48 protein-coding genes, 4 tRNA genes and 1 pseudogene (1 of these 53 running past the window's edge) are annotated in these 57671 nt (G+C 59.7%); 43 read left to right on the top strand and 10 right to left on the bottom strand.

The window, feature by feature from the left end; all coding sequences use genetic code 11:
- Window positions 1-330, bottom strand: the 5' end (the start) of a protein-coding gene (locus tag FBY01_RS23060; RefSeq protein ID WP_077749216.1) for a response regulator. It extends 429 nt beyond the left edge of the window; the window shows 330 of its 759 coding nt (coding positions 1-330); it begins with the start codon at window positions 328-330; the stop codon falls past the left edge of the window.
- Between the two features lie 293 nt (window positions 331-623).
- Here FBY01_RS23060 and pyrF point away from each other — a divergent pair, with 293 nt between their 5' ends.
- A complete protein-coding gene (gene pyrF / locus FBY01_RS23055; RefSeq protein ID WP_167362277.1) occupies window positions 624-1322 on the top strand; it encodes an orotidine-5'-phosphate decarboxylase in 699 nt (232 codons plus the stop codon).
- Window positions 1323-1400: 78 nt separating this feature from the next.
- On the opposite strand, the gene FBY01_RS23050 is transcribed toward pyrF, so the two are convergent.
- The gene (locus tag FBY01_RS23050; RefSeq protein ID WP_010457045.1) at window positions 1401-2405 is read right to left on the bottom strand and encodes an NADP-dependent oxidoreductase; all 1005 of its coding nucleotides are present in this window, start codon (window positions 2403-2405) and stop codon (window positions 1401-1403) included.
- A 236-nt stretch (window positions 2406-2641) separates the two neighbouring features.
- Between FBY01_RS23050 and FBY01_RS23045 the strand changes: the two genes are divergently transcribed.
- From FBY01_RS23045 to FBY01_RS32290, 4 genes and pseudogenes are all read left to right on the top strand, one after another.
- Window positions 2642-3403, top strand: a complete 762-nt coding sequence (locus tag FBY01_RS23045) for an SDR family oxidoreductase (protein WP_077749218.1) — start codon at window positions 2642-2644, stop codon at window positions 3401-3403.
- 186 nt (window positions 3404-3589) lie between these two features.
- On the top strand, window positions 3590-4981 hold the full coding sequence (locus FBY01_RS23040) for a PLP-dependent aminotransferase family protein (RefSeq protein WP_083375960.1): 1392 nt from the start codon (window positions 3590-3592) through the stop codon (window positions 4979-4981).
- Between the two features lie 108 nt (window positions 4982-5089).
- Window positions 5090-6193 (top strand): annotated as a pseudogene (locus tag FBY01_RS32295) (HAMP domain-containing protein); the annotation flags it as partial.
- The gene (locus tag FBY01_RS32290) at window positions 6173-7054 is read left to right on the top strand and encodes a methyl-accepting chemotaxis protein (protein ID WP_370655173.1); all 882 of its coding nucleotides are present in this window, start codon (window positions 6173-6175) and stop codon (window positions 7052-7054) included. The pseudogene FBY01_RS32295 and the gene FBY01_RS32290, both read left to right, overlap by 21 nt.
- A gap of 977 nt (window positions 7055-8031) precedes the next feature.
- Here the strand turns inward: FBY01_RS32290 and FBY01_RS23030 are convergent.
- The gene (locus FBY01_RS23030) at window positions 8032-8802 is read right to left on the bottom strand and encodes a hypothetical protein (RefSeq protein WP_010457037.1); all 771 of its coding nucleotides are present in this window, start codon (window positions 8800-8802) and stop codon (window positions 8032-8034) included.
- 378 nt (window positions 8803-9180) lie between these two features.
- On the opposite strand from FBY01_RS23030, the gene FBY01_RS23025 reads away from it, so the two are divergent.
- The 4 genes from FBY01_RS23025 (at window position 9181) to FBY01_RS23010 (ending at window position 9595) form a co-directional block, all read left to right on the top strand.
- Window positions 9181-9256: transfer RNA gene (locus tag FBY01_RS23025), tRNA-Glu, on the top strand.
- 3 nt (window positions 9257-9259) lie between these two features.
- Window positions 9260-9335: transfer RNA gene (locus FBY01_RS23020), tRNA-Gly, on the top strand.
- 105 nt (window positions 9336-9440) lie between these two features.
- Window positions 9441-9516 (top strand) — tRNA-Glu (locus tag FBY01_RS23015).
- Window positions 9517-9519: 3 nt separating this feature from the next.
- Window positions 9520-9595: transfer RNA gene (locus FBY01_RS23010), tRNA-Gly, on the top strand.
- A gap of 146 nt (window positions 9596-9741) precedes the next feature.
- Here the strand turns inward: FBY01_RS23010 and FBY01_RS23005 are convergent.
- The 4 genes from FBY01_RS23005 to FBY01_RS22990 all read right to left on the bottom strand — a co-directional run bounded on the left by FBY01_RS23005 (window position 9742) and on the right by FBY01_RS22990 (window position 13809).
- A complete protein-coding gene (locus tag FBY01_RS23005; RefSeq protein ID WP_145309677.1) occupies window positions 9742-11481 on the bottom strand; it encodes a dipeptidase in 1740 nt (579 codons plus the stop codon).
- A gap of 198 nt (window positions 11482-11679) precedes the next feature.
- Window positions 11680-12318 carry a LysE family translocator gene (locus FBY01_RS23000; protein WP_145309675.1) on the bottom strand — a complete coding sequence of 213 codons (639 nt, stop codon included), beginning with the start codon at window positions 12316-12318 and terminating at the stop codon, window positions 11680-11682.
- A 1-nt stretch (window position 12319) separates the two neighbouring features.
- Window positions 12320-13090, bottom strand: coding sequence for a 2OG-Fe(II) oxygenase (locus FBY01_RS22995; RefSeq protein ID WP_010457032.1), 771 nt, complete (start codon window positions 13088-13090; stop codon window positions 12320-12322).
- Window positions 13091-13182: 92 nt separating this feature from the next.
- Complete coding sequence (locus FBY01_RS22990) at window positions 13183-13809, bottom strand: alanyl-tRNA editing protein (RefSeq protein WP_145309673.1); 627 nt, start codon at window positions 13807-13809, stop codon at window positions 13183-13185.
- Window positions 13810-13899: 90 nt separating this feature from the next.
- Here FBY01_RS22990 and FBY01_RS22985 point away from each other — a divergent pair, with 90 nt between their 5' ends.
- On the top strand, window positions 13900-14889 hold the full coding sequence (locus FBY01_RS22985) for a LysR family transcriptional regulator (RefSeq protein ID WP_010457027.1): 990 nt from the start codon (window positions 13900-13902) through the stop codon (window positions 14887-14889).
- A gap of 245 nt (window positions 14890-15134) precedes the next feature.
- Here FBY01_RS22985 and FBY01_RS22975 read toward each other — a convergent pair whose 3' ends face one another.
- The 3 genes from FBY01_RS22975 to phhA form a co-directional block, all read right to left on the bottom strand.
- Window positions 15135-16328 (bottom strand): amino acid aminotransferase, encoded by a 1194-nt coding sequence (locus FBY01_RS22975; RefSeq protein ID WP_010457025.1) that lies wholly within the window; start codon window positions 16326-16328, stop codon window positions 15135-15137.
- Window positions 16328-16684, bottom strand: coding sequence for a 4a-hydroxytetrahydrobiopterin dehydratase (locus tag FBY01_RS22970; RefSeq protein WP_010457024.1), 357 nt, complete (start codon window positions 16682-16684; stop codon window positions 16328-16330). Before FBY01_RS22970 ends, FBY01_RS22975 begins: the two co-directional genes overlap by 1 nt.
- 104 nt (window positions 16685-16788) lie before the next feature.
- Window positions 16789-17577 carry a phenylalanine 4-monooxygenase gene (phhA, locus tag FBY01_RS22965; RefSeq protein WP_010457022.1) on the bottom strand — a complete coding sequence of 263 codons (789 nt, stop codon included), beginning with the start codon at window positions 17575-17577 and terminating at the stop codon, window positions 16789-16791.
- A 383-nt stretch (window positions 17578-17960) separates the two neighbouring features.
- Between phhA and FBY01_RS22960 the strand changes: the two genes are divergently transcribed.
- From FBY01_RS22960 to fliE, 33 genes are all read left to right on the top strand, one after another.
- On the top strand, window positions 17961-19523 hold the full coding sequence (locus FBY01_RS22960; protein ID WP_010457020.1) for a sigma-54-dependent phenylalanine hydroxylase transcriptional regulator PhhR: 1563 nt from the start codon (window positions 17961-17963) through the stop codon (window positions 19521-19523).
- Between the two features lie 366 nt (window positions 19524-19889).
- Window positions 19890-20630, top strand: coding sequence for a flagellar basal body rod protein FlgF (locus FBY01_RS22950; RefSeq protein WP_010457018.1), 741 nt, complete (start codon window positions 19890-19892; stop codon window positions 20628-20630).
- A gap of 45 nt (window positions 20631-20675) precedes the next feature.
- Window positions 20676-21461 (top strand): flagellar basal-body rod protein FlgG, encoded by a 786-nt coding sequence (gene flgG, locus FBY01_RS22945; protein ID WP_010457017.1) that lies wholly within the window; start codon window positions 20676-20678, stop codon window positions 21459-21461.
- A gap of 51 nt (window positions 21462-21512) precedes the next feature.
- Window positions 21513-22208, top strand: coding sequence for a flagellar basal body L-ring protein FlgH (gene flgH, locus FBY01_RS22940; RefSeq protein ID WP_145309669.1), 696 nt, complete (start codon window positions 21513-21515; stop codon window positions 22206-22208).
- A 27-nt stretch (window positions 22209-22235) separates the two neighbouring features.
- Window positions 22236-23324: a flagellar basal body P-ring protein FlgI gene (locus tag FBY01_RS22935; protein WP_010457013.1), complete on the top strand. Its 1089-nt coding sequence runs from the start codon at window positions 22236-22238 to the stop codon at window positions 23322-23324.
- An 11-nt stretch (window positions 23325-23335) separates the two neighbouring features.
- Window positions 23336-24631 (top strand): flagellar assembly peptidoglycan hydrolase FlgJ, encoded by a 1296-nt coding sequence (gene flgJ / locus FBY01_RS22930; protein ID WP_077748611.1) that lies wholly within the window; start codon window positions 23336-23338, stop codon window positions 24629-24631.
- 23 nt (window positions 24632-24654) lie between these two features.
- Window positions 24655-26715, top strand: a complete 2061-nt coding sequence (gene flgK / locus FBY01_RS22925) for a flagellar hook-associated protein FlgK (RefSeq protein WP_145309667.1) — start codon at window positions 24655-24657, stop codon at window positions 26713-26715.
- Window positions 26716-26728: 13 nt separating this feature from the next.
- The gene (locus FBY01_RS22920) at window positions 26729-28294 is read left to right on the top strand and encodes a flagellar hook-associated protein 3 (RefSeq protein ID WP_010457009.1); all 1566 of its coding nucleotides are present in this window, start codon (window positions 26729-26731) and stop codon (window positions 28292-28294) included.
- A gap of 95 nt (window positions 28295-28389) precedes the next feature.
- Entirely contained in the window at window positions 28390-31962 is a 3573-nt protein-coding gene (locus FBY01_RS22915) for a glycosyltransferase (protein WP_145309665.1), read from the top strand.
- Between the two features lie 263 nt (window positions 31963-32225).
- The gene (rfbF, locus tag FBY01_RS22910) at window positions 32226-32999 is read left to right on the top strand and encodes a glucose-1-phosphate cytidylyltransferase (RefSeq protein ID WP_008072576.1); all 774 of its coding nucleotides are present in this window, start codon (window positions 32226-32228) and stop codon (window positions 32997-32999) included.
- Window positions 32981-34063 (top strand): CDP-glucose 4,6-dehydratase, encoded by a 1083-nt coding sequence (rfbG, locus tag FBY01_RS22905; protein ID WP_042932659.1) that lies wholly within the window; start codon window positions 32981-32983, stop codon window positions 34061-34063. Before rfbF ends, rfbG begins: the two co-directional genes overlap by 19 nt.
- Window positions 34060-34620: a dTDP-4-dehydrorhamnose 3,5-epimerase family protein gene (locus tag FBY01_RS22900; protein WP_010457005.1), complete on the top strand. Its 561-nt coding sequence runs from the start codon at window positions 34060-34062 to the stop codon at window positions 34618-34620. The genes rfbG and FBY01_RS22900 overlap by 4 nt, the downstream gene beginning before the upstream one ends.
- The gene (locus tag FBY01_RS22895) at window positions 34617-35843 is read left to right on the top strand and encodes a class I SAM-dependent methyltransferase (protein WP_010457004.1); all 1227 of its coding nucleotides are present in this window, start codon (window positions 34617-34619) and stop codon (window positions 35841-35843) included. The genes FBY01_RS22900 and FBY01_RS22895 overlap by 4 nt, the downstream gene beginning before the upstream one ends.
- The gene (locus FBY01_RS22890; protein WP_145309663.1) at window positions 35840-36697 is read left to right on the top strand and encodes an NAD(P)-dependent oxidoreductase; all 858 of its coding nucleotides are present in this window, start codon (window positions 35840-35842) and stop codon (window positions 36695-36697) included. The genes FBY01_RS22895 and FBY01_RS22890 overlap by 4 nt, the downstream gene beginning before the upstream one ends.
- Window positions 36687-37757: a class I SAM-dependent methyltransferase gene (locus FBY01_RS22885; RefSeq protein ID WP_145309662.1), complete on the top strand. Its 1071-nt coding sequence runs from the start codon at window positions 36687-36689 to the stop codon at window positions 37755-37757. The genes FBY01_RS22890 and FBY01_RS22885 overlap by 11 nt, the downstream gene beginning before the upstream one ends.
- Before the next feature lie 17 nt (window positions 37758-37774).
- Window positions 37775-38512 (top strand): cephalosporin hydroxylase family protein, encoded by a 738-nt coding sequence (locus FBY01_RS22880; RefSeq protein WP_010456998.1) that lies wholly within the window; start codon window positions 37775-37777, stop codon window positions 38510-38512.
- A 51-nt stretch (window positions 38513-38563) separates the two neighbouring features.
- On the top strand, window positions 38564-41497 hold the full coding sequence (locus tag FBY01_RS22875; RefSeq protein ID WP_145309660.1) for a TIGR00180 family glycosyltransferase: 2934 nt from the start codon (window positions 38564-38566) through the stop codon (window positions 41495-41497).
- A gap of 103 nt (window positions 41498-41600) precedes the next feature.
- Window positions 41601-42770: a UDP-4-amino-4,6-dideoxy-N-acetyl-beta-L-altrosamine transaminase gene (pseC, locus tag FBY01_RS22870; RefSeq protein ID WP_010456993.1), complete on the top strand. Its 1170-nt coding sequence runs from the start codon at window positions 41601-41603 to the stop codon at window positions 42768-42770.
- A gap of 37 nt (window positions 42771-42807) precedes the next feature.
- The gene (gene pseF, locus FBY01_RS22865; protein WP_145309658.1) at window positions 42808-43503 is read left to right on the top strand and encodes a pseudaminic acid cytidylyltransferase; all 696 of its coding nucleotides are present in this window, start codon (window positions 42808-42810) and stop codon (window positions 43501-43503) included.
- The gene (pseG, locus tag FBY01_RS22860; protein ID WP_145309656.1) at window positions 43500-45005 is read left to right on the top strand and encodes a UDP-2,4-diacetamido-2,4,6-trideoxy-beta-L-altropyranose hydrolase; all 1506 of its coding nucleotides are present in this window, start codon (window positions 43500-43502) and stop codon (window positions 45003-45005) included. Before pseF ends, pseG begins: the two co-directional genes overlap by 4 nt.
- The gene (pseI, locus tag FBY01_RS22855) at window positions 44998-46050 is read left to right on the top strand and encodes a pseudaminic acid synthase (protein WP_145309654.1); all 1053 of its coding nucleotides are present in this window, start codon (window positions 44998-45000) and stop codon (window positions 46048-46050) included. Before pseG ends, pseI begins: the two co-directional genes overlap by 8 nt.
- Window positions 46051-46278: 228 nt before the next feature.
- Entirely contained in the window at window positions 46279-47205 is a 927-nt protein-coding gene (locus FBY01_RS22850; RefSeq protein ID WP_010456985.1) for a ketoacyl-ACP synthase III, read from the top strand.
- 96 nt (window positions 47206-47301) lie between these two features.
- Entirely contained in the window at window positions 47302-48594 is a 1293-nt protein-coding gene (locus FBY01_RS22845; protein WP_145309652.1) for a motility associated factor glycosyltransferase family protein, read from the top strand.
- Window positions 48591-48860, top strand: a complete 270-nt coding sequence (locus FBY01_RS22840) for a hypothetical protein (protein ID WP_010456982.1) — start codon at window positions 48591-48593, stop codon at window positions 48858-48860. Before FBY01_RS22845 ends, FBY01_RS22840 begins: the two co-directional genes overlap by 4 nt.
- Before the next feature lie 253 nt (window positions 48861-49113).
- The gene (locus FBY01_RS22835; protein ID WP_008072599.1) at window positions 49114-49965 is read left to right on the top strand and encodes a flagellin domain-containing protein; all 852 of its coding nucleotides are present in this window, start codon (window positions 49114-49116) and stop codon (window positions 49963-49965) included.
- A gap of 73 nt (window positions 49966-50038) precedes the next feature.
- Window positions 50039-50404: a flagellar protein FlaG gene (locus FBY01_RS22830; protein WP_010456977.1), complete on the top strand. Its 366-nt coding sequence runs from the start codon at window positions 50039-50041 to the stop codon at window positions 50402-50404.
- Window positions 50405-50486: 82 nt separating this feature from the next.
- Window positions 50487-51914 carry a flagellar filament capping protein FliD gene (fliD, locus tag FBY01_RS22825; RefSeq protein WP_145309650.1) on the top strand — a complete coding sequence of 476 codons (1428 nt, stop codon included), beginning with the start codon at window positions 50487-50489 and terminating at the stop codon, window positions 51912-51914.
- Between the two features lie 128 nt (window positions 51915-52042).
- On the top strand, window positions 52043-52438 hold the full coding sequence (gene fliS, locus FBY01_RS22820) for a flagellar export chaperone FliS (protein WP_010456972.1): 396 nt from the start codon (window positions 52043-52045) through the stop codon (window positions 52436-52438).
- Window positions 52439-52448: 10 nt separating this feature from the next.
- A complete protein-coding gene (locus FBY01_RS22815; protein WP_077748624.1) occupies window positions 52449-52745 on the top strand; it encodes a flagellar protein FliT in 297 nt (98 codons plus the stop codon).
- A 173-nt stretch (window positions 52746-52918) separates the two neighbouring features.
- Window positions 52919-54394, top strand: coding sequence for a sigma-54 dependent transcriptional regulator (locus FBY01_RS22810; RefSeq protein WP_010456968.1), 1476 nt, complete (start codon window positions 52919-52921; stop codon window positions 54392-54394).
- Between the two features lie 128 nt (window positions 54395-54522).
- Window positions 54523-55728 (top strand): PAS domain-containing sensor histidine kinase, encoded by a 1206-nt coding sequence (locus FBY01_RS22805; RefSeq protein ID WP_178113288.1) that lies wholly within the window; start codon window positions 54523-54525, stop codon window positions 55726-55728.
- A 5-nt stretch (window positions 55729-55733) separates the two neighbouring features.
- Window positions 55734-57113: a sigma-54 dependent transcriptional regulator gene (locus FBY01_RS22800; RefSeq protein WP_077748626.1), complete on the top strand. Its 1380-nt coding sequence runs from the start codon at window positions 55734-55736 to the stop codon at window positions 57111-57113.
- Window positions 57114-57243: 130 nt separating this feature from the next.
- Complete coding sequence (gene fliE, locus FBY01_RS22795; RefSeq protein ID WP_010456962.1) at window positions 57244-57573, top strand: flagellar hook-basal body complex protein FliE; 330 nt, start codon at window positions 57244-57246, stop codon at window positions 57571-57573.
- Window positions 57574-57671 lie beyond the last annotated feature (98 nt).

The raw sequence follows: 57671 nt of genomic DNA, 5'->3' as shown, positions 1-57671 counted from the left end.
GATGATCCGGTCGGTGGGTTCGCAGCGTGCGGTGAGCATCAGGATCGGAATGTCCGATTCGGCGCGCAGCCAGCGGCACAGGGACAACCCGTCTTCACCGGGCAGCATCAGGTCGAGCACCACCACGTCGAAATGCTCCGCTTGCAACGCCAGGCGCATGGCAGCGCCATCGGTGACGCCGCTGGCGTGAATGTTGAACCGGGCCAGGTAGTCGATCATCAGTTCGCGGATCGGGACGTCATCGTCGACGATCAGGGCGCGAATGCTCCAGCGTTTGTCGTCAGCGGGTGCTTTTTGATCGTCGTTCAGAGGTGCTGGGGTGCTGTGCATGCGTGCGTTCATCTGCCAGGTAGGCTGCCAACCACAAAGATGGGCTGCGAGGTTGTGGTTCCAGCATAGGCGTCCGGCCCGGAGGCGGGAAGTGCTGTAAGGACGTGTTGCGGCTGCCGAGGGTAGCGAGGAAGGGTGTAGTGGGCGTGTCGTGTGTGTATCGAACTCGACACAATCGGCGCAGGGACTAGTCTTGCTGGAGTCTTCGGGACGATTTACCGATCATCGGGTCCCGCAGTGGCGCTGGTTCCGCTACAATGCGCGCCGATTTCGTCCTGCCTGAGAGCCCGCACATGTCCGTCTGCCAGACTCCTATCATCGTCGCCCTGGATTTCCCCACCCGTGACGCCGCACTGAAGCTGGCCGACCAGTTGGACCCTAAACTGTGCCGGGTCAAAGTCGGTAAGGAGCTGTTCACCAGCTGCGCCTCGGAAATCGTCGGCACCTTGCGTGACAAGGGCTTTGAAGTGTTCCTGGACCTCAAGTTCCACGACATCCCGAACACCACCGCGATGGCGGTTAAAGCCGCGGCGGAAATGGGCGTGTGGATGGTCAACGTTCATTGCTCCGGCGGTCTGCGCATGATGGCCGCCTGCCGTGAAGTGCTGGATCAGCGTACCGGCCCCAAACCGCTGTTGATCGGCGTGACCGTGCTGACCAGCATGGAACGTGAGGATCTGGCGGGTATCGGCCTGGACATCGAGCCGCAGGAACAGGTGCTGCGTCTGGCGGCACTGGCAGAAAAAGCCGGAATGGACGGTCTGGTGTGCTCGGCCCTGGAAGCCCGTGCCCTGAAATCGGCGCACCCGACGCTGCAACTGGTGACCCCAGGGATTCGCCCGGCGGGCAGCGCCCAGGACGATCAGCGCCGTATCCTGACCCCGCGTCAGGCGCTGGATGCCGGTTCCGATTACCTGGTCATTGGCCGTCCGATCAGCCAGGCGGCAGATCCAGCGAAGGCGTTGGCCGAAGTTGTAGCCGAAATCGCCTGATCAAACACCGAAGATCAAAAATGTGGGAGTGAGCAGGCTCACTCCCACATTGGTTTTGGGGTGAATTCAACTGTTGGGCTAAACCTTCAACACCAACTTCCCGAAATTCTCGCCGCTGAACAATTTCATCAGCGTCTCCGGGAAGGTCTCCAGTCCTTCAACAATGTCTTCCTTGCTCTTGAGCTGCCCCTTGGCCATCCAGCCGGCCATTTCCTGCCCGGCGGCGGCGAACTGAGCAGCGTAGTCCATCACCACGAAGCCTTCCATTCGCGCGCGGTTGACCAGCAACGACAGGTAGTTGGCCGGGCCCTTGACCGCTTCCTTGTTGTTGTACTGGCTGATGGCGCCACAAATCACCACGCGCGCTTTCATGGCCAGGCGACCCAGCACCGCGTCGAGAATATCGCCGCCGACGTTATCGAAATACACGTCGACACCTTTTGGACATTCACGCTTAAGGCCGGCATGCACGTCTTCGTTCTTGTAGTCGATGACGCCGTCAAACCCCAGTTCGTCGATCAGGAATTTGCACTTGTCCGCGCCGCCCGCGATGCCGATCACGCGGCAGCCTTTGATCTTGGCGATCTGCCCGGCAATGCTGCCCACCGCACCGGCCGCGCCGGAGAGCACCACGGTGTCACCTTCCTTCGGTGCGCCGACATCAAGCAACGCGAAGTAGGCGGTCATCCCGGTCATGCCCAGCGCGGACAGGTAACGGGGCAGCGGTGCCAGTTTCGGATCGACTTTGTAGAAACCTCGTGGCTCGCCGAGGAAATAATCCTGTACGCCCAAGGCTCCGTTGACGTAGTCCCCGACCGCAAAACCAGGATTGTTCGAGGCAACGACTTTGCCTACACCCAATGCGCGCATGACTTCGCCGATACCGACCGGCGGAATGTAGGACTTGCCCTCGTTCATCCAGCCACGCATGGCCGGGTCCAGGGACAGGTATTCGTTTTTGACCAGGATCTGACCCGCAGCCGGTTCACCGACTGGCACTTCTTGATAGGTAAAGGTCTCGCGGGTAGCCGCGCCCACCGGACGTTTGGCGAGCAGGAACTGGCGATTGGTCTGGGTAGTCATGACAGGCACTCAAGATGAATGAAGCCTTGTTGATAGACCTTCATGATCGATGCCGCAAGTTTGGCTGATGCGGCGAATGCACGTCGATCCAGTGCAGTGATAGTCGGTGCCGCAGTTCTATCACTGCCACTCATGGTCACTCAACCGGGCTTCTGATAGTGCTGCCGTGTCCCATGCCCCTGTGGCTAGACTGGAAACACACGATCCCCCGCATTCTTCTCTTTGAGGGCATAACAATGAGCATGACGTTTTCCGGCCAGGTCGCCGTGGTGACCGGCGCTGCCAACGGTATTGGCCGCGCGACCGCCCAGGCATTCGCCGCTGAAGGGTTGAAAGTGGTGGTGGCCGACATGGACACGGCCGGGGGCGAAGGCACTGTGGCGCTGATTCGTACAGCGGGCGGCGAAGCGACCTTCGTGCGCTGCAACGTCACGCTGGAAAGCGATGTAAAAAATCTGATGGACGAAGTGGTGAATACCTACGGCCGTCTGGACTACGCCTTCAACAATGCCGGCATCGAGATCGAGAAAGGCAAACTGGCTGAAGGCACCCTTGATGAGTTCGACGCGATCATGGGCGTCAACGTCAAAGGCGTCTGGCTGTGCATGAAGTACCAGTTGCCGTTGCTGCTGGCCCAGGGCGGCGGCGCGATCGTCAACACCGCTTCGGTGGCGGGCCTTGGTGCGGCGCCGAAGATGAGCATTTACGCGGCGTCGAAACACGCGGTGATCGGCCTGACCAAGTCGGCGGCGATCGAATACGCCAAGAAAAAGATTCGCGTAAACGCGGTATGCCCGGCGGTGATCGACACCGACATGTTCCGTCGCGCCTATGAAGCGGACCCGAAGAAGGGCGAGTTCGCCAACGCCATGCACCCGGTCGGCCGCATCGGCAAGGTCGAGGAAATCGCCAGTGCCGTGCTGTATCTGTGCAGCGACGGCGCGGCGTTCACCACCGGTCACTCGCTGGCAGTGGACGGTGGTGTCACAGCGTTCTGACCCATCAAGACCTGCCTCGTAGGAAAAGGCCCGCACACGTGCGGGCTTTTTCATGGTGTCGCGAAGGGCGGCGGACAATGTGTTTCAAATGGTTAGAACCGAGGCTTTTGGCGGCGTTGTCGCACATCCGATCCTGCGCACCTGTGATTAACTGCTCCCCGCAAATGGACAGGAGTTTGCTTGCTCATGGAATTGAGAATCGATCGACAGGCATTGGTGCCGGTCGTACAGCAAATCGTCGATGGGTTGGCCGTCTGGCTCCGTCAGAGCGAGGTGCAGCCAGGGACACGTTTACCTTCTGCGCGGCACATCGCGCGGGTCAATCTGCTCAGTCAGTCCAGCGTCGTCGAAGCCTGTGAGCGGCTGGTGACTCAAGGTGTGCTGGCGCCGCGTCATGGCGCCGGTTTCATTGTCGCCACGCCAACGCTGGTCGCCCAGGGGCAACAGGATTGCCTCTGGTTCGAAGGGGCGGAACTGAAACAGGGCGGCTGCTCGGGCGAACTTAAGCTGGGCTGTGGCGGGTTGCCGGAGAGCTGGCGCGAGACTGACGACCTGAGCTACGCGATTCGTCAGGTCAGCCGTACCGACATGGCCGGGTTGTTCAACTACAGCACTTCCCGAGGCCTGCCTGCCTTGCGTCTGCAAATTCTCAAACGCCTTGGACGGCTCGGTATCGAAGTGGATGAAAACCGTATCCTGACCACCGCAGGTGCCAGTCAGGGGCTCGACCTGATCGTGCGCACCTTGCTCAAGCCGGGAGATTGCGTGGTGGTGGAAAGTCCGGGGTATCCACTGTTGTTTGACCTGCTCAGGCTGCACGGCGTGACGATGATCGAGGTGCCTCGTACCCCGCGCGGGCCCGACACGGAGCAACTGCAATTACTATTGTTAAAGCACCGGCCCCGCGCGCTATTCATCAACAGTTTCTACCACAACCCGACGGGCAGTTGCCTGACGCCTGCGATGGCGCAGCAGGTTTTGCAATTGACCAAGACCCATGGCGTGCTGGTGATTGAAGATGACGTCTATGCCGATTTGCACTACGGCCCCGGCACGCGCCTCGCTGCATTGGGGGGGGATGACAACGTGATCTACGTTGGCAGTTACTCGAAAACCCTCAGCAGTTCATTGCGGGTCGGCTTTGTCGTGGCCAGCGAAGGGGTCATATCGCGATTGGCTGAGGTCAAGATGATCAGCAGCATGGGCGCCTCAAGGTTCTGCGAGTCGGTGCTGACTTGCCTGTTGGCCAGCGGCGCGTACCGCAAACTGGTACAGCGTCAGCGCCAGCGTTTGAATACGGACAGAGAGGCGGCCTTGCAAGTGCTCGAAGACGCCGAGTGGGAGGTTTTCGGCAAGCCGGCTGGTGGCCTGTTTATCTGGGCGCGATCGCGGATGTCCGACTACGCTCAGGTGCGCAAACAGGCCCGGCGCTGCGGTGTGCTGCTGTCTTCTGCCACGGCCTTCAGTCCTGACGGCCAGGCGAAAGATTGGCAGCGCATCAACGTTGCTTATGCCTGCGATCCTCGTGCCCGGGCTTTTTTTCAGGCGACCGCTGCGAATCGACCTAAAGCGTTCTGAAAACGACGTGGACGTAGCTTTTTGCCATTATTCCGACGCCAGAGACTTGTGCTGGCCCATGCCCATTGCGAATCTGCGTCAACAGACTATGTCAGGGGACTAAGTGCAATGATTTCGGCCGTGCAAGGACGTTTTGCCAACCTCGGTATGGCAAAAAAAATGGGTGTCGGGTTTGTCTTGGTGCTGCTGTTGACGGCCCTGGTGGCAGCCATCGGCGTTTGGTCCCTGCAAACCATCAGTCAGCGCTTCGACGGGCTCAAGCAGATGTCGTCGCTCAACAGCGGTTTGCTCAAGGTGCGACTGCTTGAGCAGGAATACGCCTTGCACGGCAACCCGAAAACCGCGGATGCCCTGCGCCAGGGGGTTGATGGCCTGATCGCCTTGGCGGCGCAGCTCAAGGCTGCTTCAGCGGCCAACGTGCCAGTGATGAATGACGTCGAGCAGTCCCTGGCGGCTTATCGCAAGGCCTTCGACGAATTCGTCTCGCTGAGTCAGGCCAAGGACCTGGCCCTGGAAATGGCCAGTTGGTCGGTGTCCAGCGTGGCCAATAATCTGGATGTCCTGCAAGCCGGGCTTGCCGACGATGGCGCCTATACCTTGAAGGAGTCCGAAGGCAAGGACGGTGGGCAGTTCATCGAGCAAGCCAATCAGGTCAGCCAGGTGTCGCGGTTGATGCTGCAGGCCATGAACGAAGCGCGTGTGCGTCTGGATCAGAGCCGCAAGGGCGATGACAGCGCAGCTCAGGGCAAGATCGAGCAGGCCGATCAGGCGCAGGTTCAGGCCGAGCAGTTGAAAACCACAGTCAAGGATGAGGGCTATCAGACTGTCCTCAATGAAGTGGCGGGTCACATCACCAGTTTCAGCGAGAAACTGACCGAATACACCGGTCTGTTAGCCCAGGAAAAAACCGTCTATGAGCAACTGCACCAGCGTGCTGCGCAGGTGGTGGAGCGGGTCGATCAGGCGTATGTCGCCGAAGACCAGTCGATGCAGGCCGAATTGAAAAAGAACTCGATGCTGATCATCGGCTCCTCGGCCCTGGCGTTGCTGGTCGGGTTGATCGCGGCGTGGGTCATTACCCGATTGATCGTGGCGCCGCTGCGCAGTGTGATTCGTGTTGCGCAGCAGATCGCCGCGGGTGATTTGAGTGCGACGGTTGAAGTGACGCGCCGTGACGAAATCGGCCAGTTGATGCAGGCCATGCAACAGATGGGGGCGGGGCTGAGCACCATCGTCAGCGGTTTGCAGGCCGGTATCGAGCAGTTGGCGAGTTCGGCGCAATCCTTGTCGGCGGTGACCGAGCAGACCAACCTGGAGGTCAGCAGCCAGAAGGAAGAAACCGAGCAGGTCGCCACGGCGATGAATCAGATGACGGCGACGGTGCACGATGTGGCGCGTAACGCGGAGGAAGCCGCTCAGGCTGCGCAAACGGCGGACGGTAAGGTGGAAAGTGGCCAGCAGGTGGTGCGTCAAAGCATGGCGCGGATCGAGCAGCTGGCGGATTCGGCGACGTCGGCCAGTTCGAGCATCGAAAGCCTGAGTGCAGAAATCCAGAACATCGGCACGGTGCTCAGTGTGATCAAGAGTGTCGCCGAGCAAACCAACCTGTTGGCGCTCAATGCGGCGATCGAGGCAGCACGGGCCGGCGAGCAGGGCAGGGGGTTTGCGGTTGTGGCGGATGAGGTTCGGGCGTTGGCCAAGCGCACTCAGCAATCGACCGAGGAGATTGAGCGTCTGGTGAGCGCCTTGCGTTCGGCGGCGCAGTCGTCGGTGCAGCAGATTCAGAACAGTGGTGAGCTGGTGAAGCTGGCGGTGAGTGACGCGTTGCAGACTGAGAGTGCGCTGGGAAGTATTGCGGCGGCGGTGTCGTTGATTCAGCAGATGAACCAGCAGATTGCGGCGGCCGCCGAGGAGCAGAGTTCGGTGGCCGAGGAGATTAATCGCAGTGTGACGAGTATTCGTGCGAGTGCGGATCAGTCTTCGTTGGCGATGCGGGGGAATGCGGCGTCGAGCATTGAATTGGCGCAGTTGGGGGTTGAGTTGAAGGGGATGGTCGGACACTTCCGGCTCTGATTTTTCTCCCTGCGTATGTGCACAGATCTAATGTGGGAGTGAGCCTGCTCGCGATGGCGGCCTTCGGGCCGACCATGTTGTGGTTGACCGGGTACATATCCATTTCTGCGGTAACGGCGGCTGGCGGTTTCGCCCTTACGGCGAGTCCCTTTTGTCAAACGCCACAAAAGGAACCAAAAAGTCTCGCCCCAAGCGTCCGGCCCCTCGCCAAGGCTCGGCGTTCCTTCGCTCCGGTATCCATCCGGGGACACTGCCCTCCGGTCTGCTTCGCGACGACCTACATGCAGCGTGTTCGACTGCGTCGAACGGCGCTGCGCGCCACTCCCCGGATGAACACCTCCACTCAGCCTCCCGAAAGGGGCGGGTAGATCAAGATCAAGAGCTGCAGGCGAGCTAACGCTCGGCCTGATGAGTGGTGAAAATCAAAAGCTGTACGCCGAACTCTTGTAGGAGCGAGGCTTGCCCGCGAAGGCAGCCTGACAGCCGACCAATGACTTGCAGGTGAACACCTAACCCTGTAGGAACTGGCTTGCCAGCGATGACGGCCAAGCTGCAGGCGAGCTAACGCTCGGCCTGATGAGTGGTGAAGAGCGAAGCGTGTACAGCGAACCGCTTGTAGGAGCGAGGCTTGCCCGCGAAGGCGGCCTGAAAGCCGACCAATGACTTGCAGGTGAACACCTAACCCTGTAGGAGCTGGCCTGCCAGCGATGACGGCCAAGCTGCAGGAGAGCTAACGCTCGGCCTGATGAGTGGTGAAGAGCGAAGCGTTTACAGCGAACCCCTTGTAGGAGCGAGGCTTGCCCGCGAAGGCGGCCTGACAGCCGACCAATGACTTGCAGGTGAACACCTGACCCTGTGGGAGCTGGCCTGCCAGCGATGAGGGCCTCGCCGCCAACCCATCTTGACCGGCAGTACTCACCCGCCAAACCCCGTCCAAAAAAAAAGCCACCTCGCGGTGGCTTCCTTGATTCTTCCGATCAGTCGTAGATCACTTTTTTCTTCCAGTCCGCATCCGCTTCAACTTCTTTGAGGCCGGCGTTCAACTGGTTGGTCTCGCTTTCAACGGCCGCGATGTTGTCCATCACCATGGCGTTGGCCCGCGCCAGGAGTTTTTCCAGGTATTCGAGCTGTTCGGCGTAGATCTGTGGTTCCTGCTGTTTACGCAGGTATTGCACACCGCGCTCGAAGGCGAGGCGGGCCTGGCCTGGCTGGTTTTGTTGCAGGCATTGCTGGCCCAGGTTATTGAAGAACTCGATGTGCAGCAGGACCAGAATGTGGCGCACTTCGCGGATCCAGCGCTTGGCTTCGTTGGTCGGCAGGAAGCCATCCTGTGCGGCGCGGGTGATTTGGCCGTGCAGGGCTTCGAGCAGGAAACGCACGTCCTTGGCCTTGGCTTCGGTCTGGATCGGTGCCGGCGGGTTGTTGACCGGGATCGATTCGCCTTGCGCGACCAGGGCTTCGAGTTCGGTAATCCGGGCCCTGAGGTTGGAACTGGTTTTTTCCAGGTTGAGCAAACGCTTGCAGACATTGAGTTCCAGGCGGGTCAGCAGCAGCTTGAGGCCAGGTGTCATCAGCTGACCGGGGAAGGTCTCGGTGATTTCGCCGCAGCGACGCAGGCGGTCGTTGAGTTCAACCTTGGTACGGGCCTTTTCCAGCTTGTTGTTTTCCACCACATGGTTCATGTAGCCAATGGCGATCAATAGTGCGATCCCGGCTACGACTAGCAGGGTGATCATGAGTGGTGTCACCGGTAAGACCTCTTTATAGGGTTCGCGATCGAGTGTAGTGGCTTGGCATTTGGGCGCATAGGACCGCTCGACGAGTTGAATCGGTTGTGGCTATCTTTATATCGGCCGGGGTTCGACTTATATAAATACTGGCAATCGTGGTTCAGATTGCCATCATCTTCAGCGACGGACTATAACGTCTTGGTGGTTATCAGAATATAGTCGCCAAAGGTCAGCAGGCGCAAAAGCCGGAATCCCGGCTGAAAGCGGGGCGAAGTCATTGATTTAAATAAATTTATATCTGGGGGTTGACGACCCCTCAATCCATCCATAGAATGCGCGCCACTTACAGCGTAAAGCACACAGCGAAACGCGGTAGGGAGTGAATGTTGTACGTGTGTCCCCTTCGTCTAGTGGCCTAGGACACCGCCCTTTCACGGCGGTAACAGGGGTTCGAGTCCCCTAGGGGACGCCATATGCGGGAATAGCTCAGTTGGTAGAGCACGACCTTGCCAAGGTCGGGGTCGCGAGTTCGAGTCTCGTTTCCCGCTCCAATTTTAAGCAGCGTTGCTTTCGGGCAGGGCTGAGTGAAGCCAGAGCCGACATCTTCGGATGCGGATTTGGGCACTGAAATACACACCATGTGTTTCAGTTAGCGTGTCCCCTTCGTCTAGTGGCCTAGGACACCGCCCTTTCACGGCGGTAACAGGGGTTCGAGTCCCCTAGGGGACGCCATTTGCGGGAATAGCTCAGTTGGTAGAGCACGACCTTGCCAAGGTCGGGGTCGCGAGTTCGAGTCTCGTTTCCCGCTCCATATTCAACAAAAACGCCGCTCAGCAATGAGCGGCGTTTTTGTTTGTGTGTCATTTATAAAAAGGACCGACGGTCCTTTTTTGTCGGTGCCGGCATCAAGATGATCAACGCGTCGGACCCGCCACAACAGCGGGTCCGAAAAGGCGATCAGAGTTTCGGCAACTGCCCGATCCGCCCCATCATTTCCGTCACGATCTGCAGGTCCAGCAGGAACTGGTCGACCGTCTTGAACTCGTTGTCGGTGTGGCCGGTGTACTTGACCTCGGGCCTGGCCAGGCCGAATTGCACGCCATTGGGCAGTTCATGGACCGAAGTGGCGCCCGCAGAGGTGCCGTACTTGTGTTCCATGCCCAGGTTTTCGCTGGACACGGCGAGCAAGGCCTTGACCCATTCACCTTCAGGGTTGCGGTACATCGGCTCGGCGATCGAGTAGTCGAAGGCCACCGCGACGTGGGTTTTCTTGCTCCAGGCATCAAGCTTATCGGCGATTTCAGTCTTGAGCGTTTCCGGCGACTTGCCCTTCGGCACGCGCAGGTTGACCGCGAGCTTGAAGGCTTTATCGTCCATCCCGACATAGGTAAGGGATGCGGTCAGCGGTCCCATGAAAGCATCGGAAAAACCGACCCCCAATTTGCCTCCCAGGTAATCCAGCCCCCAGTTGTCGGCAGCGTAGCGGGCGGCGTCGGTGATGTGGTTGTGCTTGAGCGCAACCTTGCCGTCGAGGCTATTGATGAAGCCCAGCATTCTCGACACCGGGTTGATGCCGGATTCGGGTTCGGAGGAGTGGGCGGAAACGCCGGTGACCGTCAATTTGACATCCTTGCCATCAACTTTGGCAGTGACGTCGAAGTTGCCGCCATTGCTTTTGGCATATTCGGCGCCGGCCTTCTGCAGGCTGGCGGCCAACTCGACGGGCTTCTCACTCAAAAGGGTGACGACCGATGTCGACGGGATCTGGTTGGTGGCCATGCCACCGGTCATCGAGATGATCTCGGCGCCCTTGCCCTCAGCCTTGCGTTTGGCAAAGTTCGCCATCACGGTGCCGTAGCCTTTCTCCGCAATCACTACCGGGTAGCCGCCATCCAGCGCCAGGTTGTAGTTGGGTGTCGGGTTGTGTTCGAAGTAATAAGGGATGGCGTCGCCGGTGGTTTCTTCGGTGGTATCGACCAGCAGCTTGAAATTGCGCGCCAGCGGCAGCTTCTCTTCCTTGATGACCTTCATCGCATAAAGCGCTACCACGATACCGTTCTTGTCATCTTCGGTGCCCCGGCCATACATGCGGTCGCCGATCAGGGTGACCTTGAACGGATCAAGTTTGGTGCCGTCTTTCAGAACCCAGTTCTCCGGCGTTACGGGCACCACATCGGCATGCGCATGAATGCCCACGACTTCGTCGCCGCTGCCCTCAAGGGATATTTCATAGACGCGGTTGTCAATGTTGCGGAAGTTCAGGTTGAACGCCTGGGCGAGGCCCTTGATCTTGTCGGCGATCTTGATGAATTCGGGATTGTCGTGTTGATCAACGCCCTCGACGCGGAAGGTCGGGATAGCCACCAGCTCGCGCAGGGTTTCGGTGGCGGCAGCACCGTATTTCACCCGTGCGTAGAGACCAAGCAGGCGATGGATTTCGTTCTGCTGGTCTGGAGTGAGGGTCTTGTTGTCGAGGAAGGCGCTGATGGCGGAGCCGAGATTGTCGGTTTTGCCGAGGTCGTTCTTGGCCAGGCCTCCCAGGAATTGCCTGAAATCCGTTACGGAGGTGTCACTGAACGTCTTGAGGATCGCCGCACTCTGTTGCGGGGTGATGTTGGCCTGCGCTGTCAGGGTGAACGACGAAAGGCTGGCCAGTATCAGGGTTGACGCAGCCAGGTGCTTGAGTGAGAAATTCATTGCTGTTGGCATTCCTTTGCAGGCAGTGGAGTGAGAAGTTTCTGATCGATGAGACAGAAACGGTTCCAAGCTAACACTGTAACGGAGTGTTACGGGAGTCCCTGATGTGGGATCTGTCGCACAGAAATGCAAAAGCGGCGCAGAAACGAAAAAGGCCCGTCAGTCAGACTGAGCGGGCCTTTTGCGTTTGAGGCGCTCTTACATCGAGAGAATCAAACGCCCGGCGAACAGGATCAGAATCACCCCCATGGTGCGTTCGAACCAATGCCCCATGCGCATGAACAGCAATCGCACCCGGGCGCTGGAAAAGAACAGCGCGACGATCACGAACCACAGCGCGTTCACAAAACACATCCAGGCCCCATACAGCGCCTGGATCTTCAAGGGTGTCGTAGCGCTGATGAGCGTGGTGAAAATTGCCAGGAAAAACAGCGTTGCCTTGGGGTTGGTCGCGTTGGTCAAAAAGCCGGTGGTGAACGCCTTCACCAGTGTTTGTTCGACGACGGGCTCGTTGGCGACTTTGTCCCCCTCAAGCGCGGATTTGGGTTTACTGCGTAGCAGGCTGACACCGAGGTACAAAATGTAAACGCCGCCCACCACCTTGGCCACCGTCAGTAACCAGGGCGTCGTATGCATCAACGCGCCGACCCCGAGCAGGGTGTAGAGCACGTGCACGGAAATCCCCGCACCGATGCCCAGGGCCGTGCAGATCCCGACCAACCGGCCGAAACGCACACTTTGACGGATGGTGACAGCGAAGTCCGGTCCAGGTGCGACCACAGCCAGAAAGTGAATAGTCGCCAGCGCAAGGAACTCGCCCAGGTAATTCGAAAGCATTTCAACTCCAGAAAGTAAGGGGTGAAGCATTGCCGCGATAGCCGACAAAGAACGAAAGGCTCAATCGCGGATCCGCCACGCCGGGTGTTACCGAGTGCATGCAGCGCGAATTGAACATGATGAAATCACCCGGCTCAGGACGAATCTCCAGGGCCGGCGTGCCGAGCAAGGCCGGGTCGATGCCGTAGCTGTCGCCACGCATCTCGTCGAATTGATCCGGAGAAATATCGTGGTCCCACATCTGCAAGGCGCCACCCTCGGAGGGCATGTTCAGGTAGACGTTGCAGGCGAACTGCGCTTCCAGGCTTCTGGCCTGGTAACTGTCGGGGGCATCCTTGGCGAAAATGTCGTGATGGGCCAGGAAGCACACCCCTGGTTTCACCACGCGGGACAGCCCGACATACATCTTGCGGCCGTAGAGATTTTCCAGGTGCGCACCCGCCGGCCAGGACTCATCGAGCATGCAGCGCAAGGTGTCGACCGGGGACGAGTAGGGCGCGCAACGTTTGCGTAATTCCGCGATGTTGCGCGAGGCATGCTCGAAATAATCTTCGATCAGCAGCGGCTGGTTTTCCGCCTCATAAAACGCCATGCCGATGCGACCGATGCTCGGCGCATTGATATAGCCTTCGAAACCCGGGGCGAGGATCTTGTCGCCAATCTGAATCGCCAGCGGCTGGGGCAGCAGGCCTTTGACGCGGATGGCGAGGACTTCTTCATTGGCCAGTTTTTTTATGCACGTCTCATCGAGACGCTCGACGTCAAGCATCATGTCTTAGGTCCATCTATTAGATAGTCAACAGAACCCGCGAATGCGGGCTCCCCCGGGCGTCGGGCGATGCCGGGGACGACATCGCCGAAAGCTCAATCCACGCTGTAGTGGACTGACAGCATTCCCTTTTTCAGTGAAAGGGAAGCGATCGTGACCGTGCCCAAATCCTTCAGGCTACGTACATGGGTGCCGCCGCAGCCGTAGGCGGGCAGCTCACCGAAACCAATTTCCCGGGCGCCTTCGCGCATCGATGTCAGGCGCGGCAGGTCATGGGCGACCCATTGCTCGATGCCGTGCTGAATCATCTCGGCATCCACCTCTTTTGCCGACTCCAGCGGTTTGAATTGCACGCGTCCTTCGCCCGGCCAGTGATGAGCCTTGACCGGCATCCAGCCCAGTGCCTGGACAAAATGGCCGATCAGGTGGCCGGCCGAATGCATGCGCGAATTGAAGCGGCGGCGTTGCTCGTCAATCCTGATCTGGGTCATGCCGGGTTTTATTGGCCGGTCGACAAAATGAATGATTCGGTCCGGGTCCTGGACCACGCGCAGCACCTGGCTTTCGCCGATCCAGCCGGTATCGAAAGGCTGGCCGCCACCCTGGGGGTGAAACAACGTGGCGCGCAGCAGCACCGCAAACTCGTTTTCCTGGGGCGTGCAATCCAGGACTTCCACATTGGCCTTGAGGTCATCACTATGGAAAAAGAGGCGAAGCGTCATATTCCATGTCCTCATTAAAGTTTCTCTTTTTATTATATGAATCGTGGAATTGCGTGATAATCCGTTCAAACATCAAAGGACTGTTGCGCTGTGAGCATAAATCTTCCACTGCCGTTACTGGGTGAAATGGCGATTTTCGTCAAGGTTGTCGAGACCGGTAGCTTTTCCGAAGCGGCTCGTCAAATGGGTTCTTCACCCTCGGCGGTGAGTCGCAGTATTTCGCGTCTGGAAAAAGCGTTGGCCACGCGTCTGCTGCAGCGAACCACGCGCAAGCTGCGCTTGAGCGACGGTGGCGAAGAGGTGTTCAAGCGTTGCCAGGAAATGGTCAGTGCGGCCAAGTCCGTGATGGAAATCAGCGGGCAGTTCACCCATGAGGCGGAAGGGCTGGTTCGGGTCAGCGTGCCCAAGGCGGTCGGTCGATTTGTGATTCACCCGCATATGCCGGAATTTCTGCGCCGTTATCCCAAAGTGGATGTGGAGTTGTTGCTTGAGGATAGGCAGGTGGATCTGATCGACGACAACGTTGATCTGGCGATTCGGATTACCGATCGACCGCCCGCAGGGTTGGTCGGGCGGCAATTGCTCACCATCGACCATTTGCTCTGCGCCACACCGCAATACCTCGCCGAACATGGCACGCCGACGCACCCCCACGACTTGCTCAACCACAGCTGTATCTACCTGGGTGAAACCCCGAGCGATGCGCGCTGGAAATTCAAAAAAGGCAGCAAGGCTGTGACGGTCGGTGTGCGCGGTCGGTATGCGGCGAATCACACAGGCGTGCGGCTGGGGGCGGTGTTGCAGCACATCGGGATTGGCAGTCTGCCGTATTTCACGGCGCGTTATGCGCTGGAGCAAGGGTTGATTGTGCAGGTGCTGCCGGACTGGACCTTCCTCGCGTCCTACCATGGCGGCGCCTGGTTGCTGCATTCGCCGACGCGCTATTTGCCGCCGAAATTGCGGGTGCTTATTGATTATCTGGTGGAGTGTCTGGAGAAGGAGCCGACCCTGAGCAAGCCGGGGAGGGCTGGGAAGGTTGCGGCGGAGTATGAGTTGCCCGAGAGTGATGGACTGCTCTGACTGGCCCCTTCGCGAGCAGGCTTGCTCCCACTCTGGTGAGGTTGCAACCCTCTCGCCGCTGACGCGGCCGGGAGCAACTTCAGCGATTGGTTCGTTGGAAGGGTCAGCAAAACAAATGTGAGAACGAGCCTGCTCGCGAAGAGGGAGTCTCAGTCGACATCTATGTCGCCTGACACACCGCTTTCGCGAGCAAGTCGGATCGCCGCACCGCCGCTCCCACAGGTGGGAATGTGCAGGGCTTGAGGTTACTTGCAGACTTCGGCGATGGCCTCGGCCAGCAGATCAAGGCGGGTTGCATCGATCCCGGCCACGTTCGCACGGCCGGTGCCGACCATGTACACGCTGTGATGATCACGAAGCTGTTTCACTTGCTCCGGCGACAAGCCGGTGTAGGAAAACATCCCGCGTTGCACACCGATATGCGCAAAACGCTCACGCAAACCATGGGGTTCAAGCGCTTCCATCAGGCCGCTGCGCAATTGGGCGATGCGCAAACGCATGGCTTCCACTTCGTCGGCCCAGAGGCTTTTCAACTCGGGATCGCCAAGAATCGTCGCGACCACGGCAGCACCATGATCCGGCGGCGTCGACCACAGATTGCGGGCGATGTTTGCCAGTTGGCTGCGGATATCCACCAGCTTCTCAGCGGTTTTCGCACAGACAATCAGCGCACCCGTGCGATCGCGGTACAGCCCGAAGTTTTTCGAGCAGGAACTGGTGATCAGCACCTCCGGCAACTCGGCCGCGAACAGCCGGGTCGACCACGCATCCTGTTCCAGGCCATCGCCGAAGCCTTGGTAGGCGAAGTCAATCAACGGCAGCAGATCGCGGCTGCGCACCACGTCCAGCACGCGGCGCCAATCGTCATGGGACAGATCGAAACCGGTCGGGTTGTGGCAGCAGGCGTGCAGCAACACCACATCGCCCTTCGGCGCGTCTTTGAGCACTGCCAGCATGGCTTCAACGTCGAGGCGGTTGTCGCTGCCGACGTAGGGGTAATGACTGACCTTGACCCCGGCCGCCGCGAAGATGGTTTCGTGGATCGGCCAGGTCGGGTTGCTCAGCCACACGCCACGGCCCGGCAGGCACTGGGCGATGAAGTCGGCGCTCAGGCGCAGCGCGCCGGTGCCGCCCGGTGTCTGGGTGGCGCCGGCCCGTTGTTCGGCGATCAATGGGGAGTCGGCGCCAAGTACCAGCTCGCTGATCGCCTTGCCGAACGCCGGTTCGCCGTGACCACCGATGTAGGTTTTGGTGGTCTGGCGATCCACCAGGCGCTGCTCGGCAAGCTTCACGGACTGGGGAATCGGCGTCAGGCCCTGGGCATCTTTATAGACGCCCACGCCAAGGTCGAATTTGCGCGGGTTCGGGTCCTGCGCATAGGCTTCCATCAAGCCGAGAATCGGGTCGCCGGGTACTCGACCGATGGCGTCGAAATGCATTATTTGCGGCCCTCGGCGTTCTTGGCCACTTCGTCAGTGCGCGCGGCCATGATGAAGTCGTTGCGGTGCAGACCCTTGATGGAGTGGCTCCACCAGGTCACGGTGACTTTGCCCCACTCGGTGAGCAGGCCAGGGTGGTGGCCTTCGGCCTCGGAGATTTCACCGACTGCGTTGGTGAATGCAAGGGCGTGCTTGAAATTCTTGAACAGGAACACTTTTTCCAGTTGCATCACGCTGTCGCGCACTTCGATGTTCCAGTCCGGGATCTGCTTGATCAGGATCGGCAATTCTTCGTCGCTGACCTGAGGGGCATCGGCGCGGCAGGCTTCGCAATGGGCTTGATTCAATGTGGACATGATGGGTTCCTGAAATCGAATGATTGGAAATCGGCCGTCAGTTTCACCACGCTATAGCAAAGCGTCGTGTCCTGACAGGCTCACTTGATTCTAAAAGCTGCGGATCACGCGGCTTTTTTGGGTGGAAATTTAGGCGCGTGCAAACCGAGCTGCATGCCTTGCTTGACCATGGCCATGATGTCTTCATGAGCCACATCAAACAGACGCTTGAGGTTCGGCAGGACAAAGTACAGCGGCTGCAGGATGTCGATGCGGTAAGGCGTGCGCATGCATTCCAGCGGATCGAAGGCCTGATGCTCAGGTTCGTCCGACAGGCAGTAAACGGTTTCTTTCGGCGAGGAGAGAATGCCTCCGCCGTAAATGCGCAGGCCTTCTGGTGTATCGACCAGGCCGAACTCGATGGTCATCCAGTAGAGACGCGCGAGGTACACGCGTTCTTCCTTGGTGGCCTGTAGGCCAAGCTTGCCGTAGGTGTGGGTGAATTCCGCGAACCAAGGGTTGGTCAGCAGCGGACAGTGGCCGAAGATCTCGTGGAAAATATCCGGCTCTTGCAGGTAATCCAGCTCTTCGCGGGTCCGAATAAAGGTCGCCACCGGAAACTGCTTGTTGGCCAGCAATTCGAAAAAGGTCTGGAAGGGGATCAGCGCCGGCACTCGGGCTACTTGCCAACCGGTGGTTTCACCGAGGACTTTGTTGATTTCACCGAGTTGCGGAATGCGGTCGTGGGGCAGACCGAGTTTTTCGATACCGTCCAGGTATTCCTGGCACGCACGCCCCTCGATCACTTTCAGTTGGCGAGTAATCAGCGTGTTCCACACCGCATGTTCTTCAGCGGGGTAGTCGATAAAACCTTGCGCATCGGGCTCGCGAGCCACGTACTGCGTCTGCTTCATGCTGCTCTCCTGCTAGGGGATTTCATTCTTGTTATGTGCTGCTATGGACTTAGAAATACTCCAAGGCGTGCCGCGTTGCAGTAGGTGAATCGTGCCCTGCGTAGGAAATCTCTTCAGTTTTCGTAAAGATTTCGTTACGAATGGATCGCAGTGGCGCAGGTATTGAGTTTTTCGGGTTTGAAAAGCGTTGCGCCTGTCACATAATCTTGACGGCTATCTGAGCGTGCCAGCAAAAAAATACCCTGTGGGAGAGAGCCTGCTCGCGAAAGCGTTCTGCCTGACACATCAATGCCGAATGCACCGATGCATTCGCGAGCAGGCTCGCTGCCACAGGGTTGTACCTCAGGCATCCAACCTATTGACCGTTTTTCTTGGGCCTTTATATGCGTATCAAAGTCCACTGCCAGAACCGCATCGGCATCCTGCGCGACATTCTCAACTTGTTGGTCGAGTACGGAATCAACGTCGCTCGCGGCGAGGTCGGCGGTGAGCATGGCAATGCGATCTACCTGCACTGCCCGAACCTGATCAATATTCAGTTCCAGGCGTTGCGTCCGAAATTCGAGTCGATTGCCGGGGTATTTGGCGTCAAGCGTGTAGGGCTGATGCCCAGCGAGCGTCGGCACATGGAGCTCAATGCCTTGCTCGGCGCCCTGGAGTTTCCGGTGTTGTCGATCGACATGGGCGGCTCCATCGTGGCGGCTAACCGGGCGGCGGCGCAGTTGCTCGGGGTGCGGGTGGATGAGGTGCCGGGGATTCCGCTGTCGCGTTACGCCGAGGATTTTGATTTGCCGGAACTGGTGCGTGCCAACAAGTCGCGGATCAACGGGCTGCGGGTCAAGGTCAAGGGCGATGTGTTCCTCGCCGACATCGCGCCGCTGCAATCCGAGCATGACGACAGCGAAGCCATGGCCGGTGCAGTCCTGACGCTGCACCGCGCTGATCGGGTGGGGGAGCGCATCTACAACGTGCGCAAGCAGGAACTGCGCGGGTTCGACAGCATCTTCCAAAGCTCGAAAGTCATGGCCGCGGTGGTCCGCGAAGCGCGGCGCATGGCGCCACTGGATGCACCGCTATTGATAGAAGGCGAAACCGGCACGGGTAAAGAATTGCTGGCCCGCGCCTGCCACCTCGCCAGCCCACGCGGCCAGTCACCCTTGATGGCACTCAACTGCGCCGGCCTGCCGGAATCGATGGCGGAGACCGAGCTGTTCGGTTACGGCCCCGGCGCCTTCGAAGGCGCGCGTGCCGAAGGCAAGCTTGGGCTGCTGGAGCTGACGGCGGGCGGTACGTTGTTTCTCGATGGCGTCGGGGAAATGAGCCCACGCTTGCAGGTGAAATTGCTGCGCTTCTTGCAGGACGGTTGCTTCCGTCGTGTGGGCAGTGATGAAGAGGTCTATCTGGATGTGCGGGTGATCTGCGCGACGCAGGTGGACTTGTCCGAGTTATGCGCGCGGGGCGAGTTTCGCCAGGATTTGTATCACCGCTTGAACGTGCTCTCACTGCACATTCCGCCGCTGCGTGAATGCCTCGATGGTTTGACGCCGTTGGTGGAGCACTTCCTCGACCAGGCCAGTCGTCAGATCGGTTGCCCGCTGCCGAAGCTGGCGCCAGCGGCGATGGAGCGGCTCAGTCATTACCATTGGCCGGGCAATGTCCGGCAATTGGAAAACGTGTTGTTCCAGGCGGTTTCGTTGTGCGAAGGCGGGACCGTGAAGGCCGAGCACATTCGCTTGCCGGATTACGGCGTGCGTCAGCCGCTTGGCGATTTCTCCCTCGAAGGCGGGCTGGATGCGATCGTCGGGCGCTTTGAGAAAGCGGTGCTGGAGCGGTTGTATTCCGAGCATCCGAGCAGTCGGCAGTTGGGCAAGCGGTTGGGGGTTTCGCATACAACCATTGCCAACAAGTTGCGTGAGTATGAAGTCGGCAAAGACCCCGACGCTTAAGCTGAAGCAATGACAACTTTGTGGCGAGGGAGCTTGCTCCCGCTGGAGCGCGAAGCGGCCGTAAGACCATCCGGCATGATCTGACTGTCACGCTCGGCCAATCTTTTTGGGGCTGCTTCGCAGCCCAGCGGGAGCAAGCTCCCTCGCCGCAGGGGATCCTGTTGGCTGCAAAGGCCAGCACTTGCCACCAACCGGCATAACACCGCCGGTTTTTCGTCTCCGATACATTTCCCCAATCCCCGCAAAACCCCTCAAGTCCTTTGTTTGCCGGGCCTCGCACCGCCAGAAAAAAGTTGGTCTGTAAATTGCTTATCGCTCAACAGTACAGCGGTGGGCGGCAAACGTCCGGCATGCAGAGGAAAGAGTGTGGACAAGTACCTTTATGTGGCAATGACCGGCGCCAGCCAGAATGCACTGGCGCAGAAGGCTCATGCCAACAACCTGGCAAACATCTCTACCAACGGTTTTCAGAAGGACCTGGAACAGGCCCGTTCGATGCCGGTGTTTGGTGACAGCTTTCCGGCGCGTGCGTTTGCCATGACCGAGCGTCCGGCCACCGACTTCTCACCAGGTTCGCTGGTTGAAACCGGTCGCGACCTCGACGTTGCGGTGCAAGGCAACGGCTGGATCGCCGTGCAGACCCCCGATGGCGCTGAAAGCTACGTGCGCACCGGCAGCCTGAACGTGGACGCCCTGGGCGTGCTGCGTGCCGGCAACGGTATGCCGGTGATGGGCAATGGCGGACCGATCGCCGTGCCGCCCGAGCAGCAGATCGAAGTGGGCGAAGACGGCACCATCAGCATCCGTGCGATGGGCGAAGGCCCGCGTGTGATGGCTGAAGTCGACCGTATCAAGCTGGTCAACCCTGACCTGAAGAACATGACCAAAGGCCTGGATGGTTCGATCCACACCAAGGACGGCAAGCCGGCGCAAGCCGATGCAGGCGTCAAACTGGTGTCCGGGTTCCTTGAGTCGAGCAACGTCAACGCCGTGGAAGAAATGACCTCGGTACTGGCTTTGTCGAAGCAGTTCGAGCTGCACATCAAGATGATGAACACCGCCAAAGACGATGACCAGGCCATGGCTCGGGTCTTGCAGATCAGCTAATTATCAGAACGTCGCGCCGTAAAACAGGCGCACGAGGAGAATCGAATGCTTCCGGCTCTATGGGTTGCCAAAACAGGTCTGTCCGCCCAGGACACCAACCTGACGACCATTTCCAACAACCTGGCCAACGTGTCGACCACGGGTTTCAAACGTGACCGTGCCGAGTTCCAGGACTTGCTCTATCAGATCAAGCGCCAGCCAGGCGCCCAGTCGACCCAGGACAGCGAACTGCCGTCGGGTCTGCAAGTGGGTACCGGTGTGCGCATCGTCGGCACCCAGAAAAACTTCACCGCCGGCAGCCTGCAAACCACTGAGCAGCCGCTGGACCTGGCCGTCGATGGTCGCGGTTTCTTCCAGATTCTGCAGCCGGACGGCACCACGTCCTACACCCGTGACGGCACGTTCCACCTCGATTCCAACGGCCAGATCGTCAATGCCAGCGGCTTCGCCCTGGAACCGGCCATCGTCATTCCAAACGACGCGCAGACCTTCACGGTCGGTCGCGACGGCACCGTGTCGGTCACCGTTCCGGGTAACCCGGCCAGCCAGGTGATCGGCAACCTGCAAACCGCCGATTTCATCAACCCGGCCGGCCTGCAAGCCGTGGGTAACAACCTGTTCCTGGAAACCGCTGCCAGCGGCGCGCCGCAAGTCGGCACCCCGGGCCTGAACGGTTTCGGTACCACGCTGCAGAACACCCTGGAAACGTCCAACGTCAGCACCGTTGAAGAGATGGTCAACATGATCACCACTCAGCGCGCTTACGAGATGAACTCCAAGGTGATCTCCACCGCCGACCAGATGCTCTCGTTCGTAACGCAGAATCTGTAATCAGTCTATGAGGCGGCCATGAGGTCGTCTGCAACACCGTGAGGTAGGGTCATGAATCGCTTTGTATCTGTTCTGGCACTGAGTGGGGTCGTCGTGCTCGCGGGCTGCGTCGCTCCGCCACCCAAGCCCAATGACCCTTACTACGCCCCGGTGTTGCCGCGCACGCCGTTGCCGGCTGCCGCCAATAACGGCTCGATCTATCAGGCCGGCTTTGAACAGAACCTGTACAGCGACCGCAAGGCGTTCCGGGTCGGTGACATCATCACCATCACCCTGAACGAACGGACCCAGGCCAGCAAGAACGCCAACTCGCAAATCGGCAAGAACAGCAAGACCGGGATCGGTCTGAGCTCGTTCTTTGGCGGTGGCCTGAGCACCAGCGACCCTGTGGGCAGCGGTAGCCTGAGCCTGGACGTTGGCTACGAAGGTGATCGCGCGACCAAGGGCGACAGCAAATCCGGGCAGAGCAACAGCCTGACCGGCTCGATCACCGTGACCGTCGCCGACGTGCTGCCCAACGGCATCATCGCCGTGCGCGGCGAGAAATGGCTGACGCTCAATACCGGCGATGAGCTGGTGCGGATTGCCGGCATGGTGCGCGCCGATGACATCGCCACCGACAACACCGTGTCGTCGACCCGCGTCGCCGATGCACGCATCACCTACTCGGGCACCGGTGCGTTTGCCGATGCGAGTCAGCCAGGCTGGTTCGACCGTTTCTTCCTCAGCCCGCTGTTCCCTTTCTAGGTGGCCACGTTGAATCTTAAACACCTGATGGTGGCTGCCCTGATGCTCTCGGCTGCGTTCAACGCGCAAGCCGAGCGGCTGAAGGATATCGCCAGTATTTCCGGCGTTCGTTCCAACCAATTGATCGGCTACGGCCTGGTGGTCGGGCTTAACGGCACCGGCGACCAGACGACGCAAACCCCGTTCACTCTGCAGACCTTCAACAACATGCTCTCGCAGTTCGGCATCAAGGTGCCGCCGGGTTCGGGCAACGTGCAGTTGAAGAACGTCGCCGCCGTGTCGATCAGTGCTGATTTGCCGGCGTTCGCCAAGCCGGGTCAGCAGGTCGATATCACCGTTTCGTCCATCGGTAACTCCAAGAGCCTGCGCGGCGGCACCTTGCTGCTGACACCCCTCAAAGGTATCGATGGCAACGTCTACGCAATCGCCCAAGGCAACCTGGTGGTCGGCGGTTTTGATGCCGAAGGCCGCGACGGTTCGAAGATCACCGTCAACGTTCCGTCGGCCGGTCGTATCCCGGGCGGTGCATCGGTGGAGCGTTCGGTGCCGAGCGGTTTCAACCAGGGCAACAGCCTGACCCTGAACCTCAACCGTTCGGACTTCACCACCGCCAAGCGCATCGTCGACAAGATCAACGACATGCTCGGCCCTGGCGTTGCCCAGGCCATCGACGGCGGTTCGATTCGGGTCAGCGCGCCGCTCGATCCAAGTCAACGCGTCGACTATCTGTCGATCATCGAAAACCTTGAAGTCGATCCGGGTCAGGCGGTGGCGAAAGTCATCATCAACTCGCGCACCGGCACCATCGTGATCGGCCAGAACGTCAAGGTTTCACCGGCCGCCGTGACTCACGGCAGCCTGACAGTGACCATCACCGAAGACCCGATTGTCAGCCAGCCCGGCCCTCTGTCCAATGGCCAGACCGCCGTCGTGCCGCGCTCGCGGGTCAACGCTCAGCAAGAAGCCAAGCCAATGTTCAAGTTCGGCCCGGGCACCACCCTCGACGAAATTGTGCGTGCGGTGAACCAGGTCGGCGCGGCACCGGGTGACTTGATGGCGATCCTCGAAGCATTGAAACAGGCTGGCGCGTTGCAAGCCGACCTGATTGTGATCTGAGGACAGCGACCATGGATATGCGCAAGGGCGGCCTGGGTGTCAGCAGCAACGATTCGGGCTCCTATTCGGACTTGAATCGTTTGAACCAGCTCAAGGTCGGCGACAAGGACAGTGATGCGAACATGCGCAAAGTGGCGCAGGAATTCGAGTCGCTGTTCCTCGGTGAAATGCTCAAGTCGATGCGCTCGGCCACCGATGCGCTGGGCAAGGACAATCCGCTCAACACGCCAGCGGCCAAGCAATACCAGGAAATGTACGACCAGCAGTTGGCCGTTTCCATGTCCCGCGAGGGCGGCGGTATCGGTCTGGCGGACGTGCTGATGCGCCAGATGTCGAAGAACAAACCGCTGGCGCCGGGCGAGGCTGCAGCCGCGTCCGCCGCCAAGCAGGAAGCGGCGAAAGCGGCCGTGCCGACACCGGTTGCCGCAGGCACCGCGGCCACCGACGGTCCGCTGTCGCGGCTCAATGGTCAGCGTCCGTTGTGGGCCTCGCGTTCGGTGAAAGCGCCAACAGGCGAGGGCACGCATCACAATGACATGGCGCTGATCAATCAGCGCCGTCTGGCCTTGCCGCCGAAACTGGCCGATCGCTTGCTCGCCGGCCTGGTGCCTTCGGCAACGACTGCCGCTACAACCCCGAACAAAGCCTTGCTGCCTGAGCGCGCCGCGACTCCGGTCGTGACCGGTGCCGGCCCGCTGTTCAATGGCGACTGGCTGCCCTCGCCAACCGATAACAAGTCGAGCGGACGTCTGCAGGTTTACGGCCGTGCGATGGCGCAGATTCCGCTGGCGCCACCGAAGAAAGCCTTCAGTTCCGCCGACGAATTCGTCAACACCATGCTGCCGATGGCCAAGGAAGCCGCCGACCGTATCGGCGTCGATCCGCGTTACCTGGTGGCCCAGGCGGCCCTGGAAACCGGTTGGGGTAAATCGGTCATGCGTGCCCAGGATGGCAGCAGCAGTCACAACCTGTTTGGCATCAAGGCCAGCAGCAGTTGGAAGGGGGAATCGGCGCGAGCGATCACCAGCGAATTCAGGAATGGCGAGATGGTCAAGGAGACGGCAGAGTTCCGCTCCTACGATTCGTACAAAGACAGCTTCCATGACCTGGTGACTTTGCTGCAAACCAATAATCGCTATCAAGATGTTCTGAAGTCTGCCGATAACCCAGAACAGTTTGTACGCGAGCTGCAGAAAGCCGGGTATGCGACAGACCCGGCCTACGCAAGCAAGATTTCGCAGATAGCCAAGCAGATGACGAGTTACCAAAACTACGCTGCGGCGGGCGCTTCTACTACGCCTCTATAGGCACAAGGCATAAGGTCTGAACCATGAGTTTGCTCAATATCGGGATGTCGGGTCTGGCCGCTGGCCAATCCTCGTTGATGACTACCGGCAATAACATTGCCAACGCCGACACCGCCGGTTATTCACGCCAGCAAACCGTGCAGGGCACCAAAGCCTCGAATCAGTTCGGCAATGTCTACATCGGCACCGGTACTACCCTGGCCGATGTGCGTCGCGTCTACAACAGCTACCTCGATGCGCAACTGCAGACCACCACCTCGCTCAACAGCGATGCGGCTGCGTATGCCGGGCAGATCAGCCCGCTCGACGCCTTGCTCTCGGACAGCGGCACCGGCCTCAACGGCGCCCTGACCAAGTTCTTCGCCTCGGTGCAGAACGTCAACGCCAAGCCGGGTGATGACGCGTCGCGCCAGCTGCTGCTCAGCGATGCCCAGGCCTTGAGCAATCGTTTCAACTCAGTATCCAGCCAGTTGGCCGCGCAGAACGCGAGCATCAACGGCAACCTGTCGAACATGGCCGACCAGGTCAACAAACTGGCCGCCACCGTGGCTCAGTTGAACCAGAAGATTTCCGAGATATCCAACGCCGGCGGCATGCCCAACGAGCTGCTCGATGCGCGTAACGAAACCGTGCGTCAGCTCTCCACCTTCACCGGTGCGCAGGTCATCGAGCGCGACGGTAACCTCGACGTTTATCTGGGCAGCGGCCAGCCGCTGGTCATTGGCGGCACCGCCAGCACCCTGTCCGTGGCGTCAAGCCTGAACGACCCTTCGCGCATGGGCATTCAGCTCAATCGCGCCGGCAGCACCGTTGACATCACGTCGGTGATGACCGGTGGTGAAATGGGTGGTTTGCTGCGCTATCGCAGCACCGTACTGGACCCGGCGATGAACGAACTGGGGCGCGTGGCCCTGGTCGTTGCCGATCAGATGAACACGATCCAGGCCCAGGGCATCGACAAGAACGGTGAGTTCGGCTCGAACCTGTTCAACAGCATCAACAGTGCCGCGCAGATGGCCCAGCGCAGCGTTGCCACGGTCGGCAACAGTGCCGGCTCGGGTAACTTTGATGTGAGTATCGAAGACAGCGGCAAGCTGACCATCAACGATTACAAGGTCACCTTCACCAGCGGCACCAACTACACCGTGTCGCGTCTGCCAGATGGCACGTCCATGGGCGCTTTCAGCACCCTGACCACGCCGCCGCCGGTAATCGACGGTTTCTCGCTGAAGCTTTCCGGCGGCACCGCCGCGGCGGGCGACACCTTCAAGATCACGCCGACCCGCAACGCGGCGGCGAACATCAAGACCGAGATGACCGACAGCAAGCGTCTGGCCATCGCGGCACCGTTGAGCGCGTCCATCGCACCGGGCGGTAGCGGCACCTTGACGATCCCGGCCAGTGGTCAACCGACCCTGACCACGCAGTTTGATATTTATGACTCGGCGACCACTCTGGCCATTCAGAACGGGCTGCAGAATTCGACTCCGGTCAAAGTGGTTTTCGGTGCCGGCGGTGGCACCACCCAGACTTACCAATTGCTCGATGCCAAAGGCAATGCACTCAGCAGCGGCACCATTGTGCCGGGCCAGAACAATACGCTCAGCCTGAGCATTCCACTGGTCGACGCCAGCGGCGCCGCGATCATGGATCCGGGGCCACCCGCCGTGCAGCGTACGGCGACCTTTGATATGACCGTGGCCGGTTCGCCAGGTCAAGGCAGTGCAATTAACGTCACGCTCAGTCAACCGGGTACGCTGGACAACCGTAACGGTACCGCACTGGCCGGCTTGCAGACCAAGCAGACCGTGGATACCGGTTCGGCCAGTAAAGGCATTTCCCTGACCGACGCCTACGGCAAACTGGTCGAAGGCGTCGGCGCCAAGGCCGCGCAAGGCAAGCTCGACAGTGCCGCGACCACCGCTATCCTGGCCAACGCCAAGGGCGCTCGCGATTCGCTGTCGGGTGTCGACCTCGATGAGGAAACCGGCAACCTGGTCAAATATCAGCAGTACTACACCGCGTCTTCGCAGATCATCAAGGCTGCGCAGGAAATCTTCAGCACACTGATCAACAGTCTTTAAGGAGTCGTAGCCCATGCGCATTTCTACCGCCCAGTTTTACGAGTCCTCTGCCGCGAACTACCAGAAAAATTTCGCCAACGTAGTCAAAAGCAGCGAAGAGGCCAGCAGCCTGGTTCGCGTCAACACCGCCGCCGATGATCCGGTTGGCGCCTCGCGTCTGCTGCAGTTGGGTCAACAGGCGTCGATGCTTGATCAGTACAAGGCCAATACCACGACCATCAAGGCGACCCTGGGCACGACCGAAGCGGTGATGACCAGCATCAATAGCGTGCTGCAGCGCGCCAAGGAATTGGCTGTGGGCGCCGGCAACGCCGGTTACACCGATGCCGATCGCCAGGCCAACGCATCGGAGTTGGGGCAGATCGAAGAGCAGTTGCTGAGCCTGATGAATAGCAAGGACGAGAACGGCAAATACATCTTCGCCGGTTCCAAGGGCGATACAATTCCGTTCACGCGTAACAACGATGGCACCTACAGCTACAACGGCGACCAGGTGACGCTTGACCTGGCGATCGGCGACACCATGTCGATGGCCACCAACAGCACCGGTTGGGAAGCGTTCCAGCAGGCGATCAACACCAGCCGTAGCGAGGTCACCCGGACCGCGCCGGTCGTGGATGACGGCCGCGTGACCCTGTCCAACGGCCAGGTGTCGTCGAACGTCACCTACAACGCCAAATTCCGCAGCGGCGAGCCGTATACCGTGGACTTCGTCAGCGGCACCCAGCTGAAAATCACCGACTCGGGCGGTAATGACGTGACTGCCGAAGCCAGTCAGGGCGGTGCGTTCGACCCTGCCAGCAAGAACGGCCAGGCCGTCACTTTCCGTGGCGTCGAGCTGACCCTGAACATCAACCTGAGTGCCGGCGATACGGCGGCGACCGTGCTGCCTGGCCACACGTTTACCCTGGCGGCCAAGCCGGACACCTTCAGTGCAACCGGCAGCCCGGGCAACGCTTCGGCGGCGCAGGTCACCACCAGCAGCATCACCAACCCGGTGGATTACCACGCCAGTTTCCCTACCGGTTCGGCGATCCTCAAGTTCACCAGCGCCACCGCCTTCGACCTGTATGCGGCGCCTTTGACGGCCAGCAGTAAGCCTGTGTCTAGCGGAACCATGGCCGGCAGCGTCGCCACTGCATCGGGTGTGAGTTTCACGTTGAGCGGTGCGCCGGCTGCCAACGATCAGTTCAGCATCGCGGTCAACACTCACGAAACCCAGAACATCCTGGACACCGTGAGCCAACTGAAAACCGCTCTGAATACACCAACCAATGGTGACCCGATCGCTACTCAAAAGCTGCAAGCGTCACTGGCTTCCGGTATTGCCAACCTGGCCAGCGGCACCGATCAGCTGTCCAGCGCCTTGAGTTCGGTGGGTGGTCGCGGTGCTGCTCTGGAGACCCAGAACGATACCAACCAGAGCCTGACGCTGGCCAATGCCCAGACCCAATCGTCAATCCGCGATTCCGATCCGGCTGAAGTGATGACCCGTCTGACCTTGCAACAAACCATGTTGCAGGCCTCGCAACTGGCCTTCAGCAAGATCGCTCAGTTGGGCCTGTTCAACAAGGTCTGAGCCAGCGCCTGCCGAGCTGCCAACCGTCTTTTTGTAAGCGGTTCCGGGGCCTCTGCCTGAAAGGGTAGAGGCCCGCCGCTCGAGAGTTTCCTGCCGTGAATCAACGCCCCCTCGTCAGTATCGTCATCCCAGCCTTCAACCCGCGCTTCTTCAGTCAGGCATTGGAAAGTGCGCTCGCCCAGACCTACGAGCACATCGAGATCGTCATTTGTGACGATTCGTCCGGCGACGATATCCGCGACATTGTTGAGGCCTTCATCGAGCCGGCTCACCCGGTTCGCTACTTGCGTAATCCGCAACGTCTGGGCTTGCAGAAGAACGTATTGCGTTGCGTCGAAGAAGCCCGTGGCGAATTCATCAAAGTGCTGTGCGATGACGACCGTCTGTTTTCACCCAGCGTAGCCTTGCAGGCGCAGGTGTTGATCGACCACGCGGACGTGAATGTGGTCTTTGCCCTGCGGATGCTCAGCGACGCCGGCAATTTCATCCTGCCGCCACGGGTCGACAATTGCCGGTTCTCACCGAACGACGCCTTGCTCAAGGGCGATGACATGCTGGCGATCTTCGAAGGTACGCCGAAGAATTTCCTCGGCAACTTCAGTTCGACCCTGATGCGTCGCGTCGATGTACTGGAGCTGTTGCCGGCGCTGATTCAGGAAGGCGCCGGTTTCGTCGCCATGCTCGATTTCGCCTTGTTCGTGTGCTTGATGCGTCGCGGCAATCTGGTGTCGCTGAGCACTGTGCTGAGTACCGAACGTTTGTACCCGGAACGTCTGAGCAAAACCCCGGAAATGGTCAAGGCCGCAGCGGTGGAGTGGAGCTGGCTTTCGCAGATGCTCGCGGCACGCAGCGGTGAATCGGCACCGGCATCGGGTTGGGTGCGCTATATCGAGCTGACTAAAATCACCGACCAGCCCCACGCCTGGGAAGAATTGTGCGTGGTGCGCATTTTGGGCAACCGCAACACAGTGGTGAATGGTCGGGTGGGCGGGGAGAGCGAAAGCTACGCCGATTTCTATCGCGAATGGCTGGCGATCCGCAGGTTCTCCGATGTCGAGCAGCAGCTCATGCCGCAACGCCTCGACAGCTGGGCGTTCCGTCCGCAGATCGTGCCGATTGTGATCGACAGCGGCGCTGACAGTGCAGCGTTGAACACTACGTTGCAAAGCATCAGCCGACAGCTTTACACGCCGCAGGCGGTGGTGGTGCTTTCTGATGCCTTGTGTGCGACCGACGATCGTGTGGTGCAGTTGCCGTTCCAGGCGGATTGGGCGCAACAACTCAATGCGGTGGTGCCGCAGCTGGAAGGCGCTCACTGGTTTTATCTGCTGCATGCTGGCGACACTTTGCGCGAGTCGGCCCTGCTGATCCTGGCTGAACGCATTGCGGGTTCGGCGGGCATTCTCTGTGCCTACAGCGATGAGGGCGCGCTGGTCGATGGCGAGTCGATCGACCCGGTGTTCAAACCCGATTTCAATCTCGATCTGATGCGTGCTTATCCCTACGTCGGCCGAACCCTGGCCTTCGAGCGGCAGCGCTTCATGACCCTGGGCGGCTTCGATTCGGCTCACGGTGAGCTGGCACCGCACGATTTGTTATGGCGTCTGGTGGAAGAGGCCGGGCCGCAAACCATTGAGCACATCGCCGAAATCCAGATTGAGTCGAGTCAGTCTTTCGCCGCCTGGCTGTCGTTGCCGGAGGTGATCGAGAACAATGCCGGGATGGTCAGCGCACACCTGGATCGTATTGGTGTGGCGCACTCGATCCGGCAGGAAGAGTTGCCGTTGATCAACCGCATCGACTACCTCCATGGGGCGCGCCCTTTGGTGTCGATCATCATCCAGGCCGGCGATTCGCTGTACGCGTTGCAGCGGTGCATCGAAGGCCTGATCGAGCGCACGGCTTACGGCCAATACGAAATCCTGATCGTCGACAGCGGCACGGACGACCCGGCGATGCTCGACTGGCTGGAGGCGATGGCGCAGCTGGGCGCCGCAATGCTGCGAGTATTGCGTTACGCCGGTGATGCCAACGACGCGGCGATCCGTAACTTTGCCGCGAGCCTGGCGCATGGCGAATATTTGCTGCTGCTCAGCGCGCAGACAGTGATCTGCGACAGCGACTGGCTGGATGAAATGCTCAATCACGCCCAGCGCCCCGAAGTGGGTGTGGTCGGTGCTCGTATCCTCAGCCCCGAGGGTTCGATCGTCAGTGCCGGGTTGATTCTTGGCCTGGCCGGGCCGGTCGGTTCGCCATTTTATGGCGAAGCGGCCGGTTCTCGTGGCTACATGCAGCGATTACACGTAACCCAGAATTGGAGTGCGGTGAGCAATCTCTGCCTGATGGTGCGCAAGCAAGTGTTTGATGAACTCGAGCAGTTCGATGAGGTGACCTTCACCCAGGGCCTCAGCGACGTCGACTTGTGTTTGCGGGCAGGCAACGATGGTTATCTGGTGGTCTGGACGCCTTACGCCAGCGTGGTGTGGGTGCAGCAAGATGTGTCGCCGGCAGGGCTTTCGACACTGGCACTGCGCGAGCGTGAACAGGAGGATTTCTATCGCAAATGGCTGCCGAAGATCGCCAAGGATCCGGCCTACAGCCCGGCGCTGAGCCTTGGGATTTCCAGCTTCAGTCTGGAGCCGTCACTGCGCAATAACTGGAACCCGTTCTGCACCCGTGCCTTGCCGTTGATTCTCGGTCTGCCGGTTAACAGCACCGCCGTTGGCCATTACCGGGTAACCGCGCCACTGGCTGAGCTCGAAGCAGCCGGTCGGGTGATCGCGCGGGTGGCCTATGAGTCGCCGTCGACCGTGGAGATCGAGCGTCTGTCACCAGACACGATCATTCTGCAAGGGCGTTACAGCGAAGGCGCTGCGGGTGACATTCTGCGGATGAAAAAGTACTCCAGTGCGCTACGAATTTTCGAACTCGACGACTACATCGTCAGTGCGCCGAAGAAAAACACCCACGCCCGCAACAAACCGGTCAATACCGAGCAGCTGTTGCGCGAAGGCATTGGCCTGTGCGATCGCGTAGTGGTCACCACTCAGCCGCTGGCCGATGCCTTGTCGAGCATGCACAGCGAAATCCGCGTAGTGCCGAATATGCTATCGCCGGCACCATGGGCGACGCTGACCAGCCATCGGCGCACCTCCAGCAAGCCGCGAGTCGGTTGGGGCGGCGGCACCAGCCACACCGGTGACCTGGAGATCATTGCCGAGGTTGTGCGCGAACTGGCGGACCAAGTCGAGTGGGTGTTCTTCGGCATGTGCCCTGATGCCTTGCGTCCGTATGTCCACGAGTTTCACTCCACCATCGGCTTGCAGAGCTACCCGTTCAAACTGGCCAGCCTGAACCTCGACCTGGCGCTGGCACCGCTGGAATTCCATATCTTCAACGACTGCAAAAGCAACCTGCGCTTGCTGGAGTACGGCGCCTGTGGATACCCGGTGATCTGCACCGACACCGAGGCCTATCGCGGCCATCTGCCGTGTACCAGGGTCTATAGCAACAGCACGGACGAATGGCTGCAGGCGATCCGCATGCACCTGGCCGACCCGGACGCCAGCTACCGTATGGGCGATGAATTGCGTGAAGCGGTTCACCGCGATTTCATGCTGCGGGGCGACAACCTCAATCACTGGTTGTGGGGTTGGTTGCCTGACTGATTCCGTGATTACCCTCTAAACGATCAAAAGATCGCAGCCTTGGGCCGCTACAGGGATGTATTGACACCTGTAGCGGCCCAAGGCTGCGATTTTTTTTGTCCTGCGCAATTGGCTCACTTCCTGCAAGTCCCCCGTATATCGCCATAAAACCTTCACCCCAATGGGTGTGAACGGCTCAATGGCTGCGGGTAAATGATGTGCATCTGACGGTCCGCCCACCCTCGCGAGGGTGCCCAGGCCGCGCGAAGAGCAAGAGGACAGCGATGAAGGCAGTAATTCTGGCAGGTGGTCTCGGTACGCGGATCAGCGAAGAGTCGCACCTCAAGCCAAAGCCGATGATCGAGATCGGCGGCAAGCCAATTCTTTGGCACATCATGAAACAGTACTCCGCCCACGGAATTCATGACTTCGTGATCTGCCTTGGCTACAAGGGCTATGCGATCAAGGACTTCTTCGCCAACTACTTCTTGCACACTTCCGACGTCACTTTCGACATGCGCAACAACCGCATGGACGTGCACCAGAACTACAGCGAGCCGTGGAGCGTCACCCTCATCGACACCGGTGAAGAAACCATGACCGGTGGCCGCTTGCTGCGCGCCGGCCGTTACCTCAAGGATGAAGAAGCCTTCTGCTTTACCTACGGCGACGGCGTCTCCGATATCAATATCCGTCAACTGGTGGACTACCACAGCGCCCACGGTCGCCTGGCGACCGTCACTGCCGTACAACCGCCGGGCCGTTACGGTGCCCTGGAGCGTCACGGCGATCAGGTGCTCGGTTTCACCGAGAAGCCCCGTGGCGACGGTGGCTGGATCAATGGCGGCTTCTTTGTGCTTTCACCGAAAGTGCTGTCGTACATCGGCGGTGACGAGACCACCTGGGAAGCCGAGCCCTTGGCCCGTCTGGCCCAGGATGAACAGTTGAAGGCCTTCGAGCACGAAGGCTTCTGGCATCCGATGGACACCCTGCGTGACAAGAACCACCTCGAAGCGTTGTGGCAGAGCGGGGAGGCCCCATGGAAACAATGGGACTGAGTCCGGAGTTCTGGCGCGGCAAGCGGGTCCTGCTGACCGGCCACACCGGTTTCAAAGGCAGTTGGCTGACGTTGTGGCTGCAAAGCCTGGGGGCCGAGGTCAGCGGTTTTTCGCTGGACCCGTCGACCGAGCCGAGCCTGTTCGAGCTGGCGCGGGTGCACGAAGGCATCAACGATCAGCGCGGCGACCTGCGTGACCTCGGCGCGCTGCTGGAGCTGATCGCCGAAACCCAACCGGAAATCGTCCTGCATCTGGCAGCCCAGCCGCTGGTGCGCGAGGGTTATCGCGACCCGCTGGGGACGTACTCCAGCAACGTCATGGGCACCCTCAATTTGCTCGAAGCGATCCGCCAGGTCGGCGGCGTGCGCGCCTGTGTGCTGGTGACGACCGACAAGGTCTACGCCAATCAGGAATGGCTGTGGCCGTACCGCGAAAACGAAGCACTCGGCGGACACGATCCCTACAGCAGCAGCAAAGCCTGCTGCGAGTTGCTGGCGCAGTCTTACGCGGCGTCGTTCTTCCCGGCCGACAAACATGCCGAACACGGTCTGGCCCTGGCCACGGCGCGTGCCGGCAATGTGCTGGGCGGTGGTGATTTTGCACCAGAGCGTTTGATCCCCGATGTGCTTAAAGCCTGGTCCGCCGACGAACCGGTGACCCTGCGTTACCCACAAGCCGTACGCCCGTGGCAGCACGCGCTGGAGCCGTTGGCCGGTTACCTGCAACTGGCCGCCGGGCTCTACGAAAAGGGGCCGGCATTTGCCGGTGCCTGGAACTTCGGCCCGAGCGAAGCGGATATGTGCAGCGTCGGCGAAGTTGTCGAATTGCTTGCCAGCCGCTGGCCGCAAGCCCGTGGCCTGCGCATCGAACCAAGTGATTTGCATGAGGCCGGTCTGCTGCGCCTGGACAGCAGCCGCGCCCGTCAACTCTTGGCGTGGCAGCCACGCTGGTCGTTGCAGCAGTGCCTGACCCAGACCCTCGACTGGCATTTGGCGTGGCAGAACGGTGACGACATGCGCGCCATCACGCTGAGCCAGTTGAATCTGTACCGAGGCGCGCTGTGAGCGAGTTTCTGTTGCAGCCATTGCCGCTCGCCGGACTGTTCAGCGTGCAGCACAAACGCTTCGAAGATGAGCGCGGGCACTTTGCGCGGTTGTTTTGTGAAGGCAGCCTGAGTGCATTCGGTGAGCCGTTTCATATCCGCCAGATCAACCATTCCTGCACCCGCGAACGCGGCAGTGTGCGCGGTCTGCATTACCAGAACGCCAGCGCGCCGGAAGCGAAAATGATCACTTGCCTGCGCGGTGAAGTCTGGGACGTCGCGGTGGATCTTCGCCCCGACTCCGACACCTTTCTGCACTGGCACGCCGAACACCTGCGGGCCGGCGACGGTCGCAGCCTGTTGATCCCTGCCGGGTTCGCCCATGGCTTCCAGACCCTGACCGACGACGCTGAATTGCTCTACCTGCACAGCGCGGATTACACGCCGGTGCACGAGGGTGGTTTGAGCGTGAACGATCCACGGCTGGCGATTGCCTGGCCGTTGCCTGTCAATAATCTGTCGGCACGGGATTCCAGCCATCCTTTGCTTGATGAACACTTCGCTGGAGTACGTGTATGAACTGCCGTGGTTGCGGGACTTCTCTGGCCTTGCCGCTGATCGATCTCGGCACCTCGCCGCCGTCCAACGCGTATGTGAGCGCCGATCAGCTGGAACAAGCCGAGCAATGGGTACCGCTGAAAGTGGCGGTGTGTCAGCAATGCTGGCTGGTGCAGACCGAGGATTACACCAGCGCCGACAGCCTGTTCGACGCCGAGTATGCGTATTTCAGTTCGTTCTCCAGCACCTGGCTGGCCCATGCCGACAAATACGTCGCCGAAATGGTCGAGCGTTTCGGTCTGACCGCCGACAGCCGCGTGGTGGAAATTGCGGCCAACGACGGTTACCTGTTGCAGTACGTGGCCGGGCGCGGCATCCCATGCCTGGGCGTCGAGCCGACCCGCAGCACCGCACAAGCGGCGCGGGAAAAAGGCCTGGAGATCCGCGAGCTGTTCTTCGGCCGCGACACGGCATCGCAACTGATCGCCGACGGTTGGTCCGCCGACCTGATGGCGGCCAATAACGTGCTGGCCCACGTACCGGACATCAATGATTTCCTCGGCGGTTTCGCGACATTGCTCAAGCCGACCGGCGTGGCGACGTTCGAGTTTCCGCAGTTGCTGACCCTGATGGCCGGGCAGCAGTTCGATACGCTGTACCATGAGCACTATTCCTATCTGTCGCTGACCGCTGTCCAGACCCTGTGCGCGCGCAACGGTCTGGAAATGTTCGACGTCAGCCAGCTGTCGACCCATGGCGGATCGCTGCGGGTCTTTGTCCAGCGCGCCGATGGTGTGCGCCGCGAGGTGCAGCCAGCGGTGGCTCAGCAGCTGCAAGCCGAACTCGCCGCCGGGGTGAAAACGCCCGAGTACTACGCGACCCTCGCGCCCGCTGCCGAACGCATCAAGCACGAACTGCTGCGTTTCCTGTTGCAGGCCAAGGCCGATGGCAAGCGCGTGGTCGGTTACGGCGCGGCGGCCAAGGGCAACACCTTGCTCAACTACGCCGGGGTCAAGCCGGACCTGCTGGCCTGGGTGGCCGACGCCAATCCTCACAAACAGGGCAAGTACCTGCCGGGCAGCCGCATCCCGATTGTTTCGCCCGCGCAGATCGATCTGGAAAAGCCGGATTACGTCCTTGTGCTGCCGTGGAACTTGCTGCACGAAGTCAGTCAGCAACTGGCCCAGGTGCGCGAGTGGGACGGCCGCTTTGTCATCGCCGTGCCTGAGTTGACCGTCCTGTGAAAGTCCTGGTCACCGGGGCGGCCGGGTTCGTCGGCAGGCATCTGGTCGAGGCCTTGCTCGCCCGTGGCTGCGAAGTCCGCGCCGTGGCGCGTAACGCCGAGACCGCCGCGAACTTGCCGTGGATCAAGGCCGTGGAATTCGTTGCGGCGGATATTCACGCCGCCGACCTCGACATTGCCGCGCTGACCGATGGCATCGATGCCTTGGCGCACCTGGCCTGGCCAGGGTTGCCGAACTATCAGGCGCTGTTTCACTTCGAGCACAACCTGATGGCCGACTATCGGTTCATCAAGGGCGCGGTGGAGGCGGGCGTCTCGCAAGTGCTGGTCACCGGCACCTGTTTTGAATACGGCCTGCAGAGCGGACCGCTCAGCGAGCAGACCGCGCCTCTGCCGAGTAATCCTTACGGCCTGGCCAAGAACACCTTGCGGCTGTTCCTCGAAAATCTGCAGCGGGTTCAACCGTTCACCCTGCAATGGGCGCGGCTGTTTTACCTGCACGGCGAGGGGCAAAACCCGAACAGTTTGCTGGCGGCGCTGGACCGGGCCATCGATGCCGGCGATGCCAGTTTCAACATGTCGGCCGGCGAGCAGTTGCGCGATTACCTGGCCATCGACACGGCCGCCGGCTACCTCGCCGCCATCGTGCAACAGCGTGAATTCGACGGAGTGATCAATTGTTCCAGCGGCCAACCGGTTTCGGTTCGGGCGCTGGTCGAGCAGCGCCTGCGCGAGCGTGGCGCGGCGATCCGCCTGAACCTCGGTCACTACCCATACCCGACCCACGAACCGATGGCGTTCTGGGGCGTGGCGGACCGTTTGCAACAGCTACTGGGAGCAGAGCATGAGGCATGAGTTGTATCGGGTCGCCGACCTGCCGGTGTTGCAGAACCGCACCTTTGCCGACCCTGCGTCGGCGAAAGCGTCGGCGTGCGCCGACATGGTCTTGGTGCAGGACGAAAAGAGCGGGTTGATCTTCAACCAGGCCTTCGATGCCGACAAGCTCAGCTACGACGCTGACTACCAGAACGAACAGGCGCACTCGGGCCAGTTCCAGAAGCACTTGAGCGATGTCGAAGGCATCATTGCCCGTCACTTCAAGGGTCAGGAACTGATCGAAGTCGGCTGCGGCAAAGGCTACTTTCTCGAGTTGCTGAAAAGCCTGGGCTACGCCATCACCGGCATTGACCCGGCCTACGAAGGCAACAACGCTGACGTGATCAAGGCGCCGTTCACCCGCGGCCTGGGACTGGCGGCGGACGCCATTGTGCTGCGCCATGTGCTGGAACACATTCGGGACCCGGTGAGTTTCCTCGCCGAAATGGCCGACGCCAATCAGGGCGGGCAGATCTACATCGAAGTGCCGTGCTTCGACTGGATCCTCGAGCACCGTGCCTGGTTCGACCTGTTCTACGAGCACGTCAATTATTTCCGCCTCGACGACCTGCGCCGGATGTTCGGCACGGTACACGAGGCCGGTCACCTGTTCGGTGGCCAATACCTGTACATCGTCGCCGACCTGGCGACGTTGCGCCTGACCCCGGATCAACCGGTGTCGCGCCTGACGCTGCCCGAAGATTTCACCACCAGCCTCGACCGAGCCGTGCAGATCATTCAGGCCGCGCCCGAGCAGGGTTCGGCGATCTGGGGCGCGTCGTCCAAAGGCGTGATCTATTCGCTGTTCCTGCAACGGGCCGGCGTGGCGGTGGATCGTGTGGTGGATATCAACCCGGCCAAACAGGGTCGGTATCTGCCCCTGAGTGGCGTGCGGGTGTCCTCGCCACAAGAAGCCATGGATGCGTTACCCGAAGGCGCCAACCTGTTTGTGATGAACTCCAACTACCTCGAAGAAATCAAGCGGATGACCGATGGACGCTACGTCTATCACGCCGTCGACAGCGCTTCGTTCCAGTGACCATTGAGAATTTTGAAATGACCGACAACAGCATCAATAAAGCCTTCGAAGCCGAATGCCGGGAACAGATCGCCCAGCAAGGTGATGACCAGAAACTCACCGGCCTGGCCCGGGACTTCTTCAACGAATCGGCCAAGCACAAATACAGCTACCACTTCTCGTGGATGGGCCGTCCGATCATCCAGCTGCCGCAAGACATGATGGCCATGCAAGAGATCATCTGGCAGGTCAAACCGGATCTGGTCATCGAGTGCGGCATCGCCCACGGCGGTTCGATCATCTACTACGCATCGTTGCTTGAGCTGCAAGGCCACGGCGAAGTGCTGGGTATTGACCTCGACATCCGTCCGCACAACCGCGAAGCCATCGAAAGCCACCCGATGAGCAAGCGCATCAAGATGATCGAAGGTTCGAGCATTGATCCTGCGATCGCTGCGCAAGTGCGCGCCGCGGCCGAAGGCAAGAAAGTCATTCTGGTGCTGGACTCTAACCACACTCACGATCACGTGCTCGAAGAGCTGCGTCTTTACGCGCCGTTGGTCTCGGTGGACAGCTACTGCGTGGTGATGGACACCGTGGTTGAAGACATGCCGGCGGACTTTTTCCCGGATCGTCCTTGGGGCCCGGGCGATAACCCGAAAACCGCTGTGTGGAAGTACCTGGAAGAAAACAAGGACTTCGAGATCGACCAGCAGATGCAAAACAAACTGCTGATCACCGTGGCGCCAGACGGCTATCTGCGTCGCGTTCGTTAATCAAAAGTGGTTTCAGGTTCTTGGCGATTGGCCGGTTGTGGGGATAGGAAGATGCAGGTTCAAAACAGTGCTCAAAACGACGTTGCACCGCTGAACGAGCGGTTTACGGTGGTGGTGATTTCTCACAACCGGAACGCGTTCCTGCGGCGCACTTTGCAGTACTACAGCAGCTATCCCTGCACGGTTCTGGTTCTGGACTCCTCTGCTGAGGGTGACGAGAACATGGCCCGGGACTTCCCGTCGGTCGACTATCGCCACTTGCCGCAATACACCTACAAGGGGCTGCAGGAAAAACTCACCTACGGCGTCAATCAGGTCACCACGCCTTACATGGTGTTTGCCGCCGATGACGACTTCCTGCTGCACCGCGCACTGACCGAGTCGGTGGAGTTTCTCGAAGCCAATCCGGACTACGGCGTGTGCCATGGCTACGGGATCATGTACCTGACCCGCGCCACTGAAGTGAACTACTTCCGCCGCGACCGCAAGGTTCATGAGGACTACAACTCGGAGCAGGCTGAAGACCGTGTCGTGCGGTTCATGGATAATTTCCTGCCACCGTTCTATGCGGTCACCCGTACCGATCTGCTGCAACAGTGGTACAGCCTGCTGCCACCGGGCACCGGTTTCGAATGGCAGGAGATCGGCCACACCTTCTACCTGCTGGCCTGTGCGAAGGCACGGATCCTGCCGATTCCGTTCGCCGTGCGGGAAATGAACTATGGCGCCTCGGACCACAACACCAACGTGTTGACGGTGCTGACCTTCAAAGACGCCAAAAGCGTTGCCGAGCGCGAGCAGTTTGCCGAATTCCTGGCCTCGATCCCGACGCCACTCAGCGCCAAGGGGGCGGTCCAGGCCAAGCAGATCGCCCTGGACAGTTTTACCGCCATGGCCGATTGCCTGATCGAAGGTCGCTCGCTCAAAGGCACCATGATTATTCGCTCGGCCTGGCGCGAGGCGGGGGAGGAGCCGATTCGTTCGTTCGGCCCCGAGCAATTCGTCGAAATGCCGTTCTACAACAAACCGGTGTTCGACCTGCTGACCGAGTTCGAATTCCTGCTGCATGCCATGCCTGCCGGACGCCTGCAACTTCAGGAACTGGAAGGCATCCTGCTCAAGCAGCATGAGTTGATGCAAATTCACCCCAATGACACTGACCGCACTGTGCGTAGCCGGTTGTGGGAGGCCTTGAGCCTGAACGTGTTCAACCGGGCGGTGGTCAAGCGCCTGGCGGAGTCGTTGAAGGACAGCGAAGAGCCGGAAGAAGGCCTCAAGCTGCAAGCCTGGGCCGAGCGACTGAACGCTTTACCGGGTCAGCAAGACCGCCGATTGTTCGAGAACATGCCGTCCGGCCGGTTGCTGAACTGGCTCGAAGCGCGTAACCCGGATGCCGCGCAGCTCAAGGCAATCGCCGCACAGTTGGCCAGGCACAATGGCGGTCCTCAGTTCGGCATTCTGTTGCTGGATCTGGACGCCGACATGGTCAAGTTGCAGGCGACCTTCGATAGCTTGGTCGCTGGTCACTGCAGGGCGTTCAACCTGGTGGTGTTCACCACCGGTGATTTACCGGCGACCACGACCGTGCGCGACACCGTGCACTTCGTCAAAGTCAGCACAACCAATTATGTGGAGCGCATCAACCAGATCGTCGCCCAGTCCACCGCCGATTGGCTGTTGCTGGCCGAGGCCGGAGATCAGTTCACTGCCAGCGGTTTGCTGCGCGCCAGCCTTGAGCTGGCCGGTGCCGAGGGTGTGCGTGCGGTGGCGATGGATGAGCTTCAGCGTCAGGCCAACGGCGCTCTGGCGGATGTATTCCGTCCCGGGGTCAACCTCGACCTGCTGCAAACCGTGCCGTCGTTGATGGCGCGGCACTGGTTGATCCAGCGTGATGTGTTGGCCCAGGCTAAAGGTTTCTCGACCGAGTACCCCCAGGCTCTGGAGTTCGATCTGTTGCTGCGCCTGATCGAGGACGGTGGCCTGGCAGGGCTGGCGCATCTGGCCGAACCCTTGCTGATTTGCAATGCCCCGGTAGAAGAATCCAGCGCTCAGGAACGTCAGGTGCTGACCCGCTCTCTGGCGGCGCGCGGTTATCGCGCTCAGGTCAGCTCGGCACTGCCGCTGACGTACCAGATCGACTATCAACACGCTGAACGGCCGCTGGTGTCGATCATCCTCCAGAGCCAGGACAACCTTGAGTCGCTGCAACGGGCGCTGGTCAGTGTGCTGCAACGTACCCGTTATCAGCGTCACGAAGTGCTGATTGCTGACAACCACAGCCAATCCGAAGAACTCGCAACCTGGCTGAGCAGCCTGGAAGGCAAGGGCGATCGCCTTCGTGTACTGCGCAGCGGTCAGCGCCTGAGCGCCTCGGCGCTGAACAATTTTGCCTGTGGTGAGGCCAAGGGGAACTACCTGGTATTGCTGTCGGCAGAATCCGAAGTGGTCAATGCCAATTGGCTCGACGCCATGCTCAACCAGGCCCAGCGTCCGGAAGTCGGCATCGTTGGCGCCAAACTGATGGACATTCGTGGCGTCACCACTCAGGCCGGTCTGGTCCTGGGTTTGAATGGCGATATCGGCTCGGTCTTTGTCGATGAACGTAAGGACGCCAAGGGCTACATGAACGGCCATCAGGTCGAGCAGAACTACTCGGCAGTGTCCGGTGCCTGTCTGATGATTCGCAAGGACGTGTTCGAAGCGGTAGGTGGTCTCGACGAGGAGCATTTCGACGAAGCGTTTGGCGATATCGACCTGTGCCTGAAAGTCGCCGATGCCGGTTACCTGACTGTCTGGACACCACAAGCGCAACTGTTGCATCCGGGCGTGCTGCCTGAGGCAACCCAGGCTCGCGCCGCTCTGCGCGACAAGTGGCAATCGCGCTTCGAACAGGATTCAGCCTACAACCAGAACCTGGCCTTGACCGGCAAGGGCTTTACCCTCGGCGACGCTTCCAGTGTGAATTGGGCGCAGTTGCTCGCATAAGCTACCTGATCAGCAAAAGGACTCAGCACATGTGCAACGGCAAAATGAAGTTCAAGGACGCTTGTGGCCGCCTGCTGGTTGGGCATTGTGTTGAGTCACGGTCATGATGCCGTACCGGATTCCCTACGGCCGACAAAACATTGATCAGTCAGACATCGACGCTGTCATTGAGGTACTCAACTCGCCCTGGCTGACTCAGGGGCCGACGATCGAGCGCTTTGAAAAAGCCCTGGCCGAACACTGCCAGGCTGAATATGCGGTAGCCGTGTGCAATGCCACGGCGGCGTTGCACATTGCCTGTCGGGTCGCAGGGCTTGGTCCGGGCGATTACCTCTGGACCAGTCCCAACACGTTTGTCGCTTCGGCTAACTGCGGTCGATACTGCGGCGCCGACGTCGATTTCGTCGACATCGACCCGCACACCTTGAACCTGGATGCACGGTTACTCGCAGAGAAACTGGAGATCGCCGAAGCGGCCGGGAAGTTGCCCAAAGTGGTGGTGGCGGTCGCGTTCGCGGGGCAGAGTTGCGATATGCGCGCGATCTCGCAGTTGTCCGAACGCTATGGCTTCACCTTGATCGAGGATGCTTCCCATGCGGTGGGCGCTTCGTATCTGGGGCGGCCGGTGGGGTGTGGCCAATACGCGGCGATGACAATTTTCAGCTTTCACCCGGTGAAGATCATCACCAGCGCCGAAGGTGGCATGGTGCTGACCAATCGCCCGGAATTCGCCGACCGTTTGCGCCGTTTGCGCAGTCACGGTATTACCGGTGATCCGGCTCAGATGAGCGTGCCGGACACAGGGTTGTGGTACTACCAGCAATTGGAGCTTGGCTTCAATTACCGCATGACCGACCTGCATGCCGCCTTGGGCCTGTCGCAAATGGCGCGGCTTGATGCGTTTGTCGCCCGACGTCGTCAATTGGCCGCGCGTTATGAAACACTGCTGGCGGGTATTGCGGTGACATTGCCGGCCGTTCAGTCAGGTGCCGAATCGGCCTGGCACCTGTACGTTGTCCGGTTGCAGCTGGAACAGATCAAACTCAGCCAGACTCAGGTGTTCGAAGCGTTACGGGCTGCCGGGCTGGGGGTGAACCTGCATTACATTCCAGTGCATTTGCAGCCGTATTACCGTGAGCAGGGTTTCAAGGACGGCGACTTCCCTGAGGCCGAACGTTATTTTTCCGAAGCCATCAGCTTGCCGTTGTACCCGGATCTGACGGATGAGGAGCAGGATGAAGTGGTGGGGCATTTGAGGCGAATTCTGGGTTGAACATCATGATGTATCGTCGGGCGGCGGGGGGCTGGTTGTGAGCTGCGTAGCCATCATTCCGGCCCGGGGCGGCAGCAAGCGAATCCCGCGCAAGAACCTCAAACCGTTCGACGGCGTGCCGATGATCGTCCGCTCGATCTGTACGGCGCTGGATTCGCAGCTGTTCGATCAGGTGGTCGTCAGCACCGACGATGAAGAAATCGCCGAGGTCGCGCGGGTGCACGGTGCTCAGGTGCCGTTCATGCGTCCGGCGTCGTTGGCCGACGATTTCACCGGCACGGCGGCGGTGATGGTGCATGCCTTGAATGAGCTTGCGGCGTTCGACTATGCCTGTTGTATCTACGCGACCGCACCCCTCTTGCAGGCACGGTTTCTGCGTCAGGGCTTTGAATTGCTGGAGCAGAACCCGGATAAATCCTTCGCGTTTTCCGTGGCCGGTTTCGGCTTTCCCGTGCAGCGTGCCTTGACCCTCGACGAACACGGCGCGTTGACGTCGTTGTACCCGGAATTTCGCAACACCCGCTCGCAGGACCTGGCCGAAGCCTTTCAAGATGCGGGGCAGTTCTACTGGGGGCGCAGCGAGGCCTGGTTGCGCGGCGATGTATTGTTTTCCCCGGCGAGCCTGCCGGTGATTCTGCCGCGGCATCTGGTGCAGGACATCGATACCCTCGAAGACTGGAAACGCGCTGAATACCTTTACGCCGCGTTGAAGGCTGGAGGCGAACTGCAATGAGGGTGCTGATTCGCTCCGACGCATCGCCGACCATTGGCAGCGGGCATATCGCTCGCTTGTTGCCCCTGGCCAGAACCTTGCGCAAGCAGGGTTCACATGTTGCCTTTGCCTGTCGCCTGCTGCCGGGCCATCGGTTGGACAGTCTGGCGGCCGAAGGTTTTGAAACCTTCGCGCTGCCGGGGCGTTATCCCGATGAAGACCCGCAGCAAGGCATCGAATCCATGCTGCCGTGGCAGGCGGATATCGACGCGTTGGCGCAGGCATTGGAAAACCATCCGCCGTTCGACTGGATCATCGTCGATCACTACGGCCTCGACCATCACTGGCAAACGGCGGCCCGGCGCTGGGCGCTACGGATCGCTGCGGTGGATGATCTTGCCACTCGCCAGTACGCCGTCGACCTGCTGCTCAACCAGAACCTGTCGGGCACACCAGCGGCCTATGACTCACTGCTCACGCCTGGCTGCCATACGTTGTTCGGCCCACGTTTCGCGATGCTGCGCGATGAGTTCCGTTGCCCGGCGATCCCGATCAAACCGCAGGCCAAGCGGGTGTTGGTGAATTTCGGCGGCTTCGATGCGGCGATGCAGACTCATCACGCGATGCTGGCCATGGCGGATTTCGATGCGCTGGAAGTCGATTTCGTTGCCGGAGCCGACAACCCGGCCTGGGACGATATGCAGGCCATGGCGGCGACTCGGCCGAACTGGCGCTTGCACAGTTTTGTCAGCGACTTCTACCGGCTGATGACCGAGGCCGACCTGTTTGTCGGTGCCGGTGGCGGGACAAGTTGGGAGCGGGCGGCCATGGGGCTGCCGACGATTTGCATTGCGGTCTCGAACAATCAGCAGGCCAATGGCGAGGTCATGGCCGCCTCGGGTGCCCATGTCTACCTGGGCCCTCGTGAGCAGGTGAGCATCGAGCAACTGCGCCAGGCCATCGGTTTTGTCGCGGGCAATCAGGGGATACGCCAGAGCCTGGCCGATCATTCGCGGCAATTGGTGGATGGTCGGGGGGCGCAGCGGGTGGCGGCAGCGTTGGCCGGTGCGGTGTTGCAGATCCGTCTCGCGACCGCAGACGATGCACGGCTTCTGTTCCACGGACGCAACGCCGAGGCGGTTCGGCGCTGGTCGCTGGACGCCGGGGCGATTGAATGGTCGTCGCATCAACATTGGCTGGCCGCCAGTTTGAATAATGCGCGGCGCTTGCTGTTGATCGCCGAAACCGATGACGGTCCGGTGGGGGTGTTGCGTTATGACGTGCGCGGTTTTGAAGCCGAAGTCTCGATTTATCTGTTTGAAGATCGCATCGGCCTGGGCTGGGGCAGGGCGCTGCTGGTCCGCGGCGAGACGTTCGTGACGGCCCACTGGCCGCAACTGACCGCCATCACCGCCCAAGTGTTGCCGGACAACCAGCCTTCGCTGAAGGTGTTTCGCGAAGCCGGTTTTACTCAGAGTGCTTGCGCGTTCACGCGCGTATTAAAGGAACGCAGCAATGACTAGCTTCAAGATCGGCAACCGCTCCATCGGTGCCGACGCGCCGCCGTTCATCATCGCCGAGATGAGCGGCAACCATAACCAGTCGCTGGACATGGCGCTGCAAATCGTCGAAGCGGCGGCCAAAGCCGGCGCGCATGCCTTGAAGCTGCAAACCTACACCGCGGACACCATGACCCTGGACCTGGCCGAAGGTGAGTTCTTCATCAAGGACCCAAAGAGTCTGTGGGCCGGAACCTCGTTATATGCGTTGTACGAGAAAGCGCATACGCCGTGGGAATGGCACGCGCCGATTTTCGCCCGGGCCAAGGAACTGGACATGCTGGCGTTCTCCACGCCGTTTGATGACAGCGCCGTCGACTTCCTCGAAAGCCTCGATGTGCCGGCGTACAAGATCGCCAGTTTTGAAAACACCGACCTGCCGCTGATTCGCCGGGTCGCGGCCACCGGCAAGCCATTGATTATCTCCACAGGTATGGCCAGCATCGCCGAGCTCGACGAAACCGTGCGCGCTGCCCGTGAGGCGGGATGCAAGGACCTGGTGCTGCTCAAATGCACCAGCACGTACCCGGCAACACCGGCCAATAGCAATGTGCGCACGATTCCACATTTGCGTGAATTGTTTGGCTGCGAGATCGGCCTGTCCGATCACTCCATGGGCGTCGGCGTGTCTGTGGCCGCCGTGGCGCTGGGAGCGACTGTGATCGAAAAGCACTTCACCCTCGACCGTGCGGCCGGAGGGGTGGACGCCAGTTTCTCCCTGGAGCCGGCCGAACTGGAAAGCCTGGTGATCGAAACCGAGCGTGCCTGGCAGGCTATGGGTCAGGTGCATTACGGCGTGACCGAGGCCGAGCGCAAGTCCCTGGTGTACCGACGCTCGCTCTATGTCACGCAAGATATGGCGGCCGGAGAGCCGTTTACCGTCGCCAATCTGCGTGCCATCCGTCCTGGCCTGGGGCTGGCGCCCAAACACGCTGAAACCCTTCTGGGCCGCCGCGCCCGCCACGCCATCCAGCGTGGAACCGCGCTGGACTGGTCGTTGGTCGAATAACGCCTTGTCGGTCTGTTTCGGCAAAATAGCGTGACCTGCGAGTCATAACGCGCATCTTCACTGTATTGTATAAATCGGGGAGGTGGCGCCTGGTCTCTGTTTGGCCCAGTGATAGCCTTTTATTCTTCCCGTTGTCGCCTCCATGGGGCGACGTTTTTCTCTGTTTGTCGGCGCCCCTCGAATCATTACGAGCGGTGGTATTGGGCTGTTTATTATTGGGAAGCCGTAATGATTGGCATAAAAAGCATTGCGAGCTACGTTCCTGTAGCCGGCGTGGACAATTACGCACAAGGTGCAAAATTCGAAAAGGATGAAGAGTTCATCCTGGGCAAAATCGGTTCGGCCTTCCTGCCGCGTAAAGACGCCGGGCAGGAAACGTCGGACCTGTGTGTCGAAGCAGCCAACGCGTTGTTCGCCAACAACCCTGACTTGAAGCGTGAATCCGTCGATGTGCTGATCGTCGTCACCCAGAACGGCGACGAAGAAGGTTTGCCACACACGGCCGCCATCGTTCAGGACAAGCTGGGCCTGCCGACTACCGTGGCGGCGTTTGATATTTCCCTGGGCTGCTCCGGCTACGTCTACGGCATCTACGCGATCAAGGGCTTCATGGAAGCCGCTGGCCTGAAGAATGGCTTGCTGATCACCGCCGACCCTTATTCGAAGATCGTCGACCCGGAAGACCGCAACACCACCATGCTCTTCGGCGACGCTGCCACCGCGACCTGGATGGGCGAAAACGCACCCTGGCAGTTGGGCAAAGCCAAGTTCGGCACCGACGGTTCCGGTGCGCCGCACTTGAAAGTCACCGACGGCGTGTTCTACATGAACGGTCGCCAGGTGTTCAACTTTGCACTGCTCAAAGTCCCGGCGCACTTGCATGAGCTGCTGGCTGACTCGCAACTGACCGCTGATGACATCGACGCCTTCTGCATTCACCAAGGCAGCGCCGCGATTGTCGACGCCGTGGCGCGCCGCTTCGAAGGCGAGCCGGAGAAGTTCATCAAGGACATGGTCGAGACTGGCAACACCGTGTCGTCGAGCATTCCGCTGCTGTTGGAAAAACACGTGCTGGACTCCGACTGGAAGCGCGTTGCGCTCAGCGGTTTCGGCGTTGGCCTGTCCTGGGGCTCGGCGATCCTCTACCGCCCTTGAACAAGGCGTCTTAGTCAAAGAAAGCCAGACACAAAAAAAGCGCTCAAGGTGTAATCTTGAGCGCTATTTTTTTGCCCGAACACAATGCGAGGCGCCATGAGCGAGTTCTTTGAGCACAACGTCGACGTCATCGAGCAACGCTGGCCGGCGTTGGCTGTGCGCTTGCTGGTCGAAGACACGAGCCTGCTACAGGCTGATCTGGTGGAAGGCCTGGGCTCGACGCTGAGCATCAATGGCATTCAGCTGACCAGCCGCCATGATCGCAGTCGCGAGGCCGTGCTTCAGGCCGACAGTTTGCCGCTCGACAGTCCGGTGGCGCACGTCTACGGCACAGGGCTCGGCGATCTGCAAATGGAGTTGCTGCAACGCGCCGGTCTTGAGCATTTGTACGTGCACATCCTCAACGGCGCCGTGTTTGCCCTGGTGCTGCAACTGCTCGATCAACAGCCGTGGCTCAGCGATCCCAGGGTCGAGCTGTTGTATGCCGGCGATCTGGGAGAAATCCAGCTGCCGTTTTTTGCCTTGCCCTCCGAACTGGTACTGGCCGACGATTTCAGCGCGAAGATCCGTGATCGCCTGATCAGTGAAACCCATCTGACCTTCAACAATCGTGAGTTCGATCCGCAGTCGCCTGAAATCGTGGAGCGCTTGCAGGTCAGTCTCAAGTGGTTGCTGGGCGATCGCGACGTGGCCGAGTTGTTCGGTTCACAGCCGGGGCGGGAGGTGTTTGTCATCGCCACCGGGCCGAGCCTGGAACAGCACTTTGCGACCTTGCGCGCTATTCGCAATGAAGCCGAGCGACCGTTGTTCATCTGCGTCGACACGGCCTATCGTCCGCTGCTCAAGCACGGCATTCGTCCTGACATTGTCGTCAGCATCGACCAGCGCATTTCGCAGCGGCACCTGCCGTCTGAAGGCACGGCCGACATCACGCTGGTGTACATGCCCATGCTTGATCCGGCGGTGATCGAGGCCTGGCAGGGGCCGCGTTATGCCGGTTATTCCGCGAGCCCGATCTACCAGCAGCTGCGTCGGCAATTGCCCAGGGGCGAGCTGTATGTTGGCGGTAGCGTGATTCACCCGGCGGTCGATCTGGCGGTGAAGATGGGCGCTGTGCAAATCACGCTGTTCGGCGCCGATTTTGCCTTCCCGGGTGACAAGACCCACGCAGGGTGGAGCGATGGTGATCTGGGGCCGCAGATGGGGGCTGCCAAGCACTGGGTGCTGGATGGCCACGGCCAGCGCATCAAGACTCAACTCAACTTCCGCAGCTATCTGTGTGAGCTGGAGCGTTTTATTGCGGGCCACCCACAGGTGCGTTTCCATAACAGCAGTCGGGCAGGGGCGATGATCGCCGGTACGGTTTTTCATCCGGAGTTTGCGTCATGAGCGCGCTTGAAACCTTCGTTGCCGATGCGCAGCACTGTGCAGCCTTGTTCCGTCTGGGGCGTGATGTCGAAGCCAGCCTGGTAATGATCGAGCTGGTCGGTGAAGTGCATCCGGCATTTGACTCCACGCCGCAGGCATCGCAACAGCAATGGGCTTTTTTGCTCAGCAAAATGTTCGCGTGTCAGGAAGCGCAGAACTGGCTCGCATTGGCTGATTACCTGGAATATGAACTGGTCGAGTTGCTGACCGAAAGCCTGTCTGTTTAAGCAATATCCCTTCTGTCGGTGCCGGCGAGTCCTCGCCAACCTGTCGCCGACATTTCCCTGGCGTCATTTTTTCGCTGCCGGATCATCGCCAACCCCTTGATTTACGGGGGGTGGCAACGTGATGGCAAATAATTTTGAAAATCCCCTAAAGCAAGTTGCATTGGCGACGATAACTATTACGAAGGTTCTCTAGGCCATACCCGGCGGTTGCCAGGGCCGGAAGCCGCAGTACCCAACCAACGAGGAATTCGTCATGGCTTTAACAGTAAACACCAACGTCACATCGTTGAACGTTCAGAAAAACCTGAACCGCGCTTCCGACGCTCTGTCGACATCGATGACTCGCCTGTCTTCCGGCCTGAAAATCAACAGCGCTAAAGACGACGCCGCCGGCCTGCAAATCGCTACCCGTATGACTTCGCAGATCCGCGGTCAGACCATGGCTATCAAAAACGCCAACGACGGTATCTCGATCGCTCAGACCGCTGAAGGCGCGATGCAAGAATCGACCAACATTCTGCAGCGTATGCGTGAACTGGCTGTTCAATCCCGAAACGACTCGAACGGCACCGCTGACCGCGCTGCTCTGAACAAAGAATTCGCTTCGATGTCGGACGAACTGACTCGTATCGCCAAGTCGACCAACCTGAACGGCAAGAACCTGATCGACGGCACCGCTGGCACCATGACCTTCCAGGTTGGTTCCAACACTGGCGCTACCAACCAGATCACCCTGACCCTGGACAGCGGCTTCGACGCAGCTACCCTGTCGGTTGACTCGGCTACCGTTCAGATCACTGGTAACAACTCGGCAACCGCCGAAGCTTCGATGAACAACGCGCTGACCAAAATCGACGCCGCTCTGGCCAAGATCAACTCCAGCCGTGCTGACCTCGGTGCTGCACAAAACCGTCTGTCCAGCACCATTTCCAACCTGCAAAACATCAACGAAAACGCCAGTGCTGCACTGGGTCGCGTACAAGATACCGACTTCGCTGCTGAAACTGCACAGCTGACCAAGCAACAAACTCTGCAACAAGCTTCCACCGCAGTTCTGGCTCAGGCCAACCAACTGCCATCCGCTGTACTGAAACTGCTTCAGTAATAGCTGAGTGAGTTTTGGCGGGGGAGTGTGCATGTCGCGCTCTCTCGCTTTTTTGGTTTAAGAGGTGATGGACATGGATATGAGCGTGAAGCTGAACTTGTCTTATCCTGCGGCCCCAAAGGCGACGGCTGTTGCCGAGAAGCCTGCGGAAAAGCCTCAAGCGGTCGCTGCGTCAGTGGTTGCTGTCAAGGATGAAGGTAAAAGCGGCTTAACCGAGCAGGAAAAACTGAAGATGGCCGTTCAGGAAATCGAAAAGTTCGTTCAGTCGGTCAAGCGTAATCTGGAGTTCTCGATTGACGAGCCTTCAGGCAAGGTTGTGGTAAAAGTGATTGCCAGCGACTCTGGTGAGGTGATCCGTCAGATCCCCAACGAAGAGGTCTTGAAACTGGCCAATAGTTTGAATGATGCAAGCAGCCTGTTGTTCAGCGCTAAAGCCTGACAACTGGCACGAATTTTGTTGCTATGTTCTTTTGGGCGTTGTAGTGGTCAAAAGGCCGGCGACACACTGAAGGGAGTTTCACATGGCAAGTCCAATTCTACCGGGCACAGGTTTAGGTTCCGGCCTTGATACTGGTGCTATCGTCAAAGCATTGGTGAACGCTGACAAAGCGGCCAAGCAAGGTCAGATCGACCGTGGGACCGCTACCAACTCGGCGAGCATTTCCGGGATCGGTACCTTGAAATCGCTGCTGGCCACGTTCCAGACTGCGCTCAAGGATCTGGGCAGCGCGACGTCCCCTCAGTTCACCGGTTTTGCAGCAACCACTGGCAACGCTAAAGTTGTCACCGCCACCGCTAATAACTCAGCGGTCGCCGGTACTTACACCATTGCCGTCACTAAGTTGGCAACCAGCTCGAAAGTGGCCAGTGCCGCCTTCGCCGGTGGTGCAACCAGCCCGGTCGGGTCAGGCACCCTGACGATCAATCAGGGCAGCAAATCCTACACCGTTAACGTTGCGGCGGGCGCCACCCTGCAATCGGTTCGCGACGCGATCAACACTCAGTACCAGTCCAGTGGCCTCAGCGCCAACATCGTGACAGACAGTTTTGGCTCGCGTCTGGTGATGGGTTCCAGCACCACGGGTGCCGGGTCCGAGCTCAAGGTCAGCGGTATTGCCGGCCTGGAGATGGACGGTACGGTGAAAATGGCGGCAACGCCGACGGCGACTTCTTCCGGAGCCATCGGTGAATTGCCCGTGGACGCGCTCTACAGCGTTGATGGCTTGCCCATGAGCGGTCCTTCAAACACCGTGAGCAACGTTTCCGGGTTGTCGATGACCTTGCTGTCCCAGGACACCACCACCATAACCGTCGCAGGCAACAACGATGGCCTGAAAGCTTCTATCCAGAAGTTTGTCGACGCGTACAACGCTGTCGCCAACGCAGTGACCTCCTTGACCAAGCCGTCCCTGGACGACGATGGCAAGCTGACCGTTTCCGCGGCGCTGACCGGTGACCCGCTGCCACGTTCGATTCTGGATTCCTTGCGGGGCCCGCTGTCACAGACCGGTGCCGGCGACAAGCTGACTGTGCTTTCCCAGTTGGGTATCACCACCAACCAGAAGACCGGCGCACTGGACTTTGACAGCACCAAGTTCAACACTGCAATGAACGACAAGAAGCTGGGCGGTGAGGTTCAGACACTGTTCACAGGTACCAATGGTCTGATTGAGCGTATGAACAACGCGATCAAGCCTTACACCGAAGGTAAAACCGTCAATGGCAAAGCAGTCGACTCTATCCTGGACGCGCGCGCCAAGAGTCTAGATTCAACCAAGAAAAAGCTGTCCAATGACCAGGCGGCCCTGGATCGCCGAATCGAGACCCTGACGGCGGTGCTGACCAAAAAGTACAACGACATGGATACTCTGGTCGGCAAGCTGAAAGCGACAGCCAGTAACATCACCTCGATGTTTGAGGCGATGACAGCGCAGCAGAAGAACTCGTAACACCCGAACCGCCAAAAGCCCGGCAGCGTTTTAGAGCGCTCCGGGCTTTTTGTTTTTGGATCTAAAGTTTTTTGACGCGTCGTCGATACACTGGTTATACGAACCACAGATTTCTGATGAGGTACAACATGAATCCAATGTTAGCCCTTCGCCAATACCAGAAGATTGGCGCTCAGGCGCAGACTTCCGAAGCCAGCCCGCATCGTCTGGTTCAGATGCTTATGGAAGGCGGACTGGATCGCATAGCCCAAGCCAGGGGCGCGATGGAACGCAAAGACATTCCGAACAAGGGCGTTCTGATCGGCAAGGCCATCGGCATCATCGGCGGTCTGCGTGAAGGTCTGGATCTGGAAAATCAGGCTGAATCGGTAGGCGAGCTGGATAATCTCTATACCTACATGATGAAGCGTCTGGCTGAAGCCAATATCAAGACCGATCCAAAAATCCTCGACGAAGTCGCCGACCTGCTTCGCACGGTCAAAGACGGTTGGGATGCCATTGCCGCGCCGGGTCCGCAGTTTTAAGGAGATCACCATGAGTCTTGTCTTGCAGCGAATCGAACTAACCCGCGATGCCCTCGTCGGTGCATTGGCCGAGCGCAACTGGGAAGCCATTAGTGAATTGGACCTGGCTTGCCGTTGCTGCATGGAAGACGTCTTGAGTGAAGCTTCGGTGGATGAGGTCGCGTTGCGCGACAACCTTGAGGAGTTGCTGGGCGTGTATAAACAGCTTCTGGAGGCGGCGACAGGGGAGCGCCAGGCGATAGTCGACGAGATGTCGCAGATCCATCAAGCACAGAGCGCGGCAAAGGTTTACCATCTGTTTGGTTAATTAACCCTCAGTTAATCCAAACATAGTGCGCCATAAATTTGACTGTGCACGGTTTTTTGACTTAACTAGTGGCTGGTACCAGATTTCAGTCGTCTACAGGCATAACGTGTCTGCAAGCGTCTAGCTTGCCCCCTCATTTTGGGCATTGAGTTGACTAGGGAAGTTGCTATTGCATGTGGCGTGAAACCAAAATTCTGCTGATTGACGACGATAGCGTCCGCCGCCGCGATTTGGCGGTGATTTTAAATTTTCTTGGCGAAGAAAATTTACCCTGCGGTAGCCATGACTGGCAGCAGGCTGTCGGCTCTTTGTCATCAAGTCGTGAAGTGATCTGTGTCCTCATCGGGACGGTCAATGCTCCTGGCGCACTTCCGGGCCTGTTAAAGACACTCGCAACCTGGGATGAGTTCCTTCCGGTTTTGTTAATGGGCGATAATTCTTCCATTGACTTGCCTGAAGACCAGCGTCGCCGAGTGCTTTCGACCCTCGAAATGCCACCCAGCTACAGCAAATTGCTCGACTCGCTGCACCGTGCGCAGGTCTATCGCGAGATGTACGACCAGGCCCGCGAGCGCGGTCGTCATCGCGAACCCAACCTTTTCCGTAGCCTTGTCGGCACCAGCCGGGCGATTCAGCACGTCCGTCAGATGATGCAGCAAGTGGCCGATACCGACGCCAGTGTGCTGATCCTTGGCGAGTCCGGCACCGGCAAGGAAGTGGTCGCGCGCAACCTGCACTACCACTCCAAGCGTCGTGACGCGCCGTTCGTTCCGGTCAACTGCGGGGCGATCCCGGCCGAGTTGCTGGAAAGCGAATTGTTCGGCCACGAGAAAGGCGCTTTCACCGGGGCGATCACCAGCCGCGCCGGGCGTTTTGAGTTGGCCAATGGCGGCACCCTGTTCCTCGACGAAATTGGCGACATGCCGTTGCCGATGCAGGTCAAGTTACTGCGCGTGTTGCAGGAGCGCACCTTCGAGCGCGTGGGCAGCAACAAGACCCAGAGTGTCGACGTGCGCATCATTGCGGCGACTCACAAGAATCTCGAAAGCATGATCGAGATCGGCACGTTCCGCGAAGACTTGTACTACCGCCTGAACGTGTTCCCGATCGAGATGGCGCCGCTGCGCGAACGTGTCGAAGACATCCCGTTGCTGATGAACGAGTTAATCTCGCGCATGGAGCACGAGAAGCGCGGTTCGATCCGCTTCAACTCGGCGGCGATCATGTCGCTGTGCCGTCACGGTTGGCCGGGCAACGTTCGCGAACTCGCCAACCTGGTGGAACGCATGGCGATCATGCATCCCTACGGGGTGATCGGCGTGGTCGAACTGCCGAAGAAATTCCGCTACGTCGATGATGAAGACGAGCAACTGGTCGACAGCCTGCGCAGTGATCTTGAAGAGCGGGTGGCCATCAACGGTCATACCCCGGACTTCACCGCCAACGCCATGCTGCCGCCGGAAGGTCTGGACCTCAAAGACTACCTCGGTGGTCTGGAGCAGGGCTTGATTCAGCAGGCGCTGGATGATGCCAATGGGATCGTGGCGCGTGCCGCAGAACGCCTGCGTATTCGTCGTACCACGCTGGTGGAGAAGATGCGCAAGTACGGCATGAGCCGTCGCGACGGTGATGAACAGGCAGATGATTGACGCCTGTTTTTCAAGTCGTTCATTTGTAGGCGGTTTTTTTTAGGCACGGGTATTGCTACATCCCTCGCAACGTTCCGTTTAACTGACGGTCAGCCTAGCGAGAGAGCACGATGCCCCAAGCCGCCCAGATGTCTCCTGTCCCTGATGCTTCGGGGCAACCGTCGTCCGTAGAGCAGGCAAGCCGGCTTGGCCTTGAGCAGGCGTTCTCGCTGTTCAACCAAATGTCGAGCCAGCTGACTGATTCCTACAGCATGCTGGAAGCCCGGGTCACCGAGCTCAAGGGTGAGCTGGCGGTGGTCAGCGCTCAGCGCATGCAAGAGCTGGCGGAAAAGGAACGTCTGGCCAACCGTCTGCAAAACCTCCTCGATCTGTTGCCTGGCGGCGTCATCGTCATCGATGCCCAGGGCATTGTGCGTGAAGCCAACCCGGCGGCCTGCGAGTTGCTCGGCCTGCCCCTCGAAGGCGAGCTCTGGCGCCATGTCATTGCCCGTTGCTTTGCTCCTCGCGAAGACGACGGTCACGAAATCTCTCTGAAGGACGGTCGACGTCTGTCGATCGCCACTCGTTCGCTGGATGCCGAGCCCGGGCAGTTGGTGTTGCTCAACGACCTGACCGAAACCCGTCATCTGCAAGATCAACTGGCTCGCCACGAACGCCTGTCGTCTCTCGGCCGAATGGTCGCCTCGCTGGCCCATCAGATTCGGACGCCGTTGTCCGCCGCGTTGCTCTACGCCAGTCATTTGACTGAGCAGGAATTGCCGGTCGCCACGCAGCAACGTTTTGCCGGGCGCCTGAAAGAGCGGTTGCATGAGCTGGAACATCAGGTTCGCGACATGTTGGTGTTCGCGCGGGGCGAGCTGCCGTTGACCGACCGCGTCACGCCTAAGCAATTGATGCAGTCGCTGCAATCGGCGGCACTGACTCATGTTCAGGATTTGCCGATTCGCTGGCAGTGCGACAGTCATGCCGGTGAGCTGCTGTGCAACCGCGACACCTTGGTCGGCGCAATCCTTAATCTGATCGAGAACGCCGTTCAGGCCAGTGCCGGTGATGTCCGCTTGAAAGTGCATTTCTATGCCAGGGGAAACAACCTGCGGGTGTGCATCAGTGACAGCGGCAGCGGCATCGACGGCAAAGTACTGGCGCGCTTGGGTGAGCCGTTTTTCACCACTAAAACCACCGGGACTGGCCTGGGCCTGACCGTGGTCAAGGCTGTGGCCCGTGCTCATCAGGGAGAATTGCAGTTGCGCTCGCGGCCGGGTCGCGGCACCTGCGCGCAGGTCATCCTGCCACTTTTTTCCGGTGAGCAGCCTAACGCTCAGGGAGCGGAGTGAAGGACATGGCAATCAAGGTTTTACTGGTCGAGGACGACCGCGCGCTACGCGAAGCACTGGCCGATACGCTGCTGCTCGCGGGGCACGATTACACGGCCGTCGGTTCGGCGGAAGAGGCGCTCGCGACGGTCGGCAATGAGGCTTTCAGCCTGGTGATAAGCGACGTCAATATGCCGGGCATGGACGGCCATCAACTGCTCGGTTTGCTGCGAACGCGTCAGCCGCAATTGCCGGTGTTGCTGATGACCGCTCATGGCGCAGTCGAGCGGGCCGTCGATGCGATGCGCCAAGGCGCGGCGGATTATCTGGTCAAGCCGTTCGAGCCCAAAGCCTTGCTCGACCTCGTGGCGCGGCACGCACTGGGTACGCTCGGTGCGACCGAGAGCGAAGGGCCGATCGCCTTCGAGCCGGCCAGTGTGCAATTGCTGGAACTGGCCGCGCGGGTCGCGCGCAGCGATTCGACGGTATTGATCTCCGGCGAGTCCGGGACCGGTAAAGAAGTGTTGGCGCGTTATATCCATCAGCATTCCCATCGCGCCAGTCAGCCGTTCATTGCGATCAACTGCGCGGCGATCCCCGACAACATGCTCGAAGCCACTTTGTTCGGTCACGAAAAAGGTTCATTCACCGGCGCCATCGCGGCGCAGGCCGGCAAGTTCGAGCAGGCCGATGGCGGAACGATCCTACTCGACGAAATTTCTGAAATGCCCCTCGGGCTCCAGGCCAAATTGCTGCGGGTGTTGCAGGAGCGTGAAGTCGAACGGGTCGGCGCACGCAAGCCGATCTCCCTGGATATACGGGTCGTGGCGACCACCAACCGTGACCTGTCCGGTGAGGTGTCGGCGGGGCGGTTCCGTGAAGACCTCTTCTATCGATTGTCGGTATTTCCGCTGGCCTGGCGTCCGCTGCGCGAGCGTACCGCCGACATCCTGCCGCTGGCCGAGCGTCTGCTGGCCAAACACGTCAATAAAATGAAGCATGCCGCTGCGAAACTGTCGCCCGAGGCACAGGCGTGCCTGATCGGTTATCCGTGGCCGGGCAACGTGCGTGAACTGGATAACGCGATCCAGCGCGCCTTGATTCTGCAGCAGGGTGGTTTGATCCAGCCCCAGGATTTCTGCCTGTCCGGACCGGTGGCTTGTGCGCCGTTGCCGGCGTTGGCGCCGGTGCGGGCCGTGGAGGTCGAGGCTGAATCGGCCGGGGCGTTGGGTGATGACCTGCGTCGCCGTGAATTCCAGATGATCATCGACACCTTGCGTTCCGAGCGCGGCCGTCGCAAAGAAGCGGCTGAGCGATTGGGCATCAGCCCACGCACCTTGCGCTACAAGCTGGCGCAGATGCGCGATGCCGGGATGGATGTGGAAGCTTATTTGTTCGCGACTTGATTCGTTCGCCAACAAAGCCCGGGAAACGCTTTTGTTCAGAGCAGCCACGGAGCTGGCACCCTTGTTGCTAACACCTCACTACCCGCCGAGTGAGTGTCAAAAAATTGCGGGTCGCCAACGAGAGTAGACCATGAGCCAAGGTATTGAATTTAATCGGTTGATGCTGGACATGCGCTCCATGCAAATGGATGCCATGTCTGCGCCTAAATCGACTGCCGCAGTCCCTGAACTGGGTGGCAGCAGCTTTTCCGACATGCTCGGTCAGGCTGTCAATAAAGTGAACGACACCCAGCAAGCGTCCAGTCAGTTGGCCAGTGCCTTCGAGATCGGCAAAAGTGGCGTCGACCTGACGGATGTCATGATTTCCTCGCAGAAGGCCAGCGTGTCTTTTCAAGCGTTGACCCAAGTGCGAAACAAGCTGGTTCAGGCATACCAAGACATCATGCAGATGCCGGTTTAAGGACCATCCCTTTCAAGGTCTTTTCGTTTTTGCAGCCTTGATTACCCGATCCGTTGAAACATGAGCATGCACCGCCGTGCCTTGGACCCATGTCTTTG

This window comes from Pseudomonas sp. SJZ077 (assembly GCF_007993905.1).
Lineage (GTDB): Bacteria > Pseudomonadota > Gammaproteobacteria > Pseudomonadales > Pseudomonadaceae > Aquipseudomonas > Aquipseudomonas mandelii.
Note: the sequence above shows the minus strand (reverse complement) of the source record. Positions and strands in the feature narration are given on the sequence as shown.

Bases quoted from the DNA above. Each gene is read 5' to 3' on its own strand.
- pyrF (WP_167362277.1), top strand. From the start codon at position 624: ATGTCCGTCTGCCAGACTCCTATCATCGTCGCCCTGGATTTCCCCACC.
- FBY01_RS23050 (WP_010457045.1), bottom strand. From the start codon at position 2,405: ATGACTACCCAGACCAATCGCCAGTTCCTGCTCGCCAAACGTCCGGTG.
- FBY01_RS23045 (WP_077749218.1), top strand. From the start codon at position 2,642: ATGAGCATGACGTTTTCCGGCCAGGTCGCCGTGGTGACCGGCGCTGCC.
- FBY01_RS23040 (WP_083375960.1), top strand. From the start codon at position 3,590: ATGGAATTGAGAATCGATCGACAGGCATTGGTGCCGGTCGTACAGCAA.
- FBY01_RS32290 (WP_370655173.1), top strand. From the start codon at position 6,173: ATGCAGGCCATGCAACAGATGGGGGCGGGGCTGAGCACCATCGTCAGC.
- FBY01_RS23005 (WP_145309677.1), bottom strand. From the start codon at position 11,481: ATGAATTTCTCACTCAAGCACCTGGCTGCGTCAACCCTGATACTGGCC.
- FBY01_RS23000 (WP_145309675.1), bottom strand. From the start codon at position 12,318: ATGCTTTCGAATTACCTGGGCGAGTTCCTTGCGCTGGCGACTATTCAC.
- FBY01_RS22995 (WP_010457032.1), bottom strand. From the start codon at position 13,090: ATGATGCTTGACGTCGAGCGTCTCGATGAGACGTGCATAAAAAAACTG.
- FBY01_RS22990 (WP_145309673.1), bottom strand. From the start codon at position 13,809: ATGACGCTTCGCCTCTTTTTCCATAGTGATGACCTCAAGGCCAATGTG.
- FBY01_RS22975 (WP_010457025.1), bottom strand. From the start codon at position 16,328: ATGCATTTCGACGCCATCGGTCGAGTACCCGGCGACCCGATTCTCGGC.
- FBY01_RS22970 (WP_010457024.1), bottom strand. From the start codon at position 16,684: ATGTCCACATTGAATCAAGCCCATTGCGAAGCCTGCCGCGCCGATGCC.
- phhA (WP_010457022.1), bottom strand. From the start codon at position 17,577: ATGAAGCAGACGCAGTACGTGGCTCGCGAGCCCGATGCGCAAGGTTTT.
- FBY01_RS22960 (WP_010457020.1), top strand. From the start codon at position 17,961: ATGCGTATCAAAGTCCACTGCCAGAACCGCATCGGCATCCTGCGCGAC.
- flgG (WP_010457017.1), top strand. From the start codon at position 20,676: ATGCTTCCGGCTCTATGGGTTGCCAAAACAGGTCTGTCCGCCCAGGAC.
- flgH (WP_145309669.1), top strand. From the start codon at position 21,513: ATGAATCGCTTTGTATCTGTTCTGGCACTGAGTGGGGTCGTCGTGCTC.
- FBY01_RS22935 (WP_010457013.1), top strand. From the start codon at position 22,236: ATGGTGGCTGCCCTGATGCTCTCGGCTGCGTTCAACGCGCAAGCCGAG.
- flgJ (WP_077748611.1), top strand. From the start codon at position 23,336: ATGGATATGCGCAAGGGCGGCCTGGGTGTCAGCAGCAACGATTCGGGC.
- flgK (WP_145309667.1), top strand. From the start codon at position 24,655: ATGAGTTTGCTCAATATCGGGATGTCGGGTCTGGCCGCTGGCCAATCC.
- FBY01_RS22920 (WP_010457009.1), top strand. From the start codon at position 26,729: ATGCGCATTTCTACCGCCCAGTTTTACGAGTCCTCTGCCGCGAACTAC.
- rfbF (WP_008072576.1), top strand. From the start codon at position 32,226: ATGAAGGCAGTAATTCTGGCAGGTGGTCTCGGTACGCGGATCAGCGAA.
- rfbG (WP_042932659.1), top strand. From the start codon at position 32,981: ATGGAAACAATGGGACTGAGTCCGGAGTTCTGGCGCGGCAAGCGGGTC.
- FBY01_RS22895 (WP_010457004.1), top strand. From the start codon at position 34,617: ATGAACTGCCGTGGTTGCGGGACTTCTCTGGCCTTGCCGCTGATCGAT.
- FBY01_RS22885 (WP_145309662.1), top strand. From the start codon at position 36,687: ATGAGGCATGAGTTGTATCGGGTCGCCGACCTGCCGGTGTTGCAGAAC.
- FBY01_RS22880 (WP_010456998.1), top strand. From the start codon at position 37,775: ATGACCGACAACAGCATCAATAAAGCCTTCGAAGCCGAATGCCGGGAA.
- FBY01_RS22875 (WP_145309660.1), top strand. From the start codon at position 38,564: ATGCAGGTTCAAAACAGTGCTCAAAACGACGTTGCACCGCTGAACGAG.
- pseC (WP_010456993.1), top strand. From the start codon at position 41,601: ATGATGCCGTACCGGATTCCCTACGGCCGACAAAACATTGATCAGTCA.
- pseG (WP_145309656.1), top strand. From the start codon at position 43,500: ATGAGGGTGCTGATTCGCTCCGACGCATCGCCGACCATTGGCAGCGGG.
- pseI (WP_145309654.1), top strand. From the start codon at position 44,998: ATGACTAGCTTCAAGATCGGCAACCGCTCCATCGGTGCCGACGCGCCG.
- FBY01_RS22850 (WP_010456985.1), top strand. From the start codon at position 46,279: ATGATTGGCATAAAAAGCATTGCGAGCTACGTTCCTGTAGCCGGCGTG.
- FBY01_RS22845 (WP_145309652.1), top strand. From the start codon at position 47,302: ATGAGCGAGTTCTTTGAGCACAACGTCGACGTCATCGAGCAACGCTGG.
- FBY01_RS22840 (WP_010456982.1), top strand. From the start codon at position 48,591: ATGAGCGCGCTTGAAACCTTCGTTGCCGATGCGCAGCACTGTGCAGCC.
- FBY01_RS22835 (WP_008072599.1), top strand. From the start codon at position 49,114: ATGGCTTTAACAGTAAACACCAACGTCACATCGTTGAACGTTCAGAAA.
- FBY01_RS22830 (WP_010456977.1), top strand. From the start codon at position 50,039: ATGGATATGAGCGTGAAGCTGAACTTGTCTTATCCTGCGGCCCCAAAG.
- fliD (WP_145309650.1), top strand. From the start codon at position 50,487: ATGGCAAGTCCAATTCTACCGGGCACAGGTTTAGGTTCCGGCCTTGAT.
- fliS (WP_010456972.1), top strand. From the start codon at position 52,043: ATGAATCCAATGTTAGCCCTTCGCCAATACCAGAAGATTGGCGCTCAG.
- FBY01_RS22815 (WP_077748624.1), top strand. From the start codon at position 52,449: ATGAGTCTTGTCTTGCAGCGAATCGAACTAACCCGCGATGCCCTCGTC.
- FBY01_RS22810 (WP_010456968.1), top strand. From the start codon at position 52,919: ATGTGGCGTGAAACCAAAATTCTGCTGATTGACGACGATAGCGTCCGC.
- FBY01_RS22805 (WP_178113288.1), top strand. From the start codon at position 54,523: ATGTCTCCTGTCCCTGATGCTTCGGGGCAACCGTCGTCCGTAGAGCAG.
- FBY01_RS22800 (WP_077748626.1), top strand. From the start codon at position 55,734: ATGGCAATCAAGGTTTTACTGGTCGAGGACGACCGCGCGCTACGCGAA.
- fliE (WP_010456962.1), top strand. From the start codon at position 57,244: ATGAGCCAAGGTATTGAATTTAATCGGTTGATGCTGGACATGCGCTCC.